The sequence below is a fragment of the Mesorhizobium sp. M1006 genome (assembly GCF_040318825.1).
GTDB lineage: Bacteria > Pseudomonadota > Alphaproteobacteria > Rhizobiales > Rhizobiaceae > Mesorhizobium.
In genome coordinates, this window is record NZ_JAMYMZ010000015.1 from 56354 (window position 1) to 110968 (window position 54615).

64 protein-coding genes, 1 other RNA gene and 1 pseudogene (2 of these 66 only partly in view) are annotated in these 54615 nt (G+C 62.5%); 27 read left to right on the forward strand and 39 right to left on the reverse strand.

The genetic code is table 11. The annotated features are described in order from the left end of the window. From NKH60_RS16550 to glmM, 4 genes are all read right to left on the reverse strand, one after another. A protein-coding gene (locus tag NKH60_RS16550; protein WP_352872729.1) for a phosphoserine transaminase crosses the window boundary here: on the reverse strand, positions 1-375 show its start. The gene continues 801 nt to the left of window position 1, outside the view; the window shows 375 of its 1176 coding nt (coding positions 1-375); it begins with the start codon at positions 373-375; its stop codon lies beyond the left edge, outside the window. Between the two features lie 182 nt (positions 376-557). Further along, a complete protein-coding gene (locus NKH60_RS16555; protein WP_352613401.1) occupies positions 558-1307 on the reverse strand; it encodes an outer membrane protein in 750 nt (249 codons plus the stop codon). A gap of 234 nt (positions 1308-1541) precedes the next feature. Continuing rightward, positions 1542-2381 carry an outer membrane protein gene (locus tag NKH60_RS16560; RefSeq protein WP_352814908.1) on the reverse strand — a complete coding sequence of 280 codons (840 nt, stop codon included), beginning with the start codon at positions 2379-2381 and terminating at the stop codon, positions 1542-1544. A gap of 226 nt (positions 2382-2607) precedes the next feature. Beyond that, the gene (glmM, locus tag NKH60_RS16565) at positions 2608-3960 is read right to left on the reverse strand and encodes a phosphoglucosamine mutase (protein ID WP_352471193.1); all 1353 of its coding nucleotides are present in this window, start codon (positions 3958-3960) and stop codon (positions 2608-2610) included. An 873-nt stretch (positions 3961-4833) separates the two neighbouring features. Between glmM and NKH60_RS16570 the strand changes: the two genes are divergently transcribed. Continuing rightward, entirely contained in the window at positions 4834-5496 is a 663-nt protein-coding gene (locus NKH60_RS16570) for a hypothetical protein (RefSeq protein WP_502893708.1), read from the forward strand. Positions 5497-6025: 529 nt separating this feature from the next. Here NKH60_RS16570 and ftsH read toward each other — a convergent pair. From ftsH to NKH60_RS16650, 16 genes are all read right to left on the reverse strand, one after another. Continuing rightward, a complete protein-coding gene (gene ftsH, locus NKH60_RS16575; protein WP_023677989.1) occupies positions 6026-7951 on the reverse strand; it encodes an ATP-dependent zinc metalloprotease FtsH in 1926 nt (641 codons plus the stop codon). A gap of 106 nt (positions 7952-8057) precedes the next feature. Beyond that, on the reverse strand, positions 8058-9494 hold the full coding sequence (gene tilS / locus NKH60_RS16580) for a tRNA lysidine(34) synthetase TilS (RefSeq protein WP_352471195.1): 1437 nt from the start codon (positions 9492-9494) through the stop codon (positions 8058-8060). Between the two features lie 54 nt (positions 9495-9548). After that, positions 9549-10658 carry a tol-pal system protein YbgF gene (gene ybgF, locus NKH60_RS16585; protein ID WP_352831338.1) on the reverse strand — a complete coding sequence of 370 codons (1110 nt, stop codon included), beginning with the start codon at positions 10656-10658 and terminating at the stop codon, positions 9549-9551. A 175-nt stretch (positions 10659-10833) separates the two neighbouring features. Next, the gene (pal, locus tag NKH60_RS16590; RefSeq protein WP_023677992.1) at positions 10834-11340 is read right to left on the reverse strand and encodes a peptidoglycan-associated lipoprotein Pal; all 507 of its coding nucleotides are present in this window, start codon (positions 11338-11340) and stop codon (positions 10834-10836) included. 238 nt (positions 11341-11578) lie between these two features. Continuing rightward, on the reverse strand, positions 11579-11965 hold the full coding sequence (locus tag NKH60_RS16595; protein WP_352849975.1) for a four helix bundle protein: 387 nt from the start codon (positions 11963-11965) through the stop codon (positions 11579-11581). A gap of 51 nt (positions 11966-12016) precedes the next feature. Further along, positions 12017-13288 carry a Tol-Pal system beta propeller repeat protein TolB gene (gene tolB, locus NKH60_RS16600; protein ID WP_245274748.1) on the reverse strand — a complete coding sequence of 424 codons (1272 nt, stop codon included), beginning with the start codon at positions 13286-13288 and terminating at the stop codon, positions 12017-12019. Positions 13289-13366: 78 nt separating this feature from the next. Continuing rightward, the gene (tolA, locus tag NKH60_RS16605; protein ID WP_352768348.1) at positions 13367-14524 is read right to left on the reverse strand and encodes a cell envelope integrity protein TolA; all 1158 of its coding nucleotides are present in this window, start codon (positions 14522-14524) and stop codon (positions 13367-13369) included. A 7-nt stretch (positions 14525-14531) separates the two neighbouring features. Further along, positions 14532-14990: a protein TolR gene (tolR, locus tag NKH60_RS16610; RefSeq protein ID WP_352831336.1), complete on the reverse strand. Its 459-nt coding sequence runs from the start codon at positions 14988-14990 to the stop codon at positions 14532-14534. Positions 14991-14999: 9 nt separating this feature from the next. Continuing rightward, entirely contained in the window at positions 15000-15710 is a 711-nt protein-coding gene (gene tolQ / locus NKH60_RS16615; RefSeq protein WP_023677997.1) for a protein TolQ, read from the reverse strand. Positions 15711-16005: 295 nt separating this feature from the next. After that, entirely contained in the window at positions 16006-16476 is a 471-nt protein-coding gene (ybgC, locus tag NKH60_RS16620) for a tol-pal system-associated acyl-CoA thioesterase (protein WP_352872733.1), read from the reverse strand. 127 nt (positions 16477-16603) lie between these two features. Continuing rightward, entirely contained in the window at positions 16604-17644 is a 1041-nt protein-coding gene (gene ruvB / locus NKH60_RS16625) for a Holliday junction branch migration DNA helicase RuvB (protein WP_352454896.1), read from the reverse strand. Positions 17645-17687: 43 nt separating this feature from the next. Further along, a complete protein-coding gene (ruvA, locus tag NKH60_RS16630; protein ID WP_352471200.1) occupies positions 17688-18308 on the reverse strand; it encodes a Holliday junction branch migration protein RuvA in 621 nt (206 codons plus the stop codon). Positions 18309-18321: 13 nt separating this feature from the next. Continuing rightward, positions 18322-18744, reverse strand: a complete 423-nt coding sequence (locus tag NKH60_RS16635) for a type II toxin-antitoxin system VapC family toxin (protein WP_352471201.1) — start codon at positions 18742-18744, stop codon at positions 18322-18324. Next, positions 18722-18991 carry an AbrB/MazE/SpoVT family DNA-binding domain-containing protein gene (locus tag NKH60_RS16640; RefSeq protein WP_352471202.1) on the reverse strand — a complete coding sequence of 90 codons (270 nt, stop codon included), beginning with the start codon at positions 18989-18991 and terminating at the stop codon, positions 18722-18724. Before NKH60_RS16640 ends, NKH60_RS16635 begins: the two co-directional genes overlap by 23 nt. 55 nt (positions 18992-19046) lie before the next feature. Next, entirely contained in the window at positions 19047-19559 is a 513-nt protein-coding gene (gene ruvC / locus NKH60_RS16645; RefSeq protein WP_352471203.1) for a crossover junction endodeoxyribonuclease RuvC, read from the reverse strand. 264 nt (positions 19560-19823) lie between these two features. Then, positions 19824-20678 carry an SDR family oxidoreductase gene (locus NKH60_RS16650; RefSeq protein WP_352471204.1) on the reverse strand — a complete coding sequence of 285 codons (855 nt, stop codon included), beginning with the start codon at positions 20676-20678 and terminating at the stop codon, positions 19824-19826. Between the two features lie 192 nt (positions 20679-20870). Between NKH60_RS16650 and NKH60_RS16655 the strand changes: the two genes are divergently transcribed. Further along, a complete protein-coding gene (locus NKH60_RS16655) occupies positions 20871-21188 on the forward strand; it encodes a winged helix-turn-helix transcriptional regulator (RefSeq protein ID WP_352831331.1) in 318 nt (105 codons plus the stop codon). A gap of 38 nt (positions 21189-21226) precedes the next feature. On the opposite strand, the gene rcdA is transcribed toward NKH60_RS16655, so the two are convergent. Then, entirely contained in the window at positions 21227-21754 is a 528-nt protein-coding gene (rcdA, locus tag NKH60_RS16660) for a protease adaptor protein RcdA (protein WP_352450833.1), read from the reverse strand. A gap of 581 nt (positions 21755-22335) precedes the next feature. Here rcdA and NKH60_RS16665 point away from each other — a divergent pair. Then, positions 22336-22887, forward strand: a complete 552-nt coding sequence (locus NKH60_RS16665; RefSeq protein WP_352831329.1) for a DUF2269 family protein — start codon at positions 22336-22338, stop codon at positions 22885-22887. A 41-nt stretch (positions 22888-22928) separates the two neighbouring features. Here NKH60_RS16665 and NKH60_RS16670 read toward each other — a convergent pair whose 3' ends face one another. Together NKH60_RS16670 and NKH60_RS16675 are read right to left on the reverse strand one after the other, a co-directional pair. Continuing rightward, positions 22929-23699, reverse strand: a complete 771-nt coding sequence (locus NKH60_RS16670; RefSeq protein ID WP_352450835.1) for a sulfite exporter TauE/SafE family protein — start codon at positions 23697-23699, stop codon at positions 22929-22931. 95 nt (positions 23700-23794) lie between these two features. Beyond that, on the reverse strand, positions 23795-24244 hold the full coding sequence (locus NKH60_RS16675; protein ID WP_023678010.1) for an Lrp/AsnC family transcriptional regulator: 450 nt from the start codon (positions 24242-24244) through the stop codon (positions 23795-23797). A gap of 133 nt (positions 24245-24377) precedes the next feature. On the opposite strand from NKH60_RS16675, the gene NKH60_RS16680 reads away from it, so the two are divergent. The 3 genes from NKH60_RS16680 (at position 24378) to NKH60_RS16690 (ending at position 27119) form a co-directional block, all read left to right on the forward strand. Then, complete coding sequence (locus NKH60_RS16680; protein WP_352831327.1) at positions 24378-25262, forward strand: DMT family transporter; 885 nt, start codon at positions 24378-24380, stop codon at positions 25260-25262. Positions 25263-25438: 176 nt separating this feature from the next. After that, complete coding sequence (locus NKH60_RS16685) at positions 25439-26086, forward strand: thiamine phosphate synthase (RefSeq protein WP_352737793.1); 648 nt, start codon at positions 25439-25441, stop codon at positions 26084-26086. Position 26087: 1 nt separating this feature from the next. After that, complete coding sequence (locus tag NKH60_RS16690) at positions 26088-27119, forward strand: tetratricopeptide repeat protein (protein ID WP_352683356.1); 1032 nt, start codon at positions 26088-26090, stop codon at positions 27117-27119. A gap of 42 nt (positions 27120-27161) precedes the next feature. Here the strand turns inward: NKH60_RS16690 and NKH60_RS16695 are convergent, their stop codons facing one another. Then, entirely contained in the window at positions 27162-28178 is a 1017-nt protein-coding gene (locus NKH60_RS16695) for a zinc-dependent alcohol dehydrogenase family protein (protein ID WP_352831325.1), read from the reverse strand. A gap of 112 nt (positions 28179-28290) precedes the next feature. Here NKH60_RS16695 and NKH60_RS16700 point away from each other — a divergent pair, with 112 nt between their 5' ends. The 7 genes from NKH60_RS16700 to NKH60_RS16730 all read left to right on the forward strand — a co-directional run bounded on the left by NKH60_RS16700 (position 28291) and on the right by NKH60_RS16730 (position 34388). Continuing rightward, positions 28291-29148 carry a LysR family transcriptional regulator gene (locus NKH60_RS16700; protein WP_352831324.1) on the forward strand — a complete coding sequence of 286 codons (858 nt, stop codon included), beginning with the start codon at positions 28291-28293 and terminating at the stop codon, positions 29146-29148. A gap of 138 nt (positions 29149-29286) precedes the next feature. Continuing rightward, positions 29287-29853 (forward strand): elongation factor P, encoded by a 567-nt coding sequence (efp, locus tag NKH60_RS16705; protein WP_023678016.1) that lies wholly within the window; start codon positions 29287-29289, stop codon positions 29851-29853. 81 nt (positions 29854-29934) lie between these two features. Continuing rightward, positions 29935-30735, forward strand: coding sequence for an inositol monophosphatase family protein (locus NKH60_RS16710; protein ID WP_023678017.1), 801 nt, complete (start codon positions 29935-29937; stop codon positions 30733-30735). A 99-nt stretch (positions 30736-30834) separates the two neighbouring features. Further along, positions 30835-31542 carry a PAQR family membrane homeostasis protein TrhA gene (gene trhA / locus NKH60_RS16715; protein ID WP_352849965.1) on the forward strand — a complete coding sequence of 236 codons (708 nt, stop codon included), beginning with the start codon at positions 30835-30837 and terminating at the stop codon, positions 31540-31542. A gap of 115 nt (positions 31543-31657) precedes the next feature. Then, positions 31658-32683 (forward strand): MotA/TolQ/ExbB proton channel family protein, encoded by a 1026-nt coding sequence (locus NKH60_RS16720; protein WP_352831320.1) that lies wholly within the window; start codon positions 31658-31660, stop codon positions 32681-32683. Position 32684: 1 nt separating this feature from the next. Further along, a complete protein-coding gene (locus NKH60_RS16725) occupies positions 32685-33716 on the forward strand; it encodes a peptidoglycan -binding protein (protein ID WP_023678020.1) in 1032 nt (343 codons plus the stop codon). Positions 33717-33989: 273 nt separating this feature from the next. Further along, a complete protein-coding gene (locus NKH60_RS16730) occupies positions 33990-34388 on the forward strand; it encodes a hypothetical protein (protein WP_352831319.1) in 399 nt (132 codons plus the stop codon). A 65-nt stretch (positions 34389-34453) separates the two neighbouring features. Here the strand turns inward: NKH60_RS16730 and NKH60_RS16735 are convergent. Then, positions 34454-34811 (reverse strand): annotated as a pseudogene (locus NKH60_RS16735) (DUF1304 domain-containing protein). 185 nt (positions 34812-34996) lie between these two features. Between NKH60_RS16735 and NKH60_RS16740 the strand changes: the two are divergent. Next, positions 34997-36481: a carboxypeptidase M32 gene (locus NKH60_RS16740; RefSeq protein ID WP_352872740.1), complete on the forward strand. Its 1485-nt coding sequence runs from the start codon at positions 34997-34999 to the stop codon at positions 36479-36481. Positions 36482-36687: 206 nt separating this feature from the next. Continuing rightward, the gene (locus NKH60_RS16745; RefSeq protein ID WP_352831315.1) at positions 36688-38715 is read left to right on the forward strand and encodes a DUF3857 domain-containing protein; all 2028 of its coding nucleotides are present in this window, start codon (positions 36688-36690) and stop codon (positions 38713-38715) included. A gap of 117 nt (positions 38716-38832) precedes the next feature. On the opposite strand, the gene NKH60_RS16750 is transcribed toward NKH60_RS16745, so the two are convergent. Then, a complete protein-coding gene (locus tag NKH60_RS16750) occupies positions 38833-40635 on the reverse strand; it encodes an ABC transporter transmembrane domain-containing protein (RefSeq protein WP_352831313.1) in 1803 nt (600 codons plus the stop codon). A 204-nt stretch (positions 40636-40839) separates the two neighbouring features. On the opposite strand from NKH60_RS16750, the gene rpmE reads away from it, so the two are divergent. After that, complete coding sequence (gene rpmE / locus NKH60_RS16755; RefSeq protein ID WP_006327661.1) at positions 40840-41061, forward strand: 50S ribosomal protein L31; 222 nt, start codon at positions 40840-40842, stop codon at positions 41059-41061. 69 nt (positions 41062-41130) lie between these two features. Here the strand turns inward: rpmE and NKH60_RS16760 are convergent, their stop codons facing one another. Then, positions 41131-41772, reverse strand: coding sequence for a TetR family transcriptional regulator (locus NKH60_RS16760; protein ID WP_352831311.1), 642 nt, complete (start codon positions 41770-41772; stop codon positions 41131-41133). A gap of 131 nt (positions 41773-41903) precedes the next feature. Between NKH60_RS16760 and NKH60_RS16765 the strand changes: the two genes are divergently transcribed. Beyond that, positions 41904-42383, forward strand: a complete 480-nt coding sequence (locus NKH60_RS16765; RefSeq protein WP_352831309.1) for an anthrone oxygenase family protein — start codon at positions 41904-41906, stop codon at positions 42381-42383. A 27-nt stretch (positions 42384-42410) separates the two neighbouring features. Here NKH60_RS16765 and NKH60_RS16770 read toward each other — a convergent pair whose 3' ends face one another. From NKH60_RS16770 to NKH60_RS16780, 3 genes are all read right to left on the reverse strand, one after another. Then, positions 42411-42722: an Rdx family protein gene (locus NKH60_RS16770; protein ID WP_352540319.1), complete on the reverse strand. Its 312-nt coding sequence runs from the start codon at positions 42720-42722 to the stop codon at positions 42411-42413. Next, positions 42719-43468 (reverse strand): YebC/PmpR family DNA-binding transcriptional regulator, encoded by a 750-nt coding sequence (locus NKH60_RS16775; protein WP_352872744.1) that lies wholly within the window; start codon positions 43466-43468, stop codon positions 42719-42721. Before NKH60_RS16775 ends, NKH60_RS16770 begins: the two co-directional genes overlap by 4 nt. Before the next feature lie 238 nt (positions 43469-43706). After that, positions 43707-44030 (reverse strand): ArsR/SmtB family transcription factor, encoded by a 324-nt coding sequence (locus NKH60_RS16780; protein WP_352471223.1) that lies wholly within the window; start codon positions 44028-44030, stop codon positions 43707-43709. Positions 44031-44081: 51 nt separating this feature from the next. On the opposite strand from NKH60_RS16780, the gene NKH60_RS16785 reads away from it, so the two are divergent. The 3 genes from NKH60_RS16785 to NKH60_RS16795 are packed head-to-tail and all read left to right on the forward strand — an operon-like array spanning position 44082 to position 45442. After that, positions 44082-44564, forward strand: coding sequence for an SRPBCC domain-containing protein (locus NKH60_RS16785; RefSeq protein WP_352574684.1), 483 nt, complete (start codon positions 44082-44084; stop codon positions 44562-44564). Between the two features lie 17 nt (positions 44565-44581). Further along, a complete protein-coding gene (locus NKH60_RS16790; RefSeq protein WP_352540322.1) occupies positions 44582-44944 on the forward strand; it encodes a VOC family protein in 363 nt (120 codons plus the stop codon). Positions 44945-44974: 30 nt separating this feature from the next. Then, a complete protein-coding gene (locus NKH60_RS16795; protein ID WP_352831307.1) occupies positions 44975-45442 on the forward strand; it encodes an SRPBCC family protein in 468 nt (155 codons plus the stop codon). 42 nt (positions 45443-45484) lie between these two features. Here the strand turns inward: NKH60_RS16795 and NKH60_RS16800 are convergent, their stop codons facing one another. From NKH60_RS16800 to ssrS, 6 genes are all read right to left on the reverse strand, one after another. After that, on the reverse strand, positions 45485-45772 hold the full coding sequence (locus NKH60_RS16800; RefSeq protein ID WP_352450852.1) for a BrnA antitoxin family protein: 288 nt from the start codon (positions 45770-45772) through the stop codon (positions 45485-45487). Positions 45773-45828: 56 nt separating this feature from the next. Beyond that, positions 45829-46035 carry a BrnT family toxin gene (locus NKH60_RS16805; RefSeq protein WP_352768394.1) on the reverse strand — a complete coding sequence of 69 codons (207 nt, stop codon included), beginning with the start codon at positions 46033-46035 and terminating at the stop codon, positions 45829-45831. Between the two features lie 53 nt (positions 46036-46088). Then, positions 46089-46856 carry a TerC family protein gene (locus tag NKH60_RS16810; protein WP_352454918.1) on the reverse strand — a complete coding sequence of 256 codons (768 nt, stop codon included), beginning with the start codon at positions 46854-46856 and terminating at the stop codon, positions 46089-46091. A gap of 70 nt (positions 46857-46926) precedes the next feature. Beyond that, positions 46927-47751, reverse strand: a complete 825-nt coding sequence (locus NKH60_RS16815; protein WP_352872747.1) for a TIGR00282 family metallophosphoesterase — start codon at positions 47749-47751, stop codon at positions 46927-46929. 81 nt (positions 47752-47832) lie between these two features. Then, positions 47833-48420: a 5-formyltetrahydrofolate cyclo-ligase gene (locus tag NKH60_RS16820; RefSeq protein ID WP_352450855.1), complete on the reverse strand. Its 588-nt coding sequence runs from the start codon at positions 48418-48420 to the stop codon at positions 47833-47835. A gap of 140 nt (positions 48421-48560) precedes the next feature. Further along, positions 48561-48716, reverse strand: a non-coding RNA gene (gene ssrS / locus NKH60_RS16825) — 6S RNA. Positions 48717-48892: 176 nt separating this feature from the next. Between ssrS and NKH60_RS16830 the strand changes: the two genes are divergently transcribed. The 7 genes from NKH60_RS16830 (at position 48893) to msrB (ending at position 53492) form a co-directional block, all read left to right on the forward strand. Beyond that, entirely contained in the window at positions 48893-49732 is an 840-nt protein-coding gene (locus NKH60_RS16830) for an AAA family ATPase (RefSeq protein ID WP_352540325.1), read from the forward strand. Positions 49733-49839: 107 nt separating this feature from the next. Beyond that, entirely contained in the window at positions 49840-50286 is a 447-nt protein-coding gene (locus NKH60_RS16835) for a GNAT family N-acetyltransferase (protein WP_352814863.1), read from the forward strand. A gap of 61 nt (positions 50287-50347) precedes the next feature. Further along, the gene (locus NKH60_RS16840) at positions 50348-50542 is read left to right on the forward strand and encodes a type II toxin-antitoxin system HicA family toxin (RefSeq protein WP_126104508.1); all 195 of its coding nucleotides are present in this window, start codon (positions 50348-50350) and stop codon (positions 50540-50542) included. Positions 50543-50551: 9 nt separating this feature from the next. Next, a complete protein-coding gene (locus NKH60_RS16845) occupies positions 50552-50956 on the forward strand; it encodes a type II toxin-antitoxin system HicB family antitoxin (RefSeq protein WP_254816428.1) in 405 nt (134 codons plus the stop codon). Positions 50957-50965: 9 nt separating this feature from the next. Then, entirely contained in the window at positions 50966-52156 is a 1191-nt protein-coding gene (locus NKH60_RS16850; RefSeq protein WP_352831303.1) for a vWA domain-containing protein, read from the forward strand. Next, positions 52157-52978 (forward strand): MBL fold metallo-hydrolase, encoded by an 822-nt coding sequence (locus NKH60_RS16855; protein WP_352768406.1) that lies wholly within the window; start codon positions 52157-52159, stop codon positions 52976-52978. It abuts the gene before it with no gap. A gap of 109 nt (positions 52979-53087) precedes the next feature. Further along, positions 53088-53492, forward strand: a complete 405-nt coding sequence (msrB, locus tag NKH60_RS16860) for a peptide-methionine (R)-S-oxide reductase MsrB (RefSeq protein WP_027152870.1) — start codon at positions 53088-53090, stop codon at positions 53490-53492. Positions 53493-53495: 3 nt separating this feature from the next. Here msrB and NKH60_RS16865 read toward each other — a convergent pair whose 3' ends face one another. The 3 genes from NKH60_RS16865 to NKH60_RS16875 form a co-directional block, all read right to left on the reverse strand. Further along, a complete protein-coding gene (locus tag NKH60_RS16865) occupies positions 53496-53810 on the reverse strand; it encodes a hypothetical protein (RefSeq protein ID WP_023678043.1) in 315 nt (104 codons plus the stop codon). A 69-nt stretch (positions 53811-53879) separates the two neighbouring features. Beyond that, positions 53880-54320: a hypothetical protein gene (locus tag NKH60_RS16870; RefSeq protein WP_352683328.1), complete on the reverse strand. Its 441-nt coding sequence runs from the start codon at positions 54318-54320 to the stop codon at positions 53880-53882. A gap of 61 nt (positions 54321-54381) precedes the next feature. Continuing rightward, positions 54382-54615: the 3' portion of a DUF2312 domain-containing protein gene (locus tag NKH60_RS16875; protein WP_023719653.1), read on the reverse strand. It continues 27 nt past the right edge of the window; 234 of the gene's 261 nt are visible here — the last part of the coding sequence; its start codon lies beyond the right edge, outside the window; its stop codon occupies positions 54382-54384.

Here is a 54615-nt window from a genome sequence, read left to right on the forward strand (position 1 = left end):
GTAGTCCGCCTCTAACCTGCGAACATCGGCGAGCCTCAGCTGCTTGACCACATCGGTGACCCAGCCGGAGCCGAAGCTCTCCCAGGCGACCATGTCGACGCCGCGTTCGCCGAGCAGCGACCACAGCGCCATTTCGACCGCGCCGGTATCCGAGGCCGGCACGATGCCGATGCGGTAATCCGCCGGAACCTGGAGGATTTCCCGGGTCAGCTCGATCGCTTGTTCGAGCTTGGTCTTGCCGATCTTGGCGCGGTGCGAGCGCCCGAGCGCGGCATTTTTGAGCGCCTCGACCGACCAGCCGGGGCGTTTTGCACAGGGACCTGAGGAAAAATTGGGATTTGCCGGACGGAATCCGGGCTTCGCATGCGTGGTCATCGTGGTCTATCCTTCCAGATAGTGGCCCCTCGTTGGGGAGGGGTGGCCCACGGATGGCGATATGCGTTCAGACTTTCGGCGTCAAGGGGAAAGTTTTTGTCGCTGTCAGGATATTGCCGGGGGCGAAACGCAAACGGCGGGCCTGCGACCCGCCATTGTCAACGCCTCGGCTTCGATCGAGCCTACCAGAGATCGTAGCGTAGTCCGACTTTGACTTGATGATTGTTGATCCCTTTGCGGATCGGAAAAGAAGTCAGACTCTCGGCAGTCACATATTCGGCGTCTGGCGCGGAAAAATACTGATAGCCCAGATCGACCGAGACGTTCTTGGACACTTGGTACGCAAGCCCGGCATTCAGCGTGTAGGCGAAGGAGTACTGGGTCTTGTTGTCACGCCGGACGAAATCGTCGGTGGGGTCGGCGTTGTCGGTGAAGTAGCTCGCCGACAGGCGACGCTTGCTCTGCACGACACCGACACCGGCGCCGAGATAAGGTGTGATTCCGACATAGGTGCCAAGGTCGACATAGCCGTTGAGTATGCCTGAGAAGGCATAGTTCTTCAGGGTCGCCGATGCCACGGTCGTTCCGTCGTTATAGCCGACGTCGATCTTGTTGCCGGGAAGATAGCCGACATTGAGATCGGCGCGCAGATAGTCGTTGAAATGGTAGCCGAAGCCGATGCTGGCGAAGATGGGATCTTCCTTTTCGTCGAAGCTCGCGGGTGTAAAGGCGAAATGCTCATCCTTGAAGCTCTTCTGCACCAGATAGGAGACATCGCCGCGCAGATACCATCCCGAGCCAACCTCGACCGGTACATAGTCGGGCGCCTGGTCGACATAGACCGGCGGTTCGTAATCGGCGCCAAGCGCCGGCGTCAGCGGCACCAGGACGACTGCTGCAAGCGCCAGTGCTATAGGCGATTTGAATGTCATGGTCCTCGGCTCCCGAACTTGGCGCATTCGCGATCGCGCGCGCCGTTTCAGACAGCATTGTTAACCATAGTGGTTAAGTGCGGGTTAAGGATAACAAGGCGTTAGCAATTGATTTGATCCGTTTTCGCTCCTCGAGCCGGACGGTGTTACAGGGCAACGCAGCATCTTTAGGCAGCCAAACGAAACCGCCCGGCATCAGCCGGGCGGTCGACGAATTCCTCGATTTCGAAGCGACTACTTCGTGTAGACGGGCTCGGGTTCCGGGACGTAAGGCTCCGGCGGCGCACAGTCCGACCTGCCGAACTGGTAGCGCAGGCCGCCGCGCACTTCGTGAACGTTGATACCTTTGTCATAGCCGGGGCCGACATTGGGGAGGGAGGCATAGTCGAACATCTTACCGCCGTTGATGTGGCTGAAGCGGTAGCCGACATCTAGTTTGACGCGGTCAGTCAGGCAGTAGGATGCGCCCGCCATGGCAGCATAGGCAAACCGCCAGCCCTTGCCACCGGCATGATCAAATGAACCGTCGCTGTCCACGTTGTGCAGTTCATCCCACTTGACCCAGGCACCGCCGATGCCGGCGCCGACGTAAGGCGTGATCCCATGCCAGGTGCCGATATCGACATAGGCGTTGGCCAAGAGCAGCAGCGCCGAATAGGACGAGGTATCGACGGACGTGCAAGGCGTTTGCTGTGGGCCGCAGAAGCCGTTGGTCGAGCCGCGGAATTTGGACTTGCTCATCCAGTCCAGGGTGAGATCGGTGCGGAAATGCTCGTCGATCTGGTAACCAACACCGCCGCCGGCCGAGAAGGCGCCATCCAGCTTGCCTGTATCGAACTTGCCGGGATTCTGGGGCGCCACACCGTAGGTGATGTACTCGCCACCACGAAACTTCGACCAGTGATAGTCGATGTCGCCGCGGATATACCAGCCGCCGAATTCGGCCGGCTGCTCATAGGCAACCGGTGGCGGTGCCTCCTCGACGACGGGCGGCTCGACGAAATCGGCGGCGAATGCCGGTCCGACGCCGGCAAACAGCGCGGCCAGAAGAGCCATTCTAGCTGTGTTGAACATGCTTATCACCCCTGAGAACCCTCGAACGGCGAACGCGCCCGAAATGTGATTGACCTCAGTTGTGGATAATGAATCGGAAAGGTTAAAAGGCGTTTAACCGTATTGATTAACCACGAATCTCTAAAAGTGGAGCAATCTGGCGGCCGTTGCTGCAGGCGGAGCTGGCCGCGACCCAATAAAAAAGCCCGCCGGCAAGGCGGGCTTTTGAACCGATGTTGGAGGGAGATCAGGCGGCGCTACGCGTTTCCGAAATGACCTCGACGATGTCGTTGACCACGGACTCGACAAGCTGCGGGTCGTCGCCCTCCGCCATGACGCGGATGAGCGGCTCCGTGCCGGATGGCCGGATGACCAGGCGCCCGGCCTTGCCGAGGCGATTGCGCGCATCTTCGATCGCCGCCTTGACCGGCGCCTCCTCCAGCGGCTTGCCGCCGGAAATATGCACATTCTTCAAAAGCTGCGGCACCGGCTCGAATTTCTTCGACAGTTCGCTGACCGGTCGGTTATGCCGCTTGATGCAGGCGAGCACTTGGAGCGCCGAGACGAGGCCGTCGCCGGTGGTCGAGAAATCGGACAGCACGATGTGGCCCGACTGTTCGCCGCCGACATTGAGTCCATGGGCACGCATGTGCTCGACGACATAGCGGTCACCGACCTTGGTGCGATGCAACTGCAGGTTCATGTCGCCGAGGAAGCGTTCGAGGCCGAGATTGGACATCACCGTCGAGACGACGCCGCCGCCGGCCAGCCGTCCGCTCTGCTGCCAGGATTCGGCGATCAGCGCCATGATCTGGTCGCCATCGACGATCGCGCCGTTCTCGTCGACAATGACGACACGGTCGGCATCGCCGTCGAGAGCAATGCCGATATCGGCGCGCACCTCGTGCACCTTCTTTTGCAGACCGGCCGGATGAGTCGAGCCGCATTCCTTGTTGATGTTGAAGCCGTTGGGCTCGACATTGATGGCAACGACCTCGGCGCCGAGTTCCCACAGCGCGTCGGGCGCCACCTTGTAGGCGGCGCCATTGGCGCAATCGACGACGATGCGCAGGCCCGACAGCGACATCGAGCGCGGCAGCGTGCGCTTGGCGAATTCGATATAGCGGTCATGCACGCCGTCGACGCGTTTGGCGCGGCCGAGCCCATCGGAATCGGCGAGCGCCAGTTCGATATCCTTGTCGAGCATCCCCTCGATACGCTCCTCGATCTCATCGGACAGCTTGTAGCCATCGGGGCCGAACAGCTTGATGCCGTTGTCGTAATAGGGGTTGTGCGAGGCAGAGATCATCACGCCGATATCGGCGCGCAGCGAGCGCACCAGCATGGCAACAGCCGGCGTCGGGATCGGGCCGAGCAGGAAGACATCCATGCCGGCGGCGCACAGGCCCGACACCATGGCGTTCTCGATCATGTAGCCGGAAAGCCTGGTATCCTTGCCGAGCACGACGCGGTGGCGGTGGCTGCCGCGCTGGAACGAGAGGCCGGCGGCCATGCCGACCCGCATGGCGACCTCCGCCGTCATTGGAAACTTGTTGGCGCGCCCACGAATGCCGTCCGTACCGAAATAATGTCCTGCCATGTTCGCCAGCTTCCCGATGGTTCTTTCCGAGCATCTCATGCCATAAAATGGCCCAAGCCCCGTCATCACATTGTATGATTATGGACGACCAATCCTTAGAAAATTGTTGTTTTGTGTGTTTTACGTCACGCTAGTGTGTTGATTTTCAAGTTCCGAGCCCTTGTTGCGGTAGCAGCATCAGAAACGTCAACTCAAACCTCATCTGGTTCCTTTGGGCTGTGGCAGTGTGGCCTTGAACCCGAATCCGCATCGTGCTGCTCCAGACAGCGGTGGCTCAGGTCCGCCGCAGCCGCCGATTTGACTGGCTGTCATTCGACGCAGTGTCCTCGCTGGGAACCAGCCATAGGCGCGCGCTCCGTGCAATGCACCCGGACGAACTTGGCGGGGAGACGGTCCCGGCAACGAATTCATCACCTTAAAGAAAAGAATGCACTTCTAAATTTGTCTCTACGCTACTTAGCATCTGGCGCAACCAGCCGTTGAGCGCTATTGCTGCACTGGGACATATCATGAACCGCCGCAGGGAGAAAACGCATGCTCATCCACCGACTCGCCACTTTGACGGGTCTTGCCGTCGCGACCTTATTCCTGGCGGCGCCTGCCAGCGCGCTGACCATGGCCGAGTGCAGCACCAAGTATAACACGGCCAAGGACGCGGGAACGCTTGGCGGGCAGAACTGGAACCAGTTCCGCAAGGCCCAATGCGGCACCGATGCTTCCGCCGCTACAACCGAACCCGCGCCAGCCAAAGCCACGGCCAAGGCTGCCGACACGACCAAGGCAGCCGCCGCCGACGATGCGGCGCCGGGCCTGACGGCGAAGGAGTGCAGCACCAAATACCAGGCCGCCAAGGCTGCCGGCACGCTCAACGGCATGAAGTGGAACGATTTCCGCAAGACCCAGTGCGCCGCCGGCGCGACGGCAGCCGCACAACCCGCCGCCAAGACCAAAGCAGCGGCGGCCAGCAGCGATGACGCAGCGCCTGGGCTGACGGCCAAGGAATGCAGCACCAAATACCAGGCCGCCAAGGCTGCCGGCACGCTCAACGGCATGAAGTGGAACGACTTCCGCAAGAGTGAATGCGCCGCCGGCGCAAGTGCAGCCGCACAACCCGCCGCGGCACCTGCCAAGGCGACGACAGCCGCCGCGACCGATACCGGCAAAGGCGTCAGCATGGCGGATTGCAGCGCCAAATATCAGGCTGCCAAGGCCGGCAACACGCTGAACGGCATGAAGTGGAACGACTTCCGCAAGAGCCAATGCGGCGCCGGCGCAGCCGACGACGACACCCTGCCGGCTCCCGATGCCAAATACACCGGCGATCCGCAACCGCCGACCATCACCGCCCCCCAGGGCGTGAAATTCCCGACGGCGATCTCCAAGAAGTATGCAACCGAGACCCCGGCCAAGGGCCGCATGCACACCTGTCTCGACCTCTACTACGCCAACAAGGACGCCAACACGCTGGGCGGCCTCAGGTGGATCCAGAAGGGCGGCGGCTTCTACAGCCTCTGCAACGCCAAGCTGAAGAGCTGACCGGCGCCACCATCCGACGACATGAGCCCGCGAGCCGCAAGGTTCGCGGGCTTTTTGTTGCTGCCGAACAAGTGAGAGGGCCTTCCGAGGTCGAACCAACTGTCAGATCGTGTTTCTTGGCTCTGTCCGGCCGACATCGATCTCGGCACCACCGGAACTCTCATAGCCAGAAGCAGAAAACCCGCCTCGGCGGGCGGGTCATTCAGCGCCAATTGGCACCACACCCAAATTGATAGCATAGCTGCCGGCACAAAGCAAGAACAAAATGTGGCGCCGCCGGCAAAAAATGCGAGCTTCATTCTCCGGCGCGCCTTGTCGATCTTCCCGAAGTCGTCAACGAGGCCGATAGAAGGCTCCATTCCTTCGCGCCTCTCTCTGTCCTGCCGGACATCCCCCCGCGAGGCGGGAGATTGGCCGTCATCGTCACTTTCGCCAATTTCCTGCGATGCAGGAAGGGTCGCATTCCCCAAGAGAAAACGCCGCGGTTAGAGCCGCGGCGTTTCGAAGTCGATCTGTGCCGGGCCGGAGCCTAGCTTGACGGCTGAGGTTCCATGCCGCCTTCGGGCTCGGGGCCTTTCTTGCGGCGGCCGGACTTCGGCACGGCCGAGCCGCGGCTCGGCGGCGTGTCGTCGCCAAGGTCGCGCGCGGGCTTATTGCCGGCGATCAGCTGCTTGATCTCCTCGCCGGACAGCGTCTCGTATTCGAGCAGGCCCTGCGCCAGCGCGATCCATTCCTTCTTTTTCTTGGTCAGGATAGACCTTGCCGTCGAATAGGCCTCGTCGATCAGCCGGCGCACTTCGGCGTCGATGATTTGCGCCGTCTCTTCCGAGATGTTCTGCGTGCGCGCCACCGAATGGCCGAGGAACACCTCCTCCTGGTTGTCGCCATAGGCGACATGGCCGAGCTTGTCGGAGAAGCCCCAGCGCGTCACCATGGCACGCGCCAGCTTGGTCGCCTGCTCGATATCGGAGGAGGCGCCGGAGGTGATGTTCTCCTTGCCGAACTTGAACTCCTCGGCGACACGGCCGCCCATCATGATGGCGAGGCGCGAGATCATGTATTTGTAGCTCATCGAATAGCGGTCGCCTTCCGGCAGCTGCATGACCATGCCGAGTGCCCGGCCGCGCGGAATGATGGTCGCCTTGTGCAGCGGATCGGCCGACGGCACGTTGAGCGCCAGGATGGCATGACCAGCCTCGTGATAGGCGGTCAGCTCCTTCTCGGCCTGTGTCATCGCCGACGAGCGGCGCTCGGCGCCCATCATGATCTTGTCCTTGGCGTCCTCGAATTCGGCCATGGTGACGAGGCGCTTGTTGCGCCGCGCCGCCATCAGGGCGGACTCGTTGACCAGGTTCATCAGATCGGCGCCGGAAAAGCCCGGCGTGCCGCGCGCGATCACCTTGAGGTCGACATTGGGCGCCAGCGGCACGTTGCGCACATGCACCTTCAGGATCTTCTCGCGGCCGACGATGTCGGGGTTCGGCACCACCACCTGGCGGTCGAAGCGGCCCGGCCTCAGCAGCGCCGGATCGAGCACGTCTGGCCGGTTGGTGGCGGCGATCAGGATGATGCTTTCGTTGGATTCGAAGCCATCCATCTCGACCAGCAGCTGGTTCAGCGTCTGCTCGCGTTCATCATTGCCGCCGCCCAGGCCGGCGCCGCGATGGCGGCCGACCGCGTCGATTTCGTCGATGAAGATGATGCAAGGCGCGTTCTTCTTGGCCTGGTCGAACATGTCGCGAACGCGGCTTGCGCCGACGCCGACGAACATCTCGACGAAGTCCGAGCCCGAAATGGTGAAGAACGGCACGTTGGCTTCACCCGCGACCGAGCGGGCGAGCAGCGTCTTGCCGGTTCCAGGAGGACCGACGAGCAGCACACCGCGCGGGATCTTGCCGCCGAGCCGCTGGAATTTCTGCGGGTCGCGCAGGAACTCGACGATCTCTTCCAGATCTTCCTTGGCTTCGTCGACGCCGGCGACGTCCTGGAAGGTGACGCGGCCATGTGCTTCGGTCAAAAGCTTGGCCTTCGACTTGCCGAAGCCCATGGCGCGGCCGGAACCGGACTGCATCTGGCGCATGAAGAATATCCAGACGCCGAGGATGAGGATCATCGGCAGCCAGGAGATCAGGGTGCCGAACAGCGAATTGGAGCCGTCGGATTCAGGACGCGCGTTGATGGTGACGTTCTTGTCCTGCAGCCGCGAAACCAGTGACGGGTCCCCAGGCGAATAGGTCTGGAAGCCGTTGGAACTGTCCGTGTAATTGCCGGAGATACGGGCGCCGGCGATGGTCACCGACTTGATCCGTCCCGCCGCGACTTCCTGCAGGAACTGCGAATAGGGAACATCGCTCGAGGCTCCACGCGTCTGCGGCGTCTGGAAAAGATTGAAGAGAGCGATGAGCAGGACCGCTATGATCGCCCAGAGCGCGAGGTTGCGATAATTCGGATTCATCAATTGTCCCGTTGGCGCCCGCTGGGCGGACACGCGTCGTGAGAGGAAACTTGGCCCTAACATAGGGAGAGCGTCTCCCATTGCCAAGCATAACAGCAGGTCTCGGTTAAGCTTTCGCCCGTGGTAGGCCGGCATTGTGGCCGCCGAACGGCACGGCTGGAACGGGCGCCGCGCCAAGCAACGCGGCGACGGCATCGGCCGGCGCCAGATCGAAGGACGGCAGGAAACGGGCGAAGGGCGCGACTGCCGGATATGCGGCGACAGCCGCCGGCATCGGGCCTTCCCCGGGCAAACCCGGGCCTTCCCCCAGCAAACCAAGGCATTCGCCATCCCGCCAGAGCGCCGGCTCGGCGGCCAAGGCGGCACGCACAAGGCTTGCCGGCGTGCCATGCCCGGCAATTGCCCGCTTTGCGGCAAGAGCCGCCCCGAGCGGTGCTATCAACAGCGGCGCGATCATCAACAATGCACCTGGACTGTCGCCCAATGTGATCCGTCTGCGGCCGTCCCACAGGGCATTGCCGGAAACCGCAACAGCGGGCGGCAGATCGCGCAATTCGCGGTGCAGAAAGATGCCGGTACGCCGGGCATCGATCACGGTCCGCGACAATGTGGCACAAAGCGGCCCGGTGCGGAACCGGCCGAAAAGGGCTTCGCTGCGGGCCTGGTCGGGAAGAAAGGCGGTGCCGCCGGTCGCCGCCAGCAGGATGCGCAGCGCATAAATGGCCGACCGGCTGTCGGCGGCCGTCGCAAAATCCCGATCGAGCCGGACGAGGCCGGCGGCCGGCCTGGAGGCCAAGCTGTGGATCAGCATGGCCGCGCGATGTCCCAGCTGCTCACGCTCGACCGCCGCCTTGCTGGCCAGCGCTATCGCTTCAGCCACGCTAGGCGTACCATCGCCTTCGGCAAGTGCTGCGCGGACGCGCGGCCGCTCGAAAGCGGTGTCGGCATTGGTCGGATCTTCGATCCAGGCAACCTGTTCACGCCGCAGGAATTCGCGCAGCTCAGCACGCCGCACGCGGAGCAGCGGCCGCACGATCCAGTGCCGCCACTCGTAGAGGGTTGCCGGCGCCATGCCGGCAAGGCCCCGCGCTTCGTCGCGCGGCCTCTCCTCACCTGGCCCGTCGTCACGTGCTTGCCGCATCAGCACGGTCTCGGCCTGGTCGTCGGCGGTGTGGCCGGTCAGGATCAGGCCGATGCCTGCCGCTTCGGCGGCCTCGGCGAGCAGCCGGTAGCGGGCTTCGCGCGCGGCGGCGGGCAGGCCGGTCGATGGTTTGTGCCCCGACCAGGCGAGGATGCGATGGGCAATGCCGCGCGCCGCGCACAGCCTGGCCACGGCTTGCGCTTCCGCTGCCGCTTGCGGCCGCAATTGATGATCGATCGTTACCGCCAGCAATTTCGTTGCCGGGGCGTTACGATCGAGATGGGCTTTGAGGAGGAGGAGAAGGGCGGTCGAGTCGCTGCCGCCGGACACGGCCGCAACAGCGCCGTTGGAAAAGTCGATCCGCGAAAAATCCGAAAGGTCAGGCTCGCTGTCGAGCGTCATGCATGTCGCCCAAGCGTGGGCCCGGTTTTGCGGCAACGACACGCAACGGAAAAACTAGCACGCCGCGAGTGCCCTTTCCTGCTTGACCCGCTCCTTGAGCGCGCCGGAAATATCGGGGTAGCGCTTGCCGATCTCGCTGAAAGTGGCACAGGCCACGTCGCGCTGCTTCAGCCCGACCAGTGAAACGCCGAGCTTCAGCAGCATGTCGGGCGCCTTCTTGGCCTTGGGATAGTCCTTGCTGGCTGCGAGGAAAATCTCGGCCGCATCGCGGTATTTCTGCTGGCCGAGCAGCGATTCACCGAGCCAGTAATGCGCGTCCGCTGCTTTGGCGTCCTTGGGAAAACGGGCGATATGGTCGCGGAAGCCCTGTTCGGCGGTGCTGTAGTCGCCCGACAGGATGAACTGGTAAGAGTTGCGGTAAAGCTCCTCCGGATCGTTGGTCGACGGGAGTGCCGCAACCACCGTATCGTCGGATTTACCGGCCTTGTTGCCGGCTGCGCTGGCGCCGTTGGCTGGGGCCGTATTCTGCTGCGGCGCATTCGCTTGCGCATTGCCATCGGCTTCGACGACATTGCCGTTTTTGTCGACGGTGATGGTGCCGAACGTCTTGGGCGGCGCGCCGGGGATCAGCTTGCCGGGATCGCCGTTGGGCGATTCGACGATGACGTCCTCGACGCTCTTGTCGCCGTCTGCCGCCTTGCCCGCATCGGCCGGAGCCGGCGTCCCCGGCGCCTCCGCCACGTTACTGTCGCCGTTGGGGCTGTCGCTGCTGGGCGCGGCCTCGGACTTCTTCTGCTCGGCCGGCTGCTGCGCGCCTTGCGGACCGCCTTCCAGCTGCTGGAAGCGGAATTCGTTGTCTTCCTGCTGCTTGCGGATCTGCTCCTGCATCTGCAGGACCTGGAAATTGAGTTCCTCGATCTTGCCATTCATCTGCCGGAGCTGTTCCTCCAGCGCCGGAGTGCCGGTACCATCCTGCTGCGCGAATTGAACCTGATCCGGCTTTTTCTTTTCGCCGAAAATGCCGGGCAGTTTGATCGTCGGCAGGTGGAAGGAAAAACCGCTTTCCGATGACTGCCCGGTGCCGTTTGCCCCGTCAGCAAGTGCCGCGATACTTGATACGAGCAGCAGCGCAAGCGTGCCGCTCAAGACCGATCTGAAATGCATGTGCCTCTCGCCGTGAAACCGTTAGCCTGTTGCGCGCCCTTGCCAACCGAAGTGGCCAGGCGCCCTCGGCTCTTAACAGGACGTGAGACTTCGGCCAAATTTTGTTTGGAGCGGGCAGATATGAAAAAGGCGGCCTTTTGGCCGCCTTTCGCACCAAGTGTTGCATTTATGCCGATCAAGAACCGGCGCCGCCCAGCGTGGTTACGGCGCGGCGGTTCTGCGACCAGCAGGAGATGTCGTCGCAAACCGCGACCGGACGCTCCTTGCCGTAGGAAATGGTCTTCAGGCGCTGCGCCGAAACGCCTTTGGCGACCAGGAAGTCGCGTGTGGCGGCAGCACGGCGGGCGCCGAGCGCCAGATTGTATTCGCGCGTGCCGCGCTCGTCGGCATGGCCTTCGATGACAATGGCATACTGCTTGTACTGGTTCAGCCACTGCGCCTGGCGCGACAGCGTCGTCTGCGCATCGGCGCGGATCGAGGACGAATCGGTGTCGAAGAAGATGCGGTCGCCGATGTTGACGGTAAAGTCCTGGGCCGATCCGGGCGTTGCCGCGCCGGCGCCGTTGAGGCCGAGATCGGCGGCGCTGTTCGGCGTCTTCTTCGAGGCGCAACCGGTGATCGCGAGCATCGCGACCAGCGCGATCATGACCGGGTTTGTGGTAAGTGCTGCGATACGGCCCATGCCGCCTCTCCTTCGCAATTCGAGTGATTTCATTGATCGTCCAGTAACCACGTTTGGGTTAACCGGCGCTCAAGAAACACGGTTAAAATTTGGTTTTCGGCTGCCGTCCGCAACCGTTCTGCCGAGGGGCGACAATGAGCGCGGACCGTAGGCGGAAATGCGGCTAAAACATGAAAAAGAGGGAATTGAGGAACTGAAGAACCGAGGAATTGAGGAATCGAGGAATTGAGCAAAGAGATCACCTCAGCTTCTCTCTGAGATTGACCAGCACTCCGTAGATACGGGCATAGGATTGCAACCAATGGTCGCGTTGCGCCTGTGTGATGTACTCGAGGTCGAACGCATACGAACTCCAGGTCTCCACCTCACTGCATGATCCTATGGCCATTGAAATGAAGCGTGCGAATTCGGGCTTGGAGTGAGCCTGTTTGGCAAAGCCTTCGGCCAAATTGGCGCAGATCGCCTTGCTGGAACGACGTAGTTGATCGGCGAGCGCGTATTGCTCCATTTTCGGAAAAGCAAGCGTGGCTCTGTGTACCCCAAGGGAAACCGCACAGGCACGCTTATAGACTTCTAAATCCCTCGCGTGCTCGATGTAGACCCCTCTGCCTTCTCCATTCTTCAGTTCTTCAACTCTTCAACTCCTCAGTTCTTCAACTCCTCAGTTCTTCTTCCATCACTCCAGCAGCGGCGACCAGGCCGGATCCGAGGCGAAGTTCGCCGTGGGGATCGACTGTTCGTTGCGGCCGGTGAGATCGACCGAAACAAGTTTTGGTCCACCATTGGAATCGCGGAAGAACATCAGCACCCGGCCGTTGGGCGCCCAGGTCGGCCCTTCCTGCTGAAAGCCGGTGGACAGGATGCGCTCACCCGAACCGTCGGTGCGCATGACGCCGATCTGGAATTCGCCGCCGGTCTGCTTGGTGAAGGCGATGAGATCGCCGCGCGGCGACCACACCGGCGTCGAATAGACGCCGTCGCCAAACGAGATGCGGGTCTGGCCCGAGCCGTCGGCGCCCATCACATAGATCTGCGCGCGGCCGCCGCGATCCGAGGTGAACACCACCTTGCTGCCGTCAGGCGAGTAGGACGGTGAGGTGTCGATGGCGGTCGAATTGGTGAGCCTGGTCGTCGAGCGGCTTCTCAGATCCATGGCGAAGATGTTGGAATTGCCGTCATCGCGCAGCAGGCTCATGATCACCTTCTGGCCGTCCGGCGAAAAGCGCGGCGCAAACGTCATGCCGGGGAAATTGCCGACCAGCTCGCGCTGCCCCGTCTCGATCTGCAGCAGGTACACCCGCGGCTGACCGCTTTCATAGGACATGTAGGTGATTTCCTGCCGGTTCGGCGAGAAGCGCGGCGTCAGCACGATCGATTTGCCGTTCGAGAGATAGCGGACGTTGGCGCCGTCCTGGTCCATGATGGCTAGCCGCTTCTTGCGCGCATTCTTGGCACCGGACTCGTCGATGAAGACGACGCGCGTGTCGAAATAGCCCTTCTCGCCGGTCAGCCGCTCGTAGATCGCATCGGCGATGATATGGGCGACGCGCCTGGTATTGGCGTCGTTGGCGAAGAACTGCTCGCCCGACATCTGCTGGCCGGCAAACGTGTCCCACAACCGATACTGGGCGCGAATGCGGCCGTCAGCCTCCTTGCCGACACTGCCGGTGACCAGCGCCTGCGCATTGATCACCTTCCAGTCTTCGAAGCGCGGCGTGGCATCCGGGTTCGAGATCTTTTCGATGAAAGCGCTTTTGTCGATCGGCGCGAACAGGCCGGAGCGTTTCAGGTCGGCACTGACGATGCCAGAAATCTCGGCGCCGAGCGCATCGCCGCCCTGGAAGTCCGTGATGGCGATCGGCAACGGCTCGACATTGCCCTTATTGACGTTGAGCTCAACGAGCGCCCGCGCCGGCAGGGTGACAGCAACGGTCATACCCAGCGCCATCGCTGCGATCGTCAGGAGCGGCTTGAGGATGGATTTCATGTCTTCTCGCTTCTTTCGCTGATTCTGTGAGCGCCAGGCCTAAAGACCGAGCATCTCCCTGGGGTCAAAAGTGACCCGAACGTCGGACCAGATGTCTTGCTTGCCCGCCGGAACCTGCAAGCCGGCCACATCGCATTTCTGAACCGCGCGCACTGCACTTTCGTCAAACGGGCGGTTTCCGCTCGACTTTTCAACGCTCGGCCGGCCATCCAGCTTGCCGGAGGCGTCCAGATTAAACCGGACCACGACGACGAAATTCTCCGAACCCTCGAGCCCTGCCGGAAGCGTCCAGCAACCACCAAGCTGGGCCTCCAATGCCCCCTGCTCCGATTTCGAAAGCTTCTGGCCCTGATCCTTCTCGCCGCCGAGCGATGCCTGCTGGGTCGAGCGCTTGGCGCCGCCGCCGGACGGCTTCCGCTTGTCAAGCAGAGCCGAAATCTCGTCGGCGTTGAATTGCTTGTCGTCCGATTTCGGCCTGGATGAGGCTTCCTTGACCGGCTTGTCGGCGTCCTTGCGCTCCGGTGCCTTCGCGCTCTCGGCCTGGGCCGGCTGCGGCTTTGGCCGAGCCTCGGGTGCCGGCGCCGAGTCGGGAAGCTGCGCCTCCTCGGTTGGCGGTTGCTTGGCAATCGCCTCGGCGACGGCATCCGGCTTGACCTCGGGCTGCGGATCGATCGCGGCAGTCTTGTCCTGCGGCGGCGTGGGCGTCGGCTCCTTGGCCGGCGTCGGCTTGGGCTCGGTCTGCTTGACAGGTTCGGGCTTGACCTCTTCCTTCGGCTGCGGCACCGGCGCCACCTCCGTAGCAGGAATAGGCTTCGGCTCTTCCTTCGGCTTCGGCACGTCCTCGGGCTTGGGCTTTTCGACCGGCGTCGGCGCGGGTGGCGGAGCCGCCGTCATGTCGACTGGCTGGGGCTTGGGCTCAGGTGTCGGCGGCTTGTCGGTGTCGACGCTGTTATCGCCGACTTTCTGGGCATCGGGAACGATGTCGGGACGCTGCGTCGGTACCGGCGCCGGCTTGTCGTGCATTACAGCTTTCTTGTCGCCTTGCAGGACCTGTGCCGTCGCTTCCATCGGCACGATCTCGACCGACACCGATTCCGCATCGGACGCAGGCATCGCAGGCGGCGAGGACAACGTGAACAGCCCGAAGGCGATCGCCACCGTATGCAAGATCACCGATGTGGTGAGGCCGGTCCTCATCTTGCGTCTACTGATCCTGTTCCTGCAGTGAAACCAGGCCGATATTCTTGTAGCCAGCAGCCGAGATGCGGGCCATCACCTTCATGGCAGTGCCATAGTCGGTGGACTTGTCACCCCTGATGAAAATGCGCTCGTCATAGCCGGTCTTCGAGATCGCCTGCAGCTTTGCCACCAGCTCCTCGATCGGGATCTCGGTTTCCTGGAGGTAGATCTGACCGGCCGAGTTGATGGACACGGTTATAGGCTGCGTATCGGCGTTCATCGCTTTGGCCTGGGTATCCGGCAGGTCGATCGGCACGCCGACCGTCAGCAACGGCGCCGCGACCATGAAGATGATCAGCAGCACCAGCATCACGTCGACCATCGGCGTGACGTTGATCTCCGATATCAAGGCGTGATGGCGGCCGCGCCGCCTGTGGCCTCGACCACCGCGTCCTCCGCCACCCGCGCCTACAGACATTCCCATGATCGTTCCTCAGGCCTTCTGCGCGACTTTTTCATCGATTTGGCGCGAGAGTATGGCGGAGAACTCATCCGCGAACCCTTCCATGCGGACGGCGATCTTGCTCGCGTCGGACGACAGCTTGTTGTAGGCGATGACGGCGGGGATGGCGGCGAGCAGGCCGATGGCCGTCGCCAGCAGCGCTTCGGCGATACCGGGCGCGACCACCGACAGGCTGGTGTTCTTCGAAGCGGCGATCGCCTGGAACGAGGTCATGATGCCGATCACGGTGCCGAACAGGCCGATGAAGGGCGCCGCCGAGCCGGTGGTGGCGAGGAAGCCGAGCCGCCCTTCCAGCTTTTCCATCTCGCGGGTCAGCGCCAGATCCATAGCCTTGTCGATGCGGGTCTGCAGGCCGAGCGGCGATTTTGCGCCCTTCTCGAAGCTCTTCTTCCATTCGCGCATGGCGGCGACGAAGATCGCGCTCATGCCGGTCGTCTTGCGGTCGGCGAGCGTGCGGTAAAGCTCTTCCAGCGACTGCCCCGACCAGAACACCTGTTCGAAGCGGTTGAGCGCCAGCCGCATGCGGGCATAGGCGACGAGCTTGTCGACGATGATCGCCCAGGTCCAGATCGAGGCACCAAGCAGCCCGATCATGACCAGCTTGACCACCCAACCGGCCTGCATGAACAAGGCCCAAATCGATAAATGCGCGCCCGGTTCGGCGAGAGCGATGTTTTCCATGTTACGTCCTTAAAGATTTTCCGGGCGTGGCTGGCGGCTGGCCCATGGGCATCCCTTGTGGTCCGTTCGCGTTAAGCTTGCGGAATAACCCCAAATGCACCGTTGGCGGCCTTTTCGGGGCAAATATTGGTGAAAGGAAGGCGCTTGGATTCTTCCAATCTTAACCAATCCCTTCATGGACCGTTATGGTTAAGGATGGGTTAGGACGTACAGCGCGGCGCATTGCCGCGCCCCGACGACCAGCCCGGCGATCCTCGCCTCGACCGGGAGCTCCGGATCTTCCGCCTCTGAACTCTTATTTGCGCGTTCCGGGCATGAAGGCTGCCACCCAATCCTTGGGAAAGCGCCGCGGCCGGCCGTTCTCGCCGACGATCGCCGCTTCGACCCGCGCCTCGACCAGCACTTCGCTGCCGCGTTTCAACTGCTGCGCCATGACGATGCGGGCGCCGGAAATGTCTTCGGTGCGCGTATCGATGGTCAGGATGTCATCCATGCGGGCCGAACCGCGGAAATCGACCTCCATGCGCCGCACCACCCAGACTATTTTCTCGCCATGCTTGCCGTCGGCAAGCTCGGTGTGGTGGACGCCGGCCAGCCGCAGATAGTCGGACCGGCCGCGCTCGAAGAATTCGAGATAGCGCGCGTGGTAGACGACGCCGGAAAAATCGGTGTCTGCATAATAGACCCGCGCCATCAATCGATGGCCGAATTCCGTGAGCGCGCCGGAAAGTCCGGCGGACAATGCCGATTCACCGTGATCGTCCATTGCGCTGTCCTTTTGGCCCGACAGGCCCTGTTTCAAGCAACACCTGTTTTGCGCATAGACCGGCGATGATCAAGACCTGGAGGGCTGGGCCGGGGACTGCCAGCACCGAAGCCATAAACAGCGGAACTTAGGGTTCTTCCTGGAACAGGCTGATCTGCTGCTGCGCCAGGTCCTTTGGCGCGTCGAGGCCGAGATGCCGCCAGGCATTGGCCGCCAGCACGCGGCCGCGCGGGGTACGCATGATGAAGCCTTGCTGGATCAGAAAGGGTTCGATGATGTCCTCGATGGCATCGCGTGGCTCGGAAAGCCCGGCGGCGATTGTCTCGATGCCGACCGGCCCGCCGCCGAAATTCCGGGCGATCATCGACAGATAACGGCGGTCGAGCGCGTCGAGGCCGAGCCCGTCGACCTCCAGCCGCGTCAGCGCCTCGTCGGCGATCTTGCGGTCGACATGGCCGTCGCCGGCAACGCTGGCGAAGTCGCGCACCCGGCGCAACAGCCGGCCGGCGATGCGCGGCGTGCCGCGCGCCCTCCGGGCGATCTCCAAAGCACCGTCGTCGCCGAGCGGCATGGCAAGGATGCGGGCGCCGCGCCGCACGATCTGCTCGAGTTCCTCGACCGAGTAGAAATTGAGCCGCACCGGAATGCCGAACCGGTCGCGCAGCGGGTTGGTCAACAGGCCGAGCCGGGTGGTGGCGGCGACAAGCGTGAAGCGGGCAAGGTCGATCTTGACCGAGCGCGCCGCCGGCCCCTCGCCGATGATCAGGTCGAGCTGGAAATCCTCCATCGCCGGATAGAGGATTTCCTCGACCGCCGGGTTGAGCCGGTGGATCTCGTCGATGAACAGCACGTCGCGGTCTTCGAGGTTGGTGAGCAGCGCCGCGAGATCGCCGGCCTTGGCGATGACCGGACCCGAGGTCGAGCGGAAATTGACGCCAAGCTCGCGCGCCATGATCTGCGCCAGCGTCGTCTTGCCGAGGCCGGGCGGGCCGACGAACAGCACATGGTCGAGCGCTTCGCTGCGCCCCTTGGCGGCCTCGATGAACACTTTGAGATTGGCCCGCACCGCCGCCTGGCCGACGAAGTCGCCAAGCGTCTGCGGCCGCAAGGTCTGCTCGGCGTCCTCGCCGCGTCTGTCGGGAGCAATGAGGCGTGGCGAAAGGCTCATGCCGCCTTCCTTGCATATGGCAAGGGACCGGACAAGCAACGTCTCACCGTGCCAGCTCCTTCAGCCCGAAGCGGATCAGCTTCGAGGCGTCCGCCTCCTCGCCTGCCGTCTTCAGCGCTGCCGCCACCGCATTGGCCGCGGTGTCGCGCGAATAGCCGAGATTGACCAGCGCCGAGACGGCGTCGGTGATCGGCGCCGAGGCGACGCCCTCGCCGAGCTCCTGCTTCAGGCCGATGGTGCCGGAGGCAGTGCCCGCATAGGCCGGCGCCTTGTTCCTCAATTCGGTGACGATGCGCTCGGCGACCTTCTTGCCGACGCCGGGAGCACGGCTGACCATGGCGATATCGCGCAGCGCAATCGCATTGGCGAGGTCGGCCGGCGCCAGCGTCGACAGGATGGCCAGCGCCACCTTGGCGCCGACGCCTTGCACATTGTTCATCAACAGCCGGAACCATTCGCGCTCCAGCACCGACTGGAACCCATAGAGCCGCAGCATGTCCTCGCGCACATAGGTCTCGATGAACAGCACCACCGCCTCGCCGGGCGGCGGCAATGCCGCCAGCGTGCGCGCCGAGCAATAGGCAACGTAGCCGACGCCATGTACGTCGATGATGCAGAAATCCTCGTCGATCTCGTCCAGCGTGCCTTTTAGCTTGCCGATCATTTGAGCGTGCCGATCATGCCGGGTGGGTTTCCGGAGAGATGATATCGAGGTCCGGGAAGTAGCTGCGATAGCGCGCGGCATCGCGCGTCAGCAGCCGATGCCCGGCGACAACCGCATGGGCGCCGATAAAGAAATCCGGCAGCGTTCGTTCGCCAATGCCGCCGGCGCGGCGATAGCGGGAATGCGTGACACCAGCGAGGAAGGCTGCCTCCCACGGCAGGAATTCGCGATCCATCTTGAGCATGTCGACTGCTTGGCGAAGGGCCTGTTCGGTCGCAATCAACGGCGCGAGCTCGGACCAGACGATTGCATTGATTACGAGTGCGCCGTCGCGCCGGCATGCGGTAATCGCGGATGCCGACCATTTCGTCTCCCGTCCGGCAGGACCCCAAACGTCGATCAGGACATTTGTGTCAATCAATGTCGAGATCTTCACGTGGGCCCCTCAGCCATTCCATATATTCGTTCGCCGTCATGCCTCCCAGATCCAGCGTACCGGCCATACGGCCGAGCATCTGGCTGAATCTGCGCGAGGCTTCCTCCTCCGACATGTTTTCGTCGACCGCAATAACACGAGCCCCGTCCTCGGTGGGGACGAACTCCACCTCCGAGCCCGGGCCGATACCCAGATGATCCCGTATTTCCTTCGGGATGGTCACTTGGCCCTTGGTGGTAACGCGCATGGTAATACCTCGTTGGTATTACTTATTGCCCATGGAGAACAAGTCAAGAACATACTTATCCGGCCAGCGCCGCCATCCTGTAGGCGATGCTCTGCCGGTGATGCGCGTGACAGATGGCGATGGCCAGCGCGTCGGCGGCGTCATCGCTGTCGAACGTCGCCTTCGGCATCAGCACCTTGACCATCATGTGGATCTGCTTTTTGTCGCCATGGCCGACGCCGATCACCGCCTTTTTGACGGCGTTTGGCGCATATTCGGCAACGACAAGGCCGGCACGCGCCGGCACCAGCATGGCGATGCCGCGTGCCTGGCCAAGTTTCAACGTCGCCGCCGCGTCCTTGTTGACGAAAGTTTGCTCGACCGCCGCCTCGTGCGGCATCGCGGCATGCAGGACCTCGGCGAGCCCGTCATGCAATTGGCAAAGACGCACCGCCAGCGCGGCCTTGTCGTCGGACCGCACCGTGCCGGAAGCGACGAAGCGCAGCGAATTGCCGAGGCTCTCGACGATGCCCCAGCCGGTGCGCCTCAGCCCCGGATCGATGCCGATGATGCGAATCGCTTCCCCCATCCGTCAAGTCTACCTTCGGGGGGACAGCGATGCCAGCGAAATGTGAACAAACCAGAAACAGCAAGCCGAGTCTGTTTAGAGAATGTTTGAGAGTCGCTCTGGCGAGACAGATGGCTTGGTTTTCGAGAACCGGAGCGGAGCGTACATAAGTACGCGAGCACCGGAAGCGCGGAAAGCGGCGCTAGTCTCGTCGTTTGAATAACTGTTGGCGCGAGCGACAGACGGTCCTCTGATCCTTTGGCGGATGTGACAGCCATCTCGGTTTCAACCGCGCAATGCTGCCGCAACGACGCTCTCCAGTGGCGTTGTCGGTCGACCGATTAGCCGGCTCATGGCGCCGCCGTCATCGAACAACGCTCCGCGTGAGGCTGCAATGTCGGCATCGGCCAGGATAGCGGCGAGATCGGCGGGCAGCCCGGCGCCTGTCAACACGCCCTCATAGGCCACCCCGGCAAGATCGTTGTAGGCGATCGCCTTGCCCGATTGCCGCGAGACCTTCGCCGCAAGCTCGGCGAGCGTGAACGCTTGGTCCGCCGCGAGCTCGTAAATCCTCCCTGCTTGATCCTCGCTCGTCAGCACCACGGCCGCGGCCTCGGCATAATCCTGCCGCGCCGCGGACGAGAAGCGCCCCTCATTTGCGGCGCCGATGAAGGCGCCGTGCTCCAGAGCCGCCGGGAGCGCCATCAGATGGTTCTCGGTGTACCAGCCGTTGCGCAGGATGACGGCGGGTAGGCCGGAGGCCGCGATGACCTCCTCCGTCTGCCGATGTTCGACCGCGAGCCTCGCGGGAGACGTGTCCGCATGCAGCATGCTTGTGTAAGCGATCAGCGAAACCCCCACCCGTTGGGCGGCCGTGATCACTGACCGATGCTGCGGCAAGCGGCCGCTGACTTCGGTCGAGGAAATCAGCAGCAGTCTATCGACGCCGGCCAGCGCCATCGGGAGCGTGTCGGGACGATCATAGTCCGCCTCCCGCACGACTACGCCGCGTTGGACAAGATCGCTGGCGTTTGCCGGATCACGAACCGCCGCAACGATCCGGCTGGCCGGAACTGTCTTCAGCAGTGCGTCGATCACGAGACGGCCAAGCTGTCCTGTTGCTCCAGTTATTGCGTACATCGTTCTGTCCATTTCGTGGTTGGATGGATTGAGAGCCTCAGATAGCGGCTCTCGTTACCCGCGGAAACCACGTATCTTGTAGTTACCATCATTTTCCGGTAACCAACTGGAAACTCTCATGGAAGATGCGCGATGGTCCTCAGGATGCGAACGAAGGTGAAGGCGCTTCCCGGCTGCCCCATGTCGAGGTGCATGGCGCTGCTTGGCGGGTGCTGGACACCCGAGGTGCTCTGGTCCTTGAGCGACGGCCCGCGCCGGTTCTCCGAATTGCGCCGCGATATCCCAGCCATTTCGGCGAAGGTGCTGACCGGCAGGTTGCGCGATCTCGAGGAGCGTGGCGTCCTCGCACGCCACGTGATGCCGACATCGCCGCCGACCGTGGAGTATGATCTGACGTCATTGGGGCAGGAGCTGCTCCCAGCGATCAGGTCTATCGTGGAGGTCGGATCGCGCCTGCTGCTGCGTGATTCTCCCCGCCTGATGATCGCGAGCCCATCCCTTCGCGGTTAGTCTAGATGGCCGCCGGAGTAGAATTATGAAACGGTCTCTCAGCCGCGGGCGAAAGCCGTGTTGAGCAGCGTGATCTGGTCGGAGACCGGATTGAGGCGACGGCTCGACGGCGGCACCTCGGCAAGGCCGCCATAGATCTCCTCGTCCATCCGGCGCACCAACGCCTGCAGCCGCAGCGAACGGTTGACGAGGTCGATGAAATCCTTCGGCAGCTCGGCCCAGCCGGGCGCCTCGTCATGCGCCGAGGCAGTGTCGAGACGCACCTTGGATTTTTCTGAGGCCACCTGATCGCGGGTCATCTCGCCGGAATTCGCCGCCCGCTGCAAAAGCAGCCACGAGGCGACCTGCATCAGCCTGGTGGTCAGCCGCATCGATTCGGCCGCATAAAGCGTCGCCGCCAGCCTCGACAGCTTCTTGGCCTCGGCGCGGCCCTTGCCGTCGAGATATTCGGCCGCCTGCTCGACCAGGCCCATGCCTTCCTGATAGAGCGGCTTGAAGGATTGGGAGAAAACCCGGCGCTCCGCCAGCTTGATGGTTTTCGCGCTCGCCTTCGAAGGCTCGTTCATCGCTACGCCCCTGCACTTGCCTGACAGCCGGCCGATTCGGCTCTTGGCCGCCATATCCGGCAGCCTAAACGACTGAAGCTTGAAAATGCGCTTCGCTGCCAGCGAAGGCAAGCACATGTTTAACAAACGGTTAACGGCCGCATTTAGCCGGAAGGACGCCCATGCCGGCGGACAAAAAAAGAGCCGCGGATAAGGCGGCTCTCAGGAGTTTAACAGGGAGGCGTCAAACAAAGTGGCTCCAACCACTCGGTAAGAATCCAGATCACTGGATGGACATAGTAAACGCCTGTAAAGCTTAACGAAGCCTTAACGCGGGGCATATTTTTCGATCAAGAACCCAGCATCTGTGCCGTAACAACACAGCTGACTGGCCACGGCGCCGTTCACACCACCGCCTGGAAAGTCGGGGCGACGCGCTTGCGCCATGGTTTCCTCCAAATGGTGACCGGCTTACCGAAACAAAACGGCACTGCGCGCGACATCGTTCCGAAACAGGCGCCGCGCTAAACGCCCGCTCCTCGCAACGAGGCGGAGCAAACCTTGCGCTCCGGCAAATCATCAAATCTCTCAAGGAGCGAATAATGGACTGGTACTCGGCCGTTAAATTTCTGCATATCGTCTCGGCGATCCTCTGGGTCGGCGGCGGCTTCACGCTGATGCTGCTCGCAGTACGCGCCGACCGCGCCGGGAACGTCGAAGGCATGCTGCAGGCGATGCGCGCCACCGGCGAGCTCGGCAACCGGTTCTTCGCGCCGATGTCGATGCTGACATTGCTTTTCGGCCTCATCATGTGCGGCCTCTGGGTCGGCTTTTCCGATCTGTGGGTGCTGATCGGCCTTGCCGGTTATGCGACGACCTTCTGCATCGGCATGTTCATCTTCAAGCCGACTGCCGACCGCATGGCAGGCATGATCGCCAAGGAGGGTGTGACGCCGGCAGTGCTTGCCCAGGGCCAGCGCGTCCTCAGCGCCGCGCGTTTCGACTATTCGGTGATGCTGGTGATCATCGCGGACATGGTGCTGAAGCCGACGCTGCACGACATCACCATTCTGGGCTGCATGGCGCTCGTACTGGCAACCGGCATTGCCCTGGCGCTTGGCAGGACGCGGCAGTTGCTGCCGAGTGCCGCCTGAGGTGTAAGGATATCCGGCGGCGGCCGAATGGGGCCGCCGTCTTACAGGAGGCCGGCGATGCCGTCCCACAGAAGCTTGACCGCGACGACCGCTACGGTCGCATAGGTGAAGGGATAGAACAGCTCCGGCCGCATCCGCCGCACCAGCCAGGCGCCGGCGATGGTCGACAGCGGCGCCAGCGGCATCAGCACCGCCGATGCGGTCAAATTGGTGGTGTCGAACTGGCCGAGCGCGAAATAGGGGATGAGCTTCAGCGCGTTGGTGACGGCGAAAAAGATCGCCGCGGTGCCCGACAGCACCTTCGGATCGAGCCTGATCGGCAGCGCATAGACCTGAAAAGGCGGCCCGCCGACATGGGCGACGAAGCTGGTGAACCCGGCAACAGTACCCCAGAAGCCGGCGGCGACGCGGTTGGGCTCCGCCGCGTGGCCGGCACCGTGGCGGAGTTGCAAATAGAGCCAGCGCAGCACGAAGATCAGGGCAACCGCGCCGACGATCAGCCGCACCATCTCTTCGGTTACAAGTGCCGCCGTCAGCCAGCCAAGGGCGATGCCGATCACGGCGCCCGGCATCATGTCGGCCAGCATCTTGCGGTCGAAGATGCCCCACCACGTCCATACCGAGACAATGTCCATCAGGCACAGAATTGGCAGAAGGATTGCGGCAGCCTGAACCGGCGGCATGGTCAGCGCCATCAACGGCACGCCGACAAAGCCGACGGCGCCGCCGAAGCCGCCTTTCGACAGGCCGACGAGGATGACGGCCGGAATGGCCGCGGCATAGAACCAGGGATCGACGAGCAGGCCTGACATGGGGAAGGGACGCTGGAGGGAAAGTTGAACTCTGGAATAGACCAGAAATGGCCAGACCGCGACCGCAAATATGTGGGCCACGCCACCGAAACCCGTCACATGTTTGGCATGTCGAGCGGCGGCGGGCGTCTCCGGATCGGCTGCGCCTTGATAATGGCGGTGCTGGTTTCGGCCTTGTCGGCGATGCGGTCGAGAATCCCGTCGAGCTCGCCGATCGAGCGGACGAACAGCCGGGCAACGAAGCAGTCATCGCCCGTCACCTTGTCGCATTCGCCGAATTCCGGGATTTCCTCGATCAGCTTCTGGACGATGTGCAGCTTGCCCGGCAATGGCCGGATGCGAACGATCGCCTGCAAGGCGTAGCCGAGCGCCTGCGGATCGATGTCGATGGTGAACGCGCGGATGACGCCGCGATCCTCAAGCCGCCGAAGCCGCTCCGAAACGCTTGGCGACGACAGCCCGACCTGCAGCGCCAGTTCCTTCAGCGAGGTCCGTGAATCCTTGACCAGGATATCGAGGAGCTTTCTGTCGAGCTCGTCCAGCATTTTACAATTCCAAGAAAAAAGCCGATGTCTACCTAATTAAATGAGGTTCGTCCTGCATATCACCAGCTGCAAGTCATGGAAATACCCGATCCGCCGTGGGATTATAAAATCTCAACGGGTTTCAGGAGCATCCATGGACAACACGGTACGCGGCACGATCGAAATGACGGCGGCGATGGCGATCCTCGGCACGATCGGCTGGTTCGTCGTCCTTTCCGGCCAGCCCATCATGGACGTGGTGTTCTGGCGCTGTGCTTTCGGGGCGGTAACGCTGCTGATCATCTGCGCGGCGCTGGGACTGCTGCGTGGCAGGCTGTCGCTTCGCATCGTCGCGATCGCGGCTCTCGGCGGTGCTGCCATCGTTATCAACTGGCTGTTGCTGTTCAGCGCGTTTTCCCGCGCGTCGATCTCGATCGCCACGGCCGTTTACAACACGCAGCCCTTCATGCTGGTGGGTTTTGGCGCGCTCTTCTTCTCCGAACGGCTGACGGTGACCAAGCTGACCTGGCTCGGCATCGCCTTCGCCGGCATGCTGCTGATCGTGCAGGCCGCGCCCGATGCAGGCGATCATGGTACGGATTACTTTACCGGCATTGCGATGGCGCTGGCCGCGGCTTTCTTCTGGGCCGTTGCGGCTATCGTCACCAAGAAGCTCAAAGGCACGCCGCCGCACCTGATCGCCCTGATCCAGGTCTGCGTCGGCGTTCTCATGCTGGCACCCGTCGCCAATCTCACCCACCTTCCCGCCGATGCGCGGAGCTGGGTCATGCTGGCGACACTCGGCATCGTCCATACCGGCCTGATGTACATCCTCATGTACGGCGCCATCCAGAAGCTGCCGACGCATCTGCAGGGATCGCTGTCCTTCATCTATCCCGTCGTCGCCATCCTCGTCGATGTCGTCGCCTTCGGCCATCGGCTGCATCCGGCGCAGATCGTCGGCGCCGCCGCCATCCTGGTCGCCGCGGCCGGCATGAATCTCGGCTGGTCGCTGTGGAAATCGAAGGTGCCTGCGTAGGGCCGCAGGCGACCAGGCGAGGAGAATTTCGGCCAACGGCAGTCATGCGCCGAGCCCTATGGAATCGTTGACGGCAATCGTGATCCCCCTGCCGCCTGTTCAATCCCCGCACTTTGCTCTATGCCGCAATGCAACCATCTTCGCCCGGCATAGGCGATAACCGGGATCGAACACCAATGAATGACGCAACGCCGCCCAACCGCTGCCGTATCGTGCTGATCGCGCCGCCGAACGTGCCGGCCGAGCGCATCGCCGCGGCCTTCGAGGGCGGTGACGTCGCCTCGCTTATCCTGCCGGAAAACGGTATGGACGAGGCCTCTTTCCAAGCCTTTGCCGAGCAGATCGTGCCGGTGGCGCAAGCGGCCGGCATTGCCGTCATCATTGCCGGCGACACCCGCATCGCCGGCCGCGTCCAGGCCGACGGCATTCATGTCGAGGTCGGCAAGGACGAGCTCGCCGAAACGATCCAACACTTCCAGGCCAGGATGATGGTCGGCACCGGCGGCGCCAAGACCCGCGACGATGCGCTGGAACTCGGCGAAGTCAGGCCTGATTACATTTTCTTCGGCCGTTTCGGCTACGACAACAAGCCTGAGCCGCACCCGCGCAACCTGTCGCTCGGGCAATGGTGGGCGGACGTCATCCAGATCCCCTGCATCGTCATGGCCGGATCCGATCTTGCCTCGGTGGAAGCGGTCGCCGCCACCGGCGCTGAATTCGTGGCGCTGTCCAGCGCCGTCTTCGCCGACGACGTCGATCCGAAGATGGCGGTCGCCGCCGCCAACGCGCTGCTCGACGAAACCGCGCCGCGCTTCGAGGACTGACGTGCTCTCGCGGAAAATCCTTTTCAGCGCCTTTCTTGCAACGGCCGTGACGCAGGCGATAGCGGCGGAACCCGTTCCGCTGCCGCAGCCCAGGCCGGATTCCAGCGAACCTGCCGACAAGCCGATCGCCGCACAATTGCCGCAGCCCGCCACCACCACCCCGTTGCCGTCGGCCGACACCATCAACCCCGACCGCTTCGGCGCAAAGCCGTCCGACGCTGCCTATGGCGCCTTTCAGCGCGGACTCTACAAGACGGCCTACAACCTTGCGCTTTCGCGCGCTCAAAACGGCGATCCGGCGGCACAGACGCTGGTGGCCGAGATATTGTCGCGCGGCCTCGGCGTGCCGGTCGACGCGGCAGGGGCGGCGAAGTGGTATGCGCTTGCCGCCGAGCAGGGCGTCCCGGAATCGCAATTCCAGTATGCGCTGATGCTGCTCGACGGCCGCTACGTCAAAAAGGACGAGAAGGAGGCCTATGCGCTGATGCAGGCCGCCGCCGAGGCCGGCAACCGCCTGGCGCAGTTCAATTTTGCGCAGCTGATGGTCGAACAAGAGCCCGGCGATGCCGGTATTGCCAAAGCCGTATCCTATTACGAGCGCGCTGCCGCGACCGGGCTTGCCGACGCACAATATGCGATGGCACAGGTCTACGCCAATGGCGCCGGCGGCAAGCCGCGCGACGATGTCCGCGCCCGCAGCCTGCTGGCACAGGCCGCGCGGCAGAACTACGACACGGCACAGATCGATCTCGCAACCTGGATGATCGAGGGGCGCGGCGGCGCCCGCGACCTGAAATCCGGCTTCAACTGGATGAAGCAGGCCGCCGAGGGCGGCAATGTCGCCGCCCAGAACCGTCTCGCCAAGCTCTACATGAACGGCATCGGCACCGACCCGGATCTGATCCTCGCTGGCGCCTGGTATGTTGTCGCCCGCCGCGCCGGGCTCATCGACCAAGAGATGGACGATTTCCTGCAGGGCCTGACCGACGACCAGACGCAGCAGGCGCTGCAACGGGCCAACCGCCTGCCCTGACCGCGGTCTCGAGACTCATCGCACCGGGCTCGTCAGGCGGGCTCATTGGGTATGATCGAGCACGACCTTGCCGAAGGGCGAGCCGTGTTCAAGGTACCGAAAGGCTTCGGCGGCCCGGCTCCATGGCACGACCCGGTCGATCACCGGTCTCAACCGGTTGACGACAATGGCTCGGTTCATCGCCTCGAAGGATTCGCGTGAGCCCACCGGTATGCCTCGCGCCCGGACCTGCCGGCGGAAGATGTCGAGCGGGTTGATGGCGCCGTCACTGCCGCCGAGATAGCCGATGACGTTGATCTGGGCGCCGCGCGCCGCTGCCCTCAGCGATTGTGCAAAACTCTGCGGTCCGCCAACCTCGATGATATGGTCGGCCCCGCGGCCATCCGTCAATCCCAGCACGGCCGATGCCCAGTCGGGGACGCTGCGATAGTTCACGCCGTCCTGCGCGCCAAGTTGCCTCGCCCGCGCAAGTTTCTCGTCGCTGCTCGACGTCACGATGACGCGCGCGCCGGCAGCGGCGGCGAACTGCACCGCAAACAGCGAAACGCCGCCGGTGCCGAGGCAAAGCACGGTGTCGCCGGGTTTGACGCTGCCCTCCGTAAACAGCGCGTGCCATGCCGTCACGCCGGCGCATGGCAGCGTCGCCGCTTCGGGGTCGCTCAGATTGGCCGGCGCCAGCACCGCCGCCTGTTCGTCGAGCCGGGCAAATTCGCTGAGCAGCCCGTCGATCGGGCCGCCGCGTTGATAGGAGGGCTCGGCCATCGCGAAACTGCCGCCGACCCAGCGTTGCCAGAACGTGCCGCAGACCCGGTCGCCGATCTTGAACCGGCTGACCTCGGCGCCGATGGCAACGACTTCGCCGACGCCGTCCGACAGCGGCACCAGCGGCAATGCAAACTTCGTGTGATAGCTGCCGCGGACGATCTCGGCATCGCGGTAGTTCAGCGCCGTCGCCTTGACCTTCACAATCATCTCCTGGCGCCCTGGCTCAGGCATCGGCCGCTCGACCATTCTAAGGTTCTCGAGGCCGCCCGGGCTCTGCAATTCGATCGCCTTCATCGTCGTTCCTTTCCAGCTGGGTCCTGCCAGAGGAAAATCGCTTGCCATCCATCGGATTTCAAATTCATAATGTTCAGGATAATTATGCTTCTCTGACATGTTCGGGTGTGTCGTGCTTGAAGAACTGAAAACACTGGCGCTCTTTGCCGAGGAGGGTTCGATTCAGAAGGTGGCGCAACGCCTGCCATTGACGCAGCCGGCCGTCACCCGCCAGATCCAGCGGCTGGAGGAGATGCTCGGCACGGAATTGCTCGACCGCCGGCTAAAGCCGTCGCGACTGACCCCGGCCGGCGTAGAGGTGCTGGCACGCGGCAAGGACATTCTCGCCGCCGTCGACGCGCTGAGATCATTCGCCAAGGGCGACGAGCCGGGGGGCCTGCTGCGGCTCGGCCTCGCGCATGGACTTTGCGACAAAGCCGTGGCCGCCGCCATTGGTGATGCCGTGGCGCGGTTTCCGAAGGTCTCGCTGCGTCTGAAGAGCGGCTGGAGCCTTGAGCTGGCCGACCAGCACAAGCGCGGACAGCTTGACCTCGCCGTCATCCTGGACGGCAGCAATTCCAAAGCTGGCGACGGCGTTGTCGGAACCGAGGCCCTCGGCGTCATCGCTGCCGAAAGCACTGTCCGGCAAGCCGACGTCAAGACCATGCCCTGGATCCTCAGCCCTGAGCCTTGCGACGCGCGCCGGCGGCTGGCGGCTGCCCTGGCCGAGGGCGGCCACAGGTTGATGGTCGGCGCCGAGATTCAGGACAGCGCGCTGCAGATCGACTGGGTTCGTCGAGGCCAAGGCCTTGGCCTGCTGCCCAGGCGGCTGCTGCGGGAAAAGCTGCCGCAGGGCATTGCCCTGGTCGACGCTCCCGGCCTCGAGCTGTCGCTGCGAATTGTCGTCCTGCGTTCGCCGCACCTGCATCTTTTGAGAGAGGTCGCCGACGCAGTGACCGAGGCCGTCACCGCGACTGTCAGGACGGACTGAGGCCGCCACGCCGCGCTGCCGGGCCAGCTTCGTTCCCGCTTCATCGGAAGGCGCTCCTTGCCTCTGCTGGCGATTTGTGGTCTTGGAGGCGCCAAATTGCCCTTTGCGGCGATCATCTCATTTCCGGATCACCTCACCATGGCCAAGATCAATGGCAACGAAATCCGTCCCGGCAACGTCATCGAGCATGATGGCGGCCTTTGGGTGGCGGTCAGGACCAACACCGTCAAACCCGGCAAGGGCGGCGCCTACAACCAGGTCGAACTCAAGAACCTGATCAACGGCACCAAGCTCAACGAGCGCTTCCGTTCGGCCGAGACGGTCGAGCAGATCCGGCTCGATCTGAAGGATTTTTCCTTCCTCTACGAGCAGGGCGACGCGCTGGTGTTCATGGACACCGAAAGCTACGAGCAGCTCGAATTGCAAAAGGAGTTCGTCGGCGATCGCGCCGCCTTCCTGCAGGACGGCATGATGGTGACGGTCCAGCTCTATGACGAAAGGCCGATCGGCATTTCGCTGCCCGACCAGGTGACGCTGACCATCACCGAGGCCGACCCGGTGGTGAGGGGCCAGACGGCAGCCTCGTCCTACAAGCCGGCGATACTCGAAAACGGCATCCGCGTGCTGGTGCCGCCGTTCATCGGCTCGGGCGAGCGCATCATCGTCGATACCAACGAAATCACTTACGTGCGCCGCGCCGACTAAGGCGTGATCCCAAAGAGTTGCAGACTTTTTGGATAAGATCATGCGTCAAGGCAAATAGGCGCAGCGACAGGAAGAACAGCAATGGCGCGTTCCGCGATCCTCAATGTCATGGTCCAGGCCGCAATGAAGGCCGGCCGCTCGCTGTCGCGTGACTTCGGCGAAGTGCAGAACCTGCAGGTCTCGATGAAGGGGCCGGGCGACTATGTCAGCCAGGCCGACCGCAAGGCCGAAGACATCGTCTTTGCCGAACTCTCCAAGGCGCGGCCCGGCTACGCCTTCCTGATGGAGGAACGCGGCGTGATCGAGGGCGACGACGGCCAGCACCGCTGGATCGTCGACCCGCTCGACGGCACCACCAATTTCCTGCACGGCATTCCGCTCTTTGCCGTTTCGATCGCGCTGGAGCGCCAGGGCCAGATCGTCGCCGGCGTCGTCTACAATCCGGCGATGGATGAGCTCTATACCGCCGAGCGCGGCGGCGGCGCTTTCATGAACGACCGCCGGCTGCGCGTCGCCGGCCGCACCAAGCTGGTCGATGCGGTGATCGGCTGCGGCATGCCGCATCTCGGGCGTGGCCAGCACGGCAATTTCCTCATCGAGTTGCGCAATGTCATGGCCGAGGTCTCTGGCGTCCGCCGTCTCGGCTCCGCCTCGCTCGATCTCGCCTACGTCGCCGCTGGCCGCATGGACGGGTTCTGGGAAACCGGCCTGTCGGCCTGGGATGTCGCCGCCGGCATTTTGCTGATCCGCGAGGCAGGCGGTTTCGTCTCCGATTTCGCCGGGGGACAGGATGTGCTGAACGCCGGTTCACTGGTCGCCGGCAACGAACTCATCCAGCGCGCGCTGTTGAAGACTATCAAAAGGCCACTCTCAGCCGGCTGATAGAGGCACGCCGCGCTGAACCGCCGCAGTCGCAAAACCGCAACCAAAGCTTGAAATACTGTCCCGCTGCCGCCCAGATAAGGTGGCGCAGGATCATCGATGACGAACAGCCGGCCCCAACCCCAGAGCGAACTCTCCCAGCTCGACATTCCCTTCATGGGGCGCTGGCATTACTCGCGCGCCGAGATCATCGCCGACGGCATTGTCCACGCCGTGGGCATCGTGCTGGCGATCGCTGCCGGCTCGACGCTGCTGGCACTGGCCGCCTATCGAACCGGCCCCGGCGAATACATCGCCGCCGCCTTCTATGTAGTCTCGCTGCTCACCGTGCTGTCGGTTTCGCTGGCCTACAATGTCTGGCCGGTGTCGTCGCCGGCAAAATGGATATTGCGGCGCTTCGACCATGCCGCGATCTATCTGCTGATCGCTGCCACCTACACGCCTTTCCTGGCGCAGCTCGGCGGCGCGCCGCTGGCCGTTTCCATGATCGTCCTGGTCTGGACCGCCGCGGCGGTCGGCATCGCCATCAAGGTCTTTCTTCCCGGCCGTTTCGACCGGCTGGCTATCGTCTTCTACCTAGCCATCGGCTGGAGCGGTATCGTTCTGGTGGAGCCGCTCGTGCGGACGCTGCCGGCGACATCGATCGCGCTCATCGTTGCCGGCGGCATCGTCTACTCCTGTGGCGTGATCTTCTTCGCCTGGAAGGGCCTGCGCTTCCACAATGCGCTGTGGCATGGCTTTGTCGTCACCGGCGCCGGCCTGCATCTGGCCGCAATGGTCGACTGCCTGGTCATCAACCGGCTTTGACCTCCGGTCGCGGACAGTGGCAATATTGCCAAGCGCCATTCAATTTCGTCACAATTCCGTTTAGAGTCGCAAACACAAATTGATCGGCGGCGACGGCATCGGAAACGGGGCACGGATGACTCTTCTCAGATCCTTCGGCATGGGCAGGCGCTCCGACGTTCTGATCTACGACCCGCACAAATTGTCGAGCCCTCAGGTGTTTCTGCTGACCATGGTGATCTTTCTGTTCATCGTGGCCTTCATCGCCGCCATCCTGACCCGCCAGATCTCGACCGCCTTCGTCACCAATCCCGGCCTCAACGGCCTGATCATCGGCGTGCTGGCGGTCGGCATCCTGCTGGCCTTCGTCCAGGTCGGCCGGCTGTTCCGCGAGGTGCGCTGGGTCAACTCGTTCCGCGCCGGTTCCGAAACCACCGAACCGGTGCTGCTGGCGCCGATGAAGGCGATGATCGGCCGCTCCTCGACGATTGCCTTCTCGACCAGTTCGATGCGCACCATGCTGGATTCGATCGCCACCCGGCTCGACGAAAGCCGCGACACGTCGCGCTACCTTGTCGGACTGCTGGTGTTCCTCGGCCTGCTCGGCACTTTCTGGGGCCTGCTCAACACGATCGGCTCGATCCGCGAAACCATCGAGTCGCTCGACCCCGGCACCGGCGATGCGGCGGCCGTGCTCGAATCCCTGAAGCAGGGGCTTTCCGCTCCGTTGGCCGGCATGGGCACCGCCTTCTCGTCCTCTCTGTTCGGCCTCTCCGGCTCGCTGGTGCTCGGCTTCCTCGACCTGCAGGCCGGCCGCGCCCAGACGCGCTTCTATACCGAACTCGAAAACTGGCTATCCTCGGTCACCGACCTGTCCTCCGACATCGTCGTTGCCGACTCGGCCAAGACCGAACCCTCCGAGGAAATCCGGCTGTTGTCGGAAAAGCTGCGCACCCTGCAGGAGAATGGCGGCGGCTCCAATCCGCGCGTCGCCACCGCCATGGCCAATCTCGCCGACGGCATTTCCGGCCTGGTCAAGAACATGCGCTCGGAACAGCAGATCATGCGCGACTGGGTCGAGGCCCAGTCGGACGAGCAGAAGGCGATGCGCAACACCCTGGAGAAGATCGCCGACGCCTTGAAGAAGCCTGGAGTGCATTGACGTGGCGTTGGCACGAGGCCGGCGCTCCGACCGCCGCATCGATTACTGGCCGGGGTTCGTCGATGCGCTGTCGACGCTGCTGTTGGCGATCATGTTCCTGCTGACTGTTTTCGTGCTGGCGCAGTTCCTGCTCGGCCGCGAGATCTCCGGCAAGGACACGGTGCTCAACCGCCTCAATTCGCAGATCAACGAGTTGACCCAGCTTCTGGCGCTGGAACGCTCGACGACGCAGGACAAGGAGGACACCCTTGCCAATTTGCAGGCATCGCTGTCTGCATCGGAGGCGGAAAAGAGCCGGCTCGAGCAATTGCTGGCGCAAGGCGCCGGTGCCGGCGATGCCGCCAACCAGCGCGCGACGGCACTTTCCGGCGAGCTCGACAGCCAGCGCCAGATCAGCCAGCAGGCGTTGAGCCAGGTCGAGATCCTCAACCAGCAGATTTCGGCGCTGCGCAGGCAGATCGCAGCGCTCGAACAAGCGCTCGACGTGTCCGAAACGCGCGACCGCGAATCCAACACCAAGATCGCCGATCTCGGCCGCCGCCTCAACGTCGCACTGGCGCAACGCGTGCAGGAGCTGAACCGCTACCGCTCCGATTTCTTCGGCCGCTTACGTGAAATTCTTGCCGACCGCGAGAACATCCGCATCGTCGGCGACCGCTTCGTCTTCCAGTCGGAAGTGCTTTTCCCGACCGGCTCCGAGGTGATCAACGATGCCGGCAAGGTCGAGATGAAGAAGCTTGCCGATGCCATCATCGAATTGCAAAAGGAAATCCCGCCGGAGATCAACTGGGTGCTGCGCGTCGATGGCCACACCGACAACAAGCCGCTCTCCGGCACCGGCCGCTACCGCGACAATTGGGAATTGTCGACGGCGCGCTCGACATCGGTGGTCAAGTTCCTGATCGAGAACGGCGTGCCGGCCAACCGGCTGGTCGCGGCCGGCTTCGGCGAATTCCAGCCGCTCGACCCCGCCGATACCGAAGAGGCGCGCAACAAGAACCGCCGCATCGAGTTGAAGCTGACCGAGCGGTGATCTGCAAGCCTTTGGCTTGTATCATGCGCCAGGTCGGGCCGGCTCGAGCCGGCTCAAGTCGGCGGCATTTAGGGCACTGGTGCGGCAGCGGCAAGAGCTGAAAAAATTACCATTTTTTAATTACACTTTGCCGCCGTGGCCTTTAGCCTTGGTCATGGGCCGAGAACCGCCGGCGGTGGAACCGCTCATCGCGACGCGACGGAACCTGACGGCCCGCGGCCGGAAGGCAGGACCCTCCCAACCACCGCCTTCCCCAGTAAAGGAGACGCAACCATGCGCTTCTTCGCTCCCAGGAATCTCAGGACTGCTACGCTCGCCACACTTTTCCTCGCCGTTCCGTTTGCTGGCGCTTACGCCGGCCCGCGTGCGACGGCCTTGATCAATCAGATCCAGAGCGTGGAGACGGGTATCCAGGGCGCCATCCGGGCGAACAAGCTCGAGCCGGGCGAGGCGCGCGACTTGCGCACGCAGGTCGCTCAACTCGATCGGGCCGCCCAGAGGGCCGCTCGCCGTGGAACGATGCCGAGCACGCAATATCAGCAGTTGATGGCGCAGCTCGACGATGTCAGCCAAAAGCTGCGCGCTGACACCGGCAGTGCCTTCCTCATCGGCAACGGCGCCGATGGCGGATACTATCCCAACGGCTATGGCCCAACTTATCCAGGCGGCTGAAATCGGCCGCAATGCCCGGCGCTGTGGTAATTGATTTTGCCCATGATCCTTTTCCAGCTTTCGGTTCAGGGATCATGCGCTAGTCCAACGCCAGCGCAAATCAGCGCCAGTACTGCCGGCACTGTCTCGATGAACAGGGATTTTGCGCCCGCCGTTGCCGCCGTAAAGGCCGGCGACGGCGACGCAGAGCAAGAAGAAGACTACTGAAAACCGGCTTCGCCGAGGTAAAGCCCCAGGTCAGGCCGGCTGCGAGAAAGCCGTCGTAAAGCCCTGATTGGCCGCAAGCACTTTCGAGGCCCTGGCGAATTCCGGCGTCAGCCTGAACACCATGTGGCCGCGCGGCGTGTCCCACAGCACCATCTCCAGATAGGCGATGCAGAGGTGGATCACGGCCACCAGCCCGACCAGCACATTGGCGATCATTTTTCGTCTCCCCCATCGCGGTCTGCCGCCGCCGGACGACATTGATCACGCACGCCACCGCTTCCGCGAGGTGCCTTTCGACCGTTGCGGCCGGCAGTCGATGCATCGGTCGCGGACGGTCTTCAGGGGTTGCCAACAGTTTTGCATTGGTATCTTTTCCCGCCGTCAAATCAGCGGAACCCACAATGTCCTTTCAAAAACTCGACGACCTCGGCCACAAGCTCGAAGCACTGGAACACGCCCTCGCCATCCTCGGCGCCGACGAGGCGACCCATATGGCGGTCGGCGGCGGCGAGAAGCGCGCAGAGGCAATGTCGGTGCTTGCCGGCATGCACCATGCCCGGGCGACTGCGCCGGAGATTGCCGACTGGATCGCGGCGGCCGAGCAGGAGGCGCTGAACGAAGAGCAGCAGGCCGCGGTCAGGGAATTCCGCCGGCAATATACCAACCTGACCTGCCTGCCGGTCGAGTTCGTCGAGCGCCAGACGACCGCGCGCATGCGCTCCGAGCAGCTCTGGCGCGACCTGCGGGCCAAGAACGACTGGGCCGGCTTCCTGCCGGCGCTGGAAGGCGTCGTGGCGCTGGTCCGCGAGGAGGCGGCCCTTCGCGCCGAGGTGCTCGGGCTCGAGCCTTACGACGCGCTGATGGAGCAATATGATCCGGGCAATCGCACCGCCGACGTCACGCCTGTGTTTGTCGAGTTGAAGACCTTCCTGAAAGGTTTCGTGCCGGAGGCACTGGCCGTGCAGGAAGAGCGGCTGGCGAAACATCCGCTGAAGCCGCTTTCCGGCAGCTACCCCTTGGACAAGCAGCGCGAGCTCGGCCTCGCCATGATGGCGGCAGTCGGCTTCGACCTCACCCACGGCTCGCTGGCGGTTTCGCACCATCCGTTCTGCGGCGGCGTGCCGAGCGACGTGCGCATCACCACCCGCTACAAGACCTCGGATTTCCTGTCGGCGCTGATGGGCGTGCTGCACGAGACCGGCCATGCGCTGTACGAGCAGAATCTGCCGAAGGCGTGGGCGCACTGGCCGCTGGGCAGAGCGCGCGGCATGGCGGTGCATGAAAGCCAGAGCCTGTTCGTCGAAAAGCAGATCGGCCGCAATCCAGAATTCTGGCGCTGGGCGCTGCCGGTGGTCGAAAGACACCTCGGCGAGCGCTCGACAATCGACGATATCCTGCCGCATGTGCACCGGGTCGAGCGCGGCCTGATCCGCGTCGATGCCGACGAGGTCACCTATCCGCTGCACGTCATCCTGCGCTACGAGCTGGAGCAGGAGCTTGTCTCGGGACGGCTGGAAGCAGCCGACCTGCCCGAAGCCTGGGATGCCAAGATGCGCGATTATCTCGGCCTGTCGACATCAGACAATCCGGCTGACGGTCCGATGCAGGACGTCCACTGGCCGGGTGCCGCTTTCGGCTATTTCCCCTCCTACACGCTGGGCGCCATGATGGCGGCGCAGCAATGGGCGGCGCTGACCAGGGATCATCCTTCAGCCGACGAAGACCTCGCCAAGGGAGATTTCGCCGCGATCAACGACTGGCGCCGCAAAAGGATCTGGTCGCAAGGCTCGCGCTGGTCGACACCGGAACTGCTCGAACGCGCCACCGGCGAAAAGCTCAATGCCGTGCATTTCACCGATCACCTGAAGAAGCGGTACGGGAACTGAGCCGCTTCGTCTATTCCAGGTTCTTGCCGCGGTGACTGCAGAAATCCGCGAAACTGGCCTTTACTTTGGTGGGAAAGCCTCTGAAAAAGGAGTTCTTCCAAGTTGGGCGAGCGTAGATGTCTGTCTGTTACAGTTTTCATAGGATGAAGTCTTTCTGGCCCCGCTTGGTATTTTTCATCTTATTGATCGGCCTGAGTTCTCCGGCCATGGCCGACGACATGGTTCTCAAGGGTCCGGCAGAAAGCTGGGTAAAGCAGCTTGATATTCCGGCTGCCGATCCCACCCGATCGGATCAAATCAAGAATGGCGTTTCATGGCTGCTCTCGGACGACCAGATCAAGCATCGCGCCGGCGGCTATGTCGAGTACTCGCGCACCGTCTATAAAATCGTCGACCGTCCCGGCCTGGATCGTGGCGCGAGTATCGATCTGCAGTTCGATCCGTCCCGGCACAAGGTCACGCTCAACCATCTTCACATCATCCGCGATGGCGCCGTTTTGGACCGGCTGGAAGGTGTCGAATTCGACATCTTCCGCAGGGAAAGAGACGCCGAGAAGGGTGTCTTCGACGGCTGGCTGACAGCACATGTCAACATCGATGATGTGCGCACCGGCGACATCGTCGACTACGGGTCGACCTATGAGATAACGCCGCTGGTCGGCAAGGACCTTTTCTTCAAGAATTTCTCCACCGAATGGGAAGAGCCGGTAGCGCTTATCCGCACAAGCATCATTTGGCCTTCGGACCAGCCGCTCCAGATCAAGACACGGGGAACCCGACTCAAGCCCTCAATCTCCCCGACTGGACCGGACACCACCTATCTGTGGGAGATTCCAAACCCGAAACCGGTCAATGTCGAGGACAACCTGCCCGTGACCTATCCAGGCTGGGGCTCCATCGATGTCGCGTCTACCGCGAATTGGCAAAGTGTGGTCGATGCCGTTGCGCCCTATTACAAGCCAGCGACCGTTTTTCCCCCGGCTTTTGCCGCAAAGCTCGACGACATCGCTCTGCGGCATCCGGTGCCCGAAGACCGGATGGTCGAGGCAATGCGGCTGGTGCAGGACCAGATCCGCTATGTAAGCCTGTCGATGGGTGCCGGTTCCTACGTTCCGCGTGATCCCGCGACGGTCATCCTGAGCGGGTTCGGTGACTGCAAGGACAAGGCCCTGCTGCTGGTTTCGTCGCTTGTGCGGCTTGGCATTGCTGCCGAGGTCGCCTTGGCCGATCTCGACGAGGGACGGGCCCTGGACCAGCATCTGCCGGCGCTCCGCGATTTCGACCATGCCATCGTCAAGGCAAGGATCGGAGCAAAGACATATTGGCTGGACGCCACGAACTATCTTCAGGGCGGCAGGGCGCACAATCTCGCACAGCCCGACTACGGCTTCGCGCTGCCGCTTTCCAGCACCGGCGGGTTGGAGAAGATGCCGAGCCCTGTGCTTACCAGCCCATCGATCCAGATCGCCGAGGAATTCGACTTTCCGCGGAAACCGGGCGATCCCCTCGTGCTGACGGTCTTCTCGACATATGAGGACGCCGATGCCGATTGGATGCGCGGCAATTTCGCCAGCCGGTCGCTGAGCGAGGTGTCGGACGCCTACCTGAAATACTACAACAAGCAATATCCGGGCATCCAAACCATCGCCAAGCCGGAAATCGTGGATCGCCGCGACGGCAACATAGTGAGCGTGAAGGAAAGTTATCGCTTGCCGGCGGAGGCGCTGGCGGCCAACGATCTGGCAAAGAATTTCCCGATCCGCGCGGCCGATCTCGGCAACAACTCTCTTCCAACCCCGACAATTGTCGACCGAACCGGGCCCGTCTCCCTCGGCCCCCAGTTCTATCGCCGCCACAAGGTGACCGTGCGCAACCTCAAGGCGAGGTTTTCCGGCGAGTCGATGAAAAACGTCGTGACACCCTATCTGTCTCTCAAGGCATCCTGGTCCAACACGCCCACCGAATTTCAAGTTGAATGGAATTTTCAGACGCTGGCGACTGAAGTACCGGCCAAGGCGATTGCCGATTATCTGAAAACCGTCGATGACCTCGCAGACCAGGTTCGCTGGCAGTACGATTTTACCTATGAAGAGCCGCCTGCCGATGTGCAGCTCAGCGATCCGGCAAAGGAGCAGCGACAGACCGTCGCCAGCATGCTTTTGTTGTCGTTGCTTGTCGGCGTTCCCCTGTTCATCGCCTATCGACGTGGCAAACGCCGAGCTTTCGGTAGCTGAAGAATCTCGGCGGCCGCTGGGCACCATGACCCCGAAAAGTGGCTGCCGGTTTTCGGAAGAGATCATGGTCAAACAAGAAGATGGAGCCTCATCTCGATTTCATCGGGATGAGCGATGCTACTCTGCCGCGCCCCTGAAAGCATTCGCCCCGGTATCGAACTGCAGCTTGGCCAGCCGCGCATAGATGCCGCCCTTGGCGACCAGGCTCTGATGCGTGCCTTCCTCGACGATGCGGCCGCCATCCATGACCAGGATGCGATCGGCCTTCAGCACGGTTGCCAGCCGATGGGCGATGACGATCGTGGTGCGGCCCTGCATCAGCCGGTCCAGCGCCGTCTGCACCAGCGTCTCGCTTTCGGCATCTAGCGCCGAGGTCGCCTCGTCGAGCAGCAGGATGGGCGCATCGCGCAAAATGGCGCGGGCGATCGCCACGCGCTGGCGCTGGCCGCCCGACAGCGTCACGCCGCGCTCGCCGACCTGGCTGTCATAGCCCTTTTCGAGTTTCAGGATGAACTCGTCGGCAAGCGCGTCCTTCGCCGCCGCCTCGATCTCGGCCTGGCTGGCGCCAGGCCGGCCAAAGCCGATATTGTCGCGCGCGCTTGCGGCAAAGATGGTGACGTCCTGCGGCACGATGGCGATGCGCGCGCGGATCGCCGCCGGATCGGCCTCGCGCAGATCGACCCCGTCGATGATGATCCCGCCGGACTCCGGATCGTAGAAGCGCAGAAGCAGCGAAAACACGGTGCTCTTGCCGGCGCCCGAGGGTCCGACGATCGCCACCGTCTCGCCGGGTTTGACCTGAAAGCTCAGGCCATGGACGGCGGCGCGGTCGGGCCGGGCCGGATAGGAGAAGGAGACATCGTCGAAGCTGATCGCACCTCTCGCCTTTGCCGGCAGCGGCTTCGGATCGGCGGGCGCCTGGATCGCGGGTTTCTCGGCCAGGATCTCGGTCAGCCGTTCGGCAGCGCCCGCTGCCTGGGACAGTTCGCCCCAGACCTCCGACAGGGCGCCGAGCGCGCCGGCGGCGAACACCGAATAGAGCAGGAATTGACCGAGCGTGCCCGGCGACAGCGTGCCGTCGAGCACGTCGCGCGAACCGAACCACAGCACCGCCACGACTGAGGAAAAGATCATGAAGATGGCAAAGAAGGTGAGAAAGGAGCGGGCAAAGATCGAGGCCCGCGCCGCTTCGAACGCTGCTTCCACGGCGGACGAAAAATATCTGGTTACAAGCTTCTCGTTGGTGAAGGCCTGCAGGGTGCGCACCGCGCCGATCTGCTCGCTGGCATAGGCGGTGGCATTGGCAAGCGTATCCTGCGCCAGCCGTGACTTGCGCCGCACCGAGCGGCCGAAGGCGACCAGCGGCAGCACGATTAGCGGAATGGCCGCGATGACCAGGCCGGACAGTTTTGGGCTGGTGAAGACCATCATCGCCACGGCGCCAAGGCCGAGGATGACGTTGCGCAAAGCCACCGAGGCGGTAGCACCGACGGCCGATTTGACCTGTGTCGTGTCGGCGGCGAGCCGCGAGACGATCTCGCCCGACTGGGCTGTATCGAAGAACGAGGGCGACAGCGTGGTGACGTGGGCAAAGACATCGCGGCGGATATCGGCAACGACGCGCTCGCCGAGCGTGATGACGAAATAGTAGCGGCTGGCCGATGCCGCCGCCAGCACGGCGGCCATCACCACCAGCATGGCGAAATATTCGGCAATGAAGCTGGAATCGGAAGCGGAAAAGCCGTGATCTATCATCCGCCGCACGGCCAGCGGCAGCGCCAGCGTCGTCGCCGCCGCGACGGCCAGTGAGACGATCGCGCCGATGACCATTTTGCGGTAATGGGTGATGTAGGGAAACAGGCGCTGCAGCGGCTTCAGCGAGCGCCTGCGCTCGTCTGCATCGCCGCTGATGTTCGCCATGACCGTTTCCTTTGGCCCTTTGAGGCTTGCGCCATCAATATGCGCTTGCCGCGGCCTTGTGATTCAATTCCGGCTGATGTATAGGCTCGCCGACCGTTTTAGAAGCCGTGGCTCCTCAATAGCTGCGGCTTCGAGTTTTAAAAAGGGGCGCATCGACGCATGCTTCAGCCCGTCGGCAGCACCCGGCAAGCCAGGAACAGACCCATGAAGACCGATATCCATCCCGACTACCACACCATCAAGGTCGTCATGACCGACGGCACCGAATACATGACCCGTTCGACCTGGGGCAAGGAAGGCGATACGATGAACCTCGATATCGACCCCACCACCCATCCGGCCTGGACCGGCGGCCAGCAGACCCTGCTCGACCGCGGTGGCCGCCTGTCGAAGTTCAAGAAGCGTTTCGAAGGCTTCGGCCTCTAAGCCGCATTGGCATTTCGCAGATCGAGAAACCCGCCTTCGTGGCGGGTTTTTTGTTGGGAAAATACGGCCCTACCCGCCGAGCAACTCGCGCAGGGCCATCCGCTTGTAGGCAGCAACCAGCCGGTCGCCTTCTTGCCGCCCGACCGAGATCGCCAGCCGCATTGCGGCCTCGCCCATCTGCCAGATGAGAAACGCCGTCGTTTCGAGCGCTTCCGGATCGGCGGACGGCCGCAGCCGTTTCAGCACGGCCGTAAGGAATTCGGCGTTGGCCCGGCTGTCGGCGAGCTCGAGTTCGCGCAGCGCCTTGTCGGCCTGCGTGCCCGACCAGATGTCGCGCATCACCGGCTCCGCCAGGAACATTCCGTAGTAGATATCCACCAGTTCCGAAAATGCCCGGCGCAGGCCTTCGGCGTCATTGACCTCGGCTAGCGCTGCCGCAATGCAGGCCTGGCTTTCGGCGGTGTAGCGTTCGGCCAGCGCCCAGATGATCGCCCTCTTGTCGGGGAAGAACTGATAGAGCGAGCCGATCGACACACCGGCCCTCTCGGCCACCTCGCCCATGCGCATGGCGTCGCTGCCTTGCTCGGCGATCAGCGCCGAGGCGGCGGCCAACATCCGCTCGACCCGCTCGCGGCTGCGCTGCTGGCTCGGTGCCCGGCGCGGCGATGCGATCTGCTCGTTGCGGGAACCCGGTGCAGCGGTGCCTTCCATGACTGTCTCCAGAAAAATGGCTTGACTGAGAAAATACGAGGGTTTATCACGTTTTGCAAATGTGAGGATCATTCATATTTTTAGACGACACACCAATCGAACTGCTCGAATCTGAAGCCGGAGGAACTGACATGATCATGAAACTGCTTCCCACCCTCACCTTCGTCGCTGCCATTGGCTCAGGCGTTGTCGGCGGCGTTTTCTTCGCCTTCTCCAACTTTATCATGCCGGCGCTCGCCCGCTTGCCTGCCGGAGGCGGCATCGCCGCCATGAATTCGATCAACATCACCGTGATTACGCCGGCATTCATGACCGCGCTTTTCGCCACCGGGCTGGTCTGTCTTGTCCTTGCCGCCGGCGCTCTTATCGGCTGGAGCCAACCGGGTTCGTTCTGGCTCCTCGCCGGCGCCCTGATCTACCTCGTCGGCAACCCGATCGTGACGATGATGTTCAACGTGCCGCTCAACAACGCCCTGGCCGCGGTCGATCCGGCAAGCGCCAACGGCGCCGCGGTATGGGCCACCTATCTCAGGGACTGGGTGATGTGGAACCATGTCCGCACCATCACCGCCATCGTGGCGCTGGGCTGCTTCATCTTCGCATGGCGGTGAATGCAGGACGGAAGTCCTAAAAGGCCGTCAGGCAGGGTCTTTTGACTTATGGCCCTTGCGGTCGGCATGGCCCAGATCGCGATCCGGATCGATGACGTCGCGAACCAGTTGCTTGAGCTTTGCGGCGTCGGGAAAACCGCCGTCACGCTTGCGGTCCCAGACCAGCGTGTCATTGCAGGAAATGGTGAAGATGCCGCCGGTGCCGGGCACCAGCGTCACTTCGCCCAGATCGGTGCCGAAGGTGGACAGCAGCTCCTGCGCCATCCAGCCGGCCCTGAGCAGCCACTGGCACTGGATGCAATAGGTGATACGGACTGTGGGCAGCGCGTGTTGGATCATGCCGCGCTGAGCTTTGCCAAGGTCTCCTCGTCGACCTCGAAATTGGCGTAGACGCTCTGCACGTCGTCGTCGTCCTCGAGCGTCGCGACCAGCTTCATCAGTGATTGTGCCCGCTCCTCGTCGACCGCGATATTGGTCTGCGGCTTCCAGATCGGCTTCACCGATTCAGCCTCGCCAAGCGCGCCTTCCAGTGCCTTCGACACCTCGCCGAGATTCTCGAAGGCGCAGTAGATCGTGTGCCCGTCCTCGTCCGACTGGACGTCGTCGGCGCCGGCCTCGATCGCCGCGTCCATCACCTTCTCGGCGCTGCCGGCCGATGCCGGATAGTAGATCTCGCCGACGCGGTCCCACATGAACGATACCGAGCCGGTCTCGCCCATCGCCCCGCCCGCCTTGGTGAAGGCAGCGCGTACATTCGACGCCGAGCGGTTGCGGTTGTCGGTCAGCGTCTCGACGATCAGCGCGACGCCGCCTGGCCCGTAACCCTCGTAGCGCACGGCTTCGTAGGTCTCGGCATCGCCCATCGACGCCTTGTTGATGGCGCGCTGGATATTGTCCTTCGGCATCGACACCGCCTTGGCGTTCTGCACCGCAAGGCGCAGGCGCGGGTTCATCGATGGATCGGGCGTGCCGCTCTTGGCGGCGACGGTGATTTCGCGCGCCAGCTTGGAAAACATTTTCGACCGCACCGCATCCTGGCGGCCCTTGCGGTGCATGATGTTCTTGAACTGTGAATGGCCAGCCATGGCACCCCTGTCATCTTCTCGGCTAGAGCATCTGCCGCCTGGTGAACCACCCGGCATCTTGCAAAAATGCTCGAATTCAAAATTTCAGAACGTCCTGCTGCGTCCCTGACGGACGGACGGCGCTCGCTGTCGGAATGGCCGGCTTATAGATAAATCGGCTCAATTCGTCCAGCCGCGCCATTGCTGCCGGCACGCAAGGCTTTCAAGATCCGAAAATCGGCAGGCTTCGGCAAACCTTTCATCCCTCAAGATCGGATTTCAGCCGGTCGAGGATGCCGATCGCGTGCGTGGCATATTGACTGATCCAGCGGTCGTGGATGTGCTTGATCGGCAGCGCGTTGAGATGGTTCCAGCGTTCGCGCCCCTCGCGCCGCGCCACGACCAGGTCGGCCTCCTCCAGCACCTTCAGGTGCAGCATGACCGTGCAACGGTCCATGTCGGGGAAGGCATCGCACAACATGCCGGTGGTCTGCGGCGCATCCTTCAGCCGGTCGAGCAACGCACGCCGGCGCGGATGCGCCAGCGCCTTGAAAACATTGTCGTCCCGCGATTGGCTTGACATGTTATATTTCTATAACATATCTTTGTGCCATTCAAGGAAGGAGCTGTGGATATGTCTCTTGGATTCAGGGTTTCTGGCCGCATCGGCAAACCCGTCGCCGAAGTCTTCGATGCGGTCGTCAATCCGAAGAAACTTAGCGGCTACTTCACCACGATCGGCGGCGCCAGCGCACTGCTGGTGGCGGGCGCCACCGTCATCTGGTGGGGCAAGGTTCCCGTCGAGGTCGACGAGGTGAAGAAAGACAGCCGCATCGTGCTGCGCTGGGATGCCACCGACGCCGACGGCAAGCCAGCCTACAAGACCCGCATCGAGATGAATTTCGAGCCGCTCGACGATGGCGGCACCTTCGTCACCATCGCCGAAACCGGCTGGCACGAGAACGCGGTCGGCCTGAAGAAATCCTACCTCAATTGCGAGGGCTGGTCGCAGATGCTGGCCTGCATGAAGGCCTATGTCGAATACGGCATCAATCTGCGCGACGGCTATTACCGCAGCGAGATGAAGGGCGAGCCGGCCAACGAGAACAACATCTGAGAGCAAATGGAGTAAGAATGACCGCGAAGATCACCGGCGGCATCAACATCGCGATGAAGGTCCCGCCACATCAATACCAGGCAACGATCGCCTTCTATCGCGACGTCATCGGCCTGAAGCCATTCACGGCCAAATCGCCGGCCATCGGGTTCGAACTCGGTCCCAATCGACTGTGGATCGACGAGGCGCCGATGATGAGCCAGGCCGAGATCTGGCTGGAACTGTTCACCGATGATTTTCCAGGCGCGGCGGAGCATCTCGCCGAGGCCGGCGTCGTGCGCTGCGATGCCATCGAGGCACTGGGTGAAGGCTTTCGCGGCGGCTGGATCACCAATCCGGCCAACATCATTCACCTCGTACGCGAACCCGATGCCTGGTGAACAGGGCGGCGCCGTGGAAAGGAGGACGCTATGAAAATCCGTGAAACACCGACCGCCGAAGCCGGCATGCTGATAAGGCGGCCGGTCGCCGACGTATTCGAAGCCTTCGTCGATCCGGCGATCACGACGAAGTTCTGGTTCACCCATGGCAGCAACAGGCTGGACAGCGGCAACAAAGTTCGCTGGGAATGGCGCATGTATGGCGTCTCGACGACGATCAATGTCAGTGAGATCGTCGATAACAAGAAGATCGTCATGCAATGGAGCGATCCGCCGACTACGGTGGTCTGGACTTTCGAGGAGATGCCGGGCAACACGACCTTTGTCGAGGTCCGCAATTTCGGCTTTGCCGGCAGCCCTGACGAGCAGGTCAAGCAGGCGATCGGCTCGACCGGCGGTTTTGCGCTGGTGCTCGCCGGCGCCAAGGCGTGGCTGGAGCAAGGCGTGATGCTCGGCCTGATCGGCGACCGCCACCCGAAGGACGTTCCAGCAAATTAAGTAACGGCGAGCCAAGATCGGCTGGCAACAGACCGCGAATGCTCAGGAACGCCGCTTTTCCTGCTCTAGCACATGACGGCGGAGCACGCGGTTGATCTCCGTTTGATAGCCACCGCCTTCGACATGCTCCTTGAACCAGGACAGCACATCAGCGTCAAGCCGAATGGTCACCGGCTGCTTTAGTGGCCGGTAGAGGTGCCCTCGGCGAGCATGAACCCAATTCTCGGCCGAAGTTTCCGGAATGTCGGACGTGTCAATTTCGCTGTCAGGCAAATCTGCCAAATTGGCGAGCTGGTTGCGCTGATCTTGGCTAAGTTCCTTCCTGCTCATAGCGCCTCCATTCATGCGGCGTTGCTTTCCGGACACCGACAATCCGAATTCGTTCCTCATCTTCGAGATCGGGATAAGTGTGAACAACGAGCAGTACCACCAGCCCTCATCCCGATCGCATGCCACCTTTGCTCGCCATCTTCAAACCGGTCAGGCACAATCAGATGAAGCGGATCCTTGAAGACATCTTTGGCGAGATCGAACGCAACACCATGCTTCGCACGGTTGCGCTTGGCCTTCTCGGGATCCCATCCAAATCGCAATATGGCGGCACCGTTATTTACAAAATTGTACGCACAATTCTGTAAGAGTCAAGTCAATGCCCGCCCCCGCCCTTTGCCTTCTTCCGCCGCCGAGCCAGCATGTTGAGCCCTTCGACCAAGGCCGAAAAACCCATGGCGGCGTAGATGTAGCCTTTCGGCACGTGGTAACCCATGCCGTCGGCGATCAGCGTCATGCCGATCATCAGCAGGAAGCCGAGGGCCAGCATGACGATGCTGGGGTTCCTGGCGATGAAATCGGCCAGCGGCCCGGCCGCCAGCATCATCACGCTCACCGCCACGATCACCGCGATGTACATGATCGCGATTTCGTCGGTCATGCCGACGGCGGTGATGATCGAGTCGATCGAGAAGACGAGGTCGAGCAGCAATATCTGGAAAATCGCGCCGGCCAGCGAAAGCTGCAGCGTCTCGCCCATCATGGTGTCCTGGTGATCATCGAGATCAACCGTGTGGTGGATCTCCTTGGTCGCCTTCCAGACGAGAAACAGGCCGCCGGCGATCAGGATCAGGTCGCGCCATGAAAAGCCGTGGCCGAAGGCGGTGAATATCGGCGTCGTCAGTTGGACGATGATCGAGATGGTGGCCAGCAGGATCAGCCGCATCACCAGCGCGGCGGATATGCCGAGCCGCCGGGCGCGGGCCCGCTGCGCTACCGGCAATTTGTTGGTCAGGATCGAGATGAAGATCAGATTGTCGATGCCGAGCACGACCTCCAGCACGACCAGCGTCAGCAGCGCGACCCATGCCGTCGGGTCGGAGACAAAGGCGAAATGCGGCGCCAGGAATTCGACTAGCTGCATGGAGGTCGTCCCCTCTACGATCTAGAGCAGTTTCGCCGGCAATTGGGTACTGCAAGCGTCCATATCAATGTCACGACCAGAAGGATGGCGCCGTTTCCTCCAGCCGCGGGCCGCGGCGAAACGGCGCGATCCGTTCGGTCAGGCCGCTACGGTCGGAAATGTCGACGCCGACGCCGCACAATGTCGCCGGTCCGCTCGACGCCTCGAAGCGGCCTTTCGGCACCTTGGACAGGAACCGGTTGAGCGGCTCCTCCTTGTCCATGCCGAGCGAGGAATCGTAATCGCCGCACATGCCGGCATCGGAAATATAACCGGTGCCGCCATTGAGGATCTGGTGATCGCCGGTCGGCTGATGCGTGTGGGTGCCGACAACAAGGCTGGCACGGCCGTCGACAAAGTGGGCGAAACACATTTTTTCCGAGGTCGCCTCGGCATGGAAATCGATGACGATCGCATCGGCCTGCTCACCAAGCGGACAAGCGGCAAGTTCGCGCTCGCCGGCCTGGAACGGATCGTCGAGCTCGGGATGCATGAACACCCGGCCCATGATGTTGGCGACCAGCACGCGCGCGCCGTTCCTGGCGACGTAGACGCCTGAGCCGCGCCCCGGCGTACCCTTGGGGAAATTGGACGGACGCAGGAAGCGCTCTTCGCGCGGCGCGAAAATCAGCGCATCGCGCTGGTCCCAGACATGGTTGCCGGTGGTGACGACATCGGCGCCGGCCGAGATCGTCTCGCGAAAAATTTCCTCGGTGATGCCGAAGCCGCCGGCGGCGTTCTCGCCATTGACGATGACGAAGTCGAGTTTGAAATCCGAGATCAGGCCGGGCAGTTGTTCCCACACCGCCGTACGTCCTGTCTTGCCGACCATGTCGCCGAGGAAGAGAAGTCTCATATAAGCGTGATCCCGAACCGAAGGTCAGCGAAGCAAAAAGCTGCATGACTTTCGGAAAAGACCATGCGTCCAGGAACTTATCTACAATTTCGGCGCGAACCGGCGCAACCCGCTCTCGGTGAGTATTTCCGGAATGATCACGTCATGCGGCTCGTCCGGCACCAAGGCCACCTCCTGGCAGTCGAAGGCAATGCCGATCAGCCGCGGCTGCTGCCCCTTGTCGGCCAGCCGCGCGATCGCCCGGTCATAATAGCCGGCGCCGTAACCGATGCGGTGGCCGCGCGCATCGAAGGCGGCAAGCGGCACCAGCATCATTTGGGGATCGAGCACCTCGGCTTCCTCATGCGGCCCGACGGTGCCGAAGCCCATGTCGATCATCGGCGCGCCGCGCACCAGTTCGCGAAAAACGATGGTGGTCTTGTTGAGGATGGCCGGCAGGCAGAGCCTTGCCCCCTTTTCGCGCAAGGCAAACATCAGCGGCCGGACGTCGACTTCCGAGCGCATCGGCCAGAAGCCTGAGACGATCTGGGCCGGCTCGACCGTGATCCGGTCGCGCGCCGTCTCGGCCATTTCGAGTGCTGCCTCCACCCGCCAGAAAGGATCGAGCGCGTCGCGGCGCCCGAGGGCTTGGTTGCGGAGAGTTTTTTTCAGGTCTTTTGGGGATGTCATGCGCCGACGTTAGAAAAGGTCAGATTTGGATGGAGTTTTACGAGCGACGTTTTGGAGGAGCGGGGCGAGCTTTCGTTCGTGAGAGCACCGCACAAAGCGGCGCGACGACAAGATCCGCCAGACATTGCCTTTTCGACAGGTGACGATCCACACAACCGGTGGAGAGAGCGATCCCGGGAACCTACAAAGTAGGTGGGCGCCGTATGAGAAAACCCACGGGTCTTCCCAGGGACAGCTCCCTAGGGATCATTAAGGCCCCGGGGAAAATGTTCTCCTGCCGGGAAGCGCAGACCGTCTCCGCCAATATAGGCAGACGGCAGACCAAGCGCCAGAGAGACGACATGTTTCGAGTCTTAAATCGACGCAGAACCGCTCGACGAGGGTCGCGCCGGCAAGATCCCCGCTTTGCCAGCAGCGCCTTGCACAGCGAAGGCCGCCTCCTTAGGGTCGCGCGATGAACCCGGGAGCAAAAATGCGTTTTGAAGGCACGGCAGCCTATGTCGCCGACAAGGATCTGATGGTGGCGGTCAACGCGGCGATCGCGCTCGAGCGGCCGTTGCTGGTCAAGGGCGAGCCCGGTACCGGCAAGACCGAACTTGCCCGCCAGGTGGCGGCGGCGCTCGGCATCGATCTGATCGAATGGCATGTCAAATCGACCACGCGGGCGCAGCAGGGCCTCTATGAATATGATGCCGTCTCGCGGCTGCGCGACAGCCAGCTCGGCGACGAGCGCTTCAACGACATCCGCAATTACATCAAGCGCGGCAAGCTGTGGGACGCCTTTGCTGCCGGCAAGAAAGTCGTGCTTCTGATCGACGAGATCGACAAGGCCGATATCGAGTTCCCCAACGATCTGTTGCAGGAACTGGATCGGATGGAGTTCTTCGTCTACGAGACCGGCGAGACCATCCGTGCCACAGTCCGGCCGATCGTCATCATCACCTCCAACAACGAAAAAGAGCTGCCGGACGCCTTCCTGCGCCGCTGCTTCTTCCACTACATCCGCTTTCCCGACGTCGAGACGCTGCACAAAATCGTCGACGTGCACTATCCCGGCATCAAGCAGAACCTGGTGCGCGCCGCACTCACGCAATTCTATGAAATCCGTGACGTGCCGGGCCTCAAGAAGAAGCCGTCGACCTCCGAGGCACTCGACTGGATCCGCCTGCTGGTCGCCGACGAGATCGCGCCCGAGGACCTGCGCGCCGACCCGAAGAACGTGCTGCCCAAGCTGCATGGCGCGTTGCTGAAGAACGAACAGGACGTGCATCTGTTCGAGCGCCTGGCCTTTATGGCGAGACGGCAGGGGTGAGGGGCGGTCGGCCGGAAGCCGCCGGACAGCGCTTTCCCTTCGCTGGACCGTTGCAGCCAGCGAGGCGTGAAGGCAGCTTCGGGTTGCCGACTTCAGAGGGAAATGAAATGACCGAGATCACCGTCCGCCCGCTTGTGCAATCCGACCACGCCGATTGGCGGCGTCTTTGGACCGCCTATCTCACCTTCTACGAAACCAAGCTGCCGGAAGAGGTTTACGCCGTCACCTGGAAGCGGCTGTTCACGGCGGGCGAGTTCGAGCCGAAAGGCTTCATCGCCACCCTCGACGGCAAGGCCGTCGGCCTGACGCACTATCTCTACCATCGCTCCTGCTGGTCGCAGATAAACAACTGTTACCTGCAGGACCTGTTCGCCGACCCCGATGTACGCGGCAAGGGCGTCGGCGCCGCCCTGATCGAAGCGGTCAAGCAGGAAGCCGGCAAGATCGGCGTCAAGAACGTCTACTGGATGACCCACGAAACCAACACCACCGCGCGCAAGCTCTACGACCACGTGGCGCGCAGGACCGGCTTCATCGAATACGATCTGCTATGATGAGGCCAACGATTGAAATAATCACCTGTGCGCAATATATTGCACATGATCAGGGGCGACAGTGCCGCTGATCGAGACCAACACGCGCAAGATTGTCACGAGGCTTTTACGTGACGGCTGGGTGAACGTAGGCGGCGGCAAACACGAGAAGTACGAGCATCCGGAAAGGCCGGAGATCATGATTATCGTGCCGCGGCATCGCGAACAATCTCTGGGTGTTGCGCGGTCGATCGCCCGGCTTGCTGGATGGATTTAAGGACGAATCATGACGCACTATGTCGGAATTCTTGACGGCGCAGATGAAGTCTGGGGAGTGCGGGTGCCTGATCTTCCCGGATGTCACGGCGGTGGCGCAAGTCCCGAAGAGGCGATAGCCGATGCGACTTCTGCCGTTCGCGAATGGGCAGAGACACGAATGGCGAAGAACTTGCCCTTGCCCGCGGCGCGCACTGTGGCAGATCTGCTCCGACTGGGCGAAGTCGATAGCGCTGCCGGTGAATCCGCCGTGATGATCCCTGTGCTGATCGATTCCGGACGGCCTGTCCGGGCCAATCTGTCGCTCGACGCAGGTCTTTTGGCGGCAATCGACGAAGAAGCGGGTCGGCGTGGTCTGACGCGTTCCGCCTTTATCGCCAGCGCCGCACGGGAGAAGATCGAGGGACACAGATAAAGTCGGACCATGTTCATCCCCTTCTTCCTCGAACTGAAGGCAGCGCGGGTTCCGGTCTCGCTCCGCGAATATCTGTCGCTGCTGGAGGGGCTGGAGGCCGGGCTGGTCGACTATGATGTCGAGGGCTTTTACTATCTCGCCCGCGCCGCTCTGGTGAAGGACGAGCGCCACATCGACCGCTTCGACCAGGTCTTTTCGCACATCTTCAAAGGTGTCGAGGCGCAAGCTGGCGAAAACGCGGTCGATGTCGCAAACATCCCGGAGGAATGGCTGCGGAGGCTCGCCGAAAAGCACCTGACCGACGAGGAGAGGAAGCTGATCGAGGCGCTGGGCGGCTTCGGAAAGCTGATGGAGACGCTGAAGAAGCGGTTGGAGGAGCAAAACGGCCGGCATCAGGGCGGTTCGAAATGGATCGGCACCGGCGGCACCTCGCCCTTCGGCGCCTATGGCTACAATCCCGAAGGCGTGCGCATCGGCCAGCACGAAAGCCGCAACCGCCGCGCGGTAAAAGTCTGGGACAAACGCGAGTTCAGGAATTTCGATGACGCCGTCGAACTCGGCACCCGCAACATCAAGGTCGCGCTGAAGCGCTTGCGCCGCTGGGTGCGCGAAGGCGCCGAACAGGAATTCGACCTGCCCGGCACCATCCACGCCACCGCCGAGCACGGTTATCTTGACGTTAAGACACAACCCGAACGTCGCAATGCCGTGAAGCTGCTGATGTTCTTCGATGTCGGCGGCTCGATGGACGACCATGTCAGGAGTGTCGAGGAGCTGTTTTCGGCCGCCCGCGCCGAGTTCCGCCAGCTCGAATATTTCTATTTCCACAACTGCCTCTACGAGGGCGTGTGGAAGGACAATCGCCGCCGCCATGCCGAGGTGATTCCGACCTTCGATCTCCTCCATAAATATGGCCCCGACTACAAGGTGATCGTCGTCGGCGACGCCTCGATGAGCCCCTATGAGATCGCTCAACCCGGCGGCTCGGTCGAGCATTGGAACAAGGAGGCCGGCGCCGTCTGGCTCGGCAGGCTGCTGCAGCAATGGCCGAACGCCATTTGGCTCAATCCGGAAGACGCGAAGAACTGGGGTTTTACCCATTCGATTGCCATGATCCGCGATATTTTTGGCGGCCGCATGTTTCCGCTGACGCTCGCCGGCCTCGAAGCCGCGACGAAGCAACTTTCAAGGAAGCACTGAATGGATCCACGCAAAACAGGACGGTCGACCTGTTTCCTTTGCCTGCAATGCGGTGTCCAGTTCGCGGCGACAGCGACGCCGCCGCGACATTGCCCGATCTGCGAGGACGAGCGGCAATATGTGCGCTGGGAAGGTCAGGCCTGGACCACGCCGGAAGAGCTCGCCGCCGGCCATCGGGTCGTGATCAAGGATGATGCCGGCGTGCTCGCCTTCGGCATCGAGCCACGCTTCGCTATCGGCCAGCGCGCATTGCTGGCGCAAACGCCGCACGGCAATGTGCTGTGGGACTGCATCTCGATGGTCAGCGACGAGGCGGTGGCCGAGATCAACCGCCGGGGCGGCCTGACCGCCATCGCCATTTCGCACTGCCATTATTATTCGGCAATGGTCGAATGGAGCGGGGCGTTTGGCGGCGTGCCGATTTATCTGCACGCCGATGATCGTCAGTGGATCATGCGGCCGCATCCGGCAATCATCAGTTGGGAAGGCGAGATGCGCGCCATAAACCCGTCGCTGACGCTCATCCGCTGCGGCGGCCACTTTGCCGGTGGCCAGGTACTGCACTGGAAGCGCGACCGCGGCAATGCCATCCTGGCCGGCGACATCCTGCAGGTGACGCCGACCCGCCGTCATGTCAGCTTCATGTACAGCTATCCGAACTATATCCCGCTCAACGCGACGAAAGTGCTCGGCATCAAGGCCGCGCTGGAGCCTTTCGCGTTCGACCATATCTACGGCGCATGGTGGAACCAGAACGTCATCGGAGATGCAAAGGCAGCATTTTCAGCATCGGTTGCGCGCTATCTCGCGGCCATCGCCTGAGGGATTCTTCGCAGCAGGACAGGAAATACGAGCAAACGCCGTAACAAATGCCTATTTCAGGCGAAGTTGCGAAGGCAACCCAAATAGCGACATAAGCTAAGAGGAAAAAATGGACAGCCACACCTACCCCGTTACCCGCACCGATGCCGAATGGCGCGCCCGGCTGACGCCTGAGCAATATGCGGTGATGCGCAACCACGGCACCGAGCGGCCGGGAAGCTGCGCCCTGCTGCACGAGAAGCGCGCCGGCACCTTCTCCTGCGTCGGCTGCGACCAGCCCTTGTTTGAATCCAAGCTGAAATTCGAGAGCGGCACCGGCTGGCCGAGCTTCAACGACCCAGTGCCGGGTTCGGTCGAGACCACCGTCGACCGCAGCTACGGCATGGTCCGCACCGAATGCCATTGCGCCCGCTGCGGCAGCCATCTCGGCCATGTCTTCGAGGACGGCCCGCCACCGACCGGTCTGCGCTATTGCATCAACGGCGTGGCGCTCAAATTCGAGCCGGCCGCCTGATCGTCAGGCCACAACCACCAGGATCAGCCACAACGTGGCGCCAAGAGTCATCAGCGAGGCCATGACGCCACTCGATTTTCCGGCAGTTCGCCAAACGGCAAAGGTCAGGAAGATATTGTAGGGAACCGGCGCGAAATGCACCGCCAGGACGAGCGCAAGCGGCAGCTTCAATCCTAGCAGAATGAGCGCCGCCACCGACGACGCGACGTTGATCGCTGTGCCGACAACGACCAGGTCGCGCCAGAACAGCCGATCGAGCGGCACGCCGCCGAACCAGCGTGAGCGGAAGAAAGCGGCAACGCGCGACATGATCGTCATCGATCGACCGGCTCCCTGGCTGCTCACCAGAGCAACCCTTCCACAAGGATTGCGTCTGGAAACCCTGCTTTATTCCTGACCCAGAACGTCGGCAATCGCGCGCTCGAAACGTGAGGCTTCCGTCACCAGCCAGTCGGTCATCGCCGGCCAATTGTCCTCGGCAAAACAATTCACCCGCCACATCGAATTGATGCCGAGGCCGTCGCAACTTTGTTCTGGCCTGAGCTTCAGCCTGTCTTCGATGGCCGGCTGGAACGGCTTCAACCGCGACCAGGCTTGCGTGGCACCGAACTTCTCGTTGCGGCCGAAGAAGACGCCGACATGATTGTGCGCAGGCGCGACATACATGGAAAGGACCAATGCGAAATCGGGCAGCCCACGCTGCCAGAACCACGGTCCGCGCCTCGCCAACAGAGCCCTTTCATCCGGATGCCGTTCCGCGAACAGCGTCCAGAAGCTGCGTTGGCGGAATTCAGAGGCGCGGCGGGCGCCAAAATCGAATTCGCTCATGGCTGGAATCCATGGTCAGAACCGCTTCTCCCGCGATCGTCTCCGGCGCCGAGGCCGGCCTTTACACCATGCCGAGCGCAGCCTTGTACAGATCGAGGATGGACTCCTCTTCCTGCCGCTCGGCCTGGTCCTTCTTGCGCAGCCGGATGATCGACCGCATCGCCTTGGTGTCGAATCCGGTGCCCTTGGCCTCGGCGAACACTTCCTTGATGTCGTCGGCAATCGTCTTCTTCTCTTCCTCGAGCCGCTCGATTCGTTCGATGAAGGCGCGCAGCTGGCCGGCGGCAACAGTCTG

Coding starts and splice junctions, on each gene's coding strand:
- NKH60_RS16555 (WP_352613401.1), bottom strand. CDS start 1,307: ATGACATTCAAATCGCCTATAGCACTGGCGCTTGCAGCAGTCGTCCTG.
- NKH60_RS16560 (WP_352814908.1), bottom strand. CDS start 2,381: ATGTTCAACACAGCTAGAATGGCTCTTCTGGCCGCGCTGTTTGCCGGC.
- glmM (WP_352471193.1), bottom strand. CDS start 3,960: ATGGCAGGACATTATTTCGGTACGGACGGCATTCGTGGGCGCGCCAAC.
- NKH60_RS16570 (WP_502893708.1), top strand. CDS start 4,834: ATGAAGTGGAACGATTTCCGCAAGACCCAGTGCGCCGCCGGCGCGACG.
- ftsH (WP_023677989.1), bottom strand. CDS start 7,951: ATGAATCCGAATTATCGCAACCTCGCGCTCTGGGCGATCATAGCGGTC.
- tilS (WP_352471195.1), bottom strand. CDS start 9,494: ATGACGCTCGACAGCGAGCCTGACCTTTCGGATTTTTCGCGGATCGAC.
- ybgF (WP_352831338.1), bottom strand. CDS start 10,658: ATGCATTTCAGATCGGTCTTGAGCGGCACGCTTGCGCTGCTGCTCGTA.
- pal (WP_023677992.1), bottom strand. CDS start 11,340: ATGGGCCGTATCGCAGCACTTACCACAAACCCGGTCATGATCGCGCTG.
- tolB (WP_245274748.1), bottom strand. CDS start 13,288: ATGGCGCTGGGTATGACCGTTGCTGTCACCCTGCCGGCGCGGGCGCTC.
- tolA (WP_352768348.1), bottom strand. CDS start 14,524: ATGAGGACCGGCCTCACCACATCGGTGATCTTGCATACGGTGGCGATC.
- tolR (WP_352831336.1), bottom strand. CDS start 14,990: ATGGGAATGTCTGTAGGCGCGGGTGGCGGAGGACGCGGTGGTCGAGGC.
- tolQ (WP_023677997.1), bottom strand. CDS start 15,710: ATGGAAAACATCGCTCTCGCCGAACCGGGCGCGCATTTATCGATTTGG.
- ybgC (WP_352872733.1), bottom strand. CDS start 16,476: ATGGACGATCACGGTGAATCGGCATTGTCCGCCGGACTTTCCGGCGCG.
- ruvB (WP_352454896.1), bottom strand. CDS start 17,644: ATGAGCCTTTCGCCACGCCTCATTGCTCCCGACAGACGCGGCGAGGAC.
- ruvA (WP_352471200.1), bottom strand. CDS start 18,308: ATGATCGGCAAGCTAAAAGGCACGCTGGACGAGATCGACGAGGATTTC.
- NKH60_RS16640 (WP_352471202.1), bottom strand. CDS start 18,991: ATGCGCGTTACCACCAAGGGCCAAGTGACCATCCCGAAGGAAATACGG.
- ruvC (WP_352471203.1), bottom strand. CDS start 19,559: ATGGGGGAAGCGATTCGCATCATCGGCATCGATCCGGGGCTGAGGCGC.
- NKH60_RS16650 (WP_352471204.1), bottom strand. CDS start 20,678: ATGTACGCAATAACTGGAGCAACAGGACAGCTTGGCCGTCTCGTGATC.
- NKH60_RS16655 (WP_352831331.1), top strand. CDS start 20,871: ATGGCGCTGCTTGGCGGGTGCTGGACACCCGAGGTGCTCTGGTCCTTG.
- rcdA (WP_352450833.1), bottom strand. CDS start 21,754: ATGAACGAGCCTTCGAAGGCGAGCGCGAAAACCATCAAGCTGGCGGAG.
- NKH60_RS16665 (WP_352831329.1), top strand. CDS start 22,336: ATGGACTGGTACTCGGCCGTTAAATTTCTGCATATCGTCTCGGCGATC.
- NKH60_RS16670 (WP_352450835.1), bottom strand. CDS start 23,699: ATGTCAGGCCTGCTCGTCGATCCCTGGTTCTATGCCGCGGCCATTCCG.
- NKH60_RS16675 (WP_023678010.1), bottom strand. CDS start 24,244: ATGCTGGACGAGCTCGACAGAAAGCTCCTCGATATCCTGGTCAAGGAT.
- NKH60_RS16680 (WP_352831327.1), top strand. CDS start 24,378: ATGGACAACACGGTACGCGGCACGATCGAAATGACGGCGGCGATGGCG.
- NKH60_RS16685 (WP_352737793.1), top strand. CDS start 25,439: ATGAATGACGCAACGCCGCCCAACCGCTGCCGTATCGTGCTGATCGCG.
- NKH60_RS16695 (WP_352831325.1), bottom strand. CDS start 28,178: ATGAAGGCGATCGAATTGCAGAGCCCGGGCGGCCTCGAGAACCTTAGA.
- efp (WP_023678016.1), top strand. CDS start 29,287: ATGGCCAAGATCAATGGCAACGAAATCCGTCCCGGCAACGTCATCGAG.
- NKH60_RS16710 (WP_023678017.1), top strand. CDS start 29,935: ATGGCGCGTTCCGCGATCCTCAATGTCATGGTCCAGGCCGCAATGAAG.
- trhA (WP_352849965.1), top strand. CDS start 30,835: ATGACGAACAGCCGGCCCCAACCCCAGAGCGAACTCTCCCAGCTCGAC.
- NKH60_RS16720 (WP_352831320.1), top strand. CDS start 31,658: ATGACTCTTCTCAGATCCTTCGGCATGGGCAGGCGCTCCGACGTTCTG.
- NKH60_RS16730 (WP_352831319.1), top strand. CDS start 33,990: ATGCGCTTCTTCGCTCCCAGGAATCTCAGGACTGCTACGCTCGCCACA.
- NKH60_RS16740 (WP_352872740.1), top strand. CDS start 34,997: ATGTCCTTTCAAAAACTCGACGACCTCGGCCACAAGCTCGAAGCACTG.
- NKH60_RS16745 (WP_352831315.1), top strand. CDS start 36,688: ATGGCCGACGACATGGTTCTCAAGGGTCCGGCAGAAAGCTGGGTAAAG.
- NKH60_RS16750 (WP_352831313.1), bottom strand. CDS start 40,635: ATGGCGAACATCAGCGGCGATGCAGACGAGCGCAGGCGCTCGCTGAAG.
- rpmE (WP_006327661.1), top strand. CDS start 40,840: ATGAAGACCGATATCCATCCCGACTACCACACCATCAAGGTCGTCATG.
- NKH60_RS16760 (WP_352831311.1), bottom strand. CDS start 41,772: ATGGAAGGCACCGCTGCACCGGGTTCCCGCAACGAGCAGATCGCATCG.
- NKH60_RS16765 (WP_352831309.1), top strand. CDS start 41,904: ATGATCATGAAACTGCTTCCCACCCTCACCTTCGTCGCTGCCATTGGC.
- NKH60_RS16770 (WP_352540319.1), bottom strand. CDS start 42,722: ATGATCCAACACGCGCTGCCCACAGTCCGTATCACCTATTGCATCCAG.
- NKH60_RS16775 (WP_352872744.1), bottom strand. CDS start 43,468: ATGGCTGGCCATTCACAGTTCAAGAACATCATGCACCGCAAGGGCCGC.
- NKH60_RS16780 (WP_352471223.1), bottom strand. CDS start 44,030: ATGTCAAGCCAATCGCGGGACGACAATGTTTTCAAGGCGCTGGCGCAT.
- NKH60_RS16785 (WP_352574684.1), top strand. CDS start 44,082: ATGTCTCTTGGATTCAGGGTTTCTGGCCGCATCGGCAAACCCGTCGCC.
- NKH60_RS16790 (WP_352540322.1), top strand. CDS start 44,582: ATGACCGCGAAGATCACCGGCGGCATCAACATCGCGATGAAGGTCCCG.
- NKH60_RS16795 (WP_352831307.1), top strand. CDS start 44,975: ATGAAAATCCGTGAAACACCGACCGCCGAAGCCGGCATGCTGATAAGG.
- NKH60_RS16800 (WP_352450852.1), bottom strand. CDS start 45,772: ATGAGCAGGAAGGAACTTAGCCAAGATCAGCGCAACCAGCTCGCCAAT.
- NKH60_RS16810 (WP_352454918.1), bottom strand. CDS start 46,856: ATGCAGCTAGTCGAATTCCTGGCGCCGCATTTCGCCTTTGTCTCCGAC.
- NKH60_RS16815 (WP_352872747.1), bottom strand. CDS start 47,751: ATGAGACTTCTCTTCCTCGGCGACATGGTCGGCAAGACAGGACGTACG.
- NKH60_RS16820 (WP_352450855.1), bottom strand. CDS start 48,420: ATGACATCCCCAAAAGACCTGAAAAAAACTCTCCGCAACCAAGCCCTC.
- NKH60_RS16830 (WP_352540325.1), top strand. CDS start 48,893: ATGCGTTTTGAAGGCACGGCAGCCTATGTCGCCGACAAGGATCTGATG.
- NKH60_RS16835 (WP_352814863.1), top strand. CDS start 49,840: ATGACCGAGATCACCGTCCGCCCGCTTGTGCAATCCGACCACGCCGAT.
- NKH60_RS16845 (WP_254816428.1), top strand. CDS start 50,552: ATGACGCACTATGTCGGAATTCTTGACGGCGCAGATGAAGTCTGGGGA.
- NKH60_RS16850 (WP_352831303.1), top strand. CDS start 50,966: ATGTTCATCCCCTTCTTCCTCGAACTGAAGGCAGCGCGGGTTCCGGTC.
- NKH60_RS16855 (WP_352768406.1), top strand. CDS start 52,157: ATGGATCCACGCAAAACAGGACGGTCGACCTGTTTCCTTTGCCTGCAA.
- msrB (WP_027152870.1), top strand. CDS start 53,088: ATGGACAGCCACACCTACCCCGTTACCCGCACCGATGCCGAATGGCGC.
- NKH60_RS16865 (WP_023678043.1), bottom strand. CDS start 53,810: ATGACGATCATGTCGCGCGTTGCCGCTTTCTTCCGCTCACGCTGGTTC.
- NKH60_RS16870 (WP_352683328.1), bottom strand. CDS start 54,320: ATGAGCGAATTCGATTTTGGCGCCCGCCGCGCCTCTGAATTCCGCCAA.